Source organism: Xenorhabdus sp. Sc-CR9 (assembly GCF_963897815.1).
Taxonomy (GTDB): domain Bacteria; phylum Pseudomonadota; class Gammaproteobacteria; order Enterobacterales; family Enterobacteriaceae; genus Xenorhabdus.
In genome coordinates, this window is record NZ_CAWQTY010000033.1 from 1 (window position 1) to 57671 (window position 57671).

Genomic DNA, 57671 nt, shown 5'->3' on the forward strand with positions numbered 1-57671 from the left:
CTATACCCATTGGATTTCAAGATGCAGCGCGACGGCAAGGGAATGACAAATTCGTCGGGAACGAATTTGCCCAGCCAAAGGCTGGCCTCCGGTGAAAGGCAGGAGCCTTTCATTAATCCCCTGGAGCATAGATAACTATGTGACCGGGGTGAGTGAACGCAGCCAACAAAGCTGCAACTTGAAAGACGACAGGTATAAACTATCTATATCCAATATGTTTCGAATTATTGCGTAACGGCAAGAGAATGAATCCTCAGGTGCATGTACCTAATGAATTTCGAGTTGCAGCCAATAATAAGCTGTAGTTTGAAAGAGGAAATAATAAGAAATAGAAATGAATATGCTTTTATAATAAAGGGTTAAAAATAACCCTTTATTATTTAGTTTCTTAAAGTAATTAACGCTTTTTCAAATGTTCTATCAAACGCTTACGCTTACGAAGCTGAGTTGCCGTCAACGCATTTTTCTTACCTGCGTAAGGGTTAGCTCCTTCTTTAAATTGGATGCGAATAGGTGTTCCCATCACTTTTAAAGAACGGCGGAAATAGTTCATCAAATAACGCTTATAAGAATCAGGTAAATCTGTCACCTGATTACCGTGGATAACAACGATAGGTGGATTGTAGCCCCCTGCATGAGCGTATTTCATTTTCACCCTACGACCACGGATCATCGGCGGTTGATGATCGTCTTCTGCCATACGCATAATGCGAGTCAGCAAAGACGTGTTCACACGACGGGTCGCACTTTCATAGGCTTCCAGAATTGATTCAAATAAATTACCGACACCACTGCCATGCAGCGCAGAAATAAAGTGAACACGGGCAAAATCAACAAATCCCAGACGCAGATCCAGCATGTCCTTAACGTGATCTTTATCTTCCTGACTCATGCCATCCCATTTGTTGACAGCGATAACCAGTGAACGACCACTATTAAGAATAAAACCAAGCAGAGAAAGATCCTGATCTGAAATACCTTCGCGGGCATCAACTACCAATAATACGACATTGGCATCTTCAATCGCCTGAAGTGTTTTGATAACAGAAAATTTCTCTACAGTTTCAGTGACTTTTCCACGTTTACGAACACCTGCGGTATCAATCAGAATATATTCACGGCCATCACGCTCCATGGGAATATATATGCTGTCGCGGGTTGTACCGGGCATGTCATACACAACAACACGCTCTTCCCCCAGAATACGGTTGGTTAATGTAGATTTTCCCACATTTGGGCGACCAACAATCGCAAGCTTTAAAGGTAAAGTAGTAGGATCGAAGTCTTCCTCCGGCTCCTCTTCAACAGAAGCATCCAATTCAGCCTGTTCTATCTCTGCCCAATAAGCAGCATTGGCTTCTTCTTCAGTTAATTCGACTTCTTCTGTTTCCTCTTTATCGGAAAAAGGCAGTAATACCCGTTCAATCAGTTGCGTGACTCCACGACCGTGAGAAGCCGCGATGGAATAAATGTCGCCCAATCCCAGTGAATAAAATTCTGCAATAGATGTTTCAATATCAATGCCATCAGTCTTGTTCGCTACCAGAAAGGTTGCTTTTTCACGACTACGCAGATGCTTTGCAATCCCATGATCTGCTGGCATCAACCCTGATCTGGCGTCAACCATGAATAGAACGATATCGGCTTCTTCGATAGCCATCAAAGATTGCGTAGCCATATGGGTTTCTACACCCTCTTCCATACCATCAATACCTCCCGTATCAATGATAATGAACTCCTGCCCTTCAACCTCTGCCCGTCCATATTTACGATCACGGGTTAAGCCAGGGAAATCCGCTACCAGCGCATCTCTGGTCCGGGTTAATCGGTTAAATAAGGTGGACTTTCCAACATTGGGGCGCCCAACCAGCGCAATGACAGGTATCATTTTTGATGCCTCATGACTCAATTTAAATCTATATCCTGCTGAAAATGAAAGAACTCAACGTTGTTCACTACAAAATTAACCACAACAGCATTGTCCATTACAACATCGTCCACGACAACAGGATATTAAAAAGACGAAACGGCCCCTGTTACTGTCAGCACAGGAGCCGTGTAAAGTTTTGTGCCACTATCTATATTCCCTTTATCTTTCAAGCTACAGCGTTATTATTGGCTGCAACTCAAAATCCATTGGGATAGCCTTAACACATGTTTTGGAATTAGCGGGTATACAGGTAAACTGTCCCGTCCTTCGCTTGTACCATCAGTTTATCACTAGCAACAACCGGGCGGCTCAACAGGCCAGAACCATCAACCTTATGCTGAGCTACAAATTTGCCATCAGCCATATTCAACCAATGCAAATAACCTTCGCTATCTCCTACAACCAGATAACCATTATACATTTCTGGTGCAGTCAGGTGACGGTGCAAAAGATCACTTTGTGCCCATAATGTAACGCCATCACTTTTGCGCAGAGACAAAATACGGTCGTCCTGATCAACAATAAAAATATTGTCATCAGTTACAACCATATCATTCACAGAGCCTAAGTCACGTTTCCAGATAATCTGGCCTGAACGCATATCCATTGCAACTAAATTGCCGTTATAAGCAATGGCGTAAATAACATTGTCAGAAATGACGGGAGTCATATCAACATCATTCAGGCGATCAATTTCGGTAGAACCCGTTACCTGCGAAATACGCTGCTGCCAAATCAGCTCGCCCTGAGAGAGCAAAACTGCACTGATACGACCATTATCACCGCCTACAACCGCTGCACCGTAAGCTACAGCAGGAGCCGATTCACCACGAACTGATAACGGCGGTGTATCCATATTGACTGACCACACGATACTGCCGTCTGTTTCTTTCAATGCCTGCAACATGCCGTTGCCAGTATGAATCAAGACAAGTCCACTCTCTACCACAGGACGTGACAAGGCTTCACCGGCAACCGTTGATTCCCATTCAACTTTGCCGTTTTCTGTATCCAGTGCGATGACTTTTGCCTTTTCTGTACCAACATAAAGGCGATCATCAAATACCGTCAAACCACCGGAAAGCAGTGCCGGCAAGTTGGATGACAAAAAACCTGTTTTCTCGGACAAATTAGTTGCCCACAATTCTTTGCCACTATCTATGTCCAGCGCTTTGACAACACCGTCGCGATCAGCAACATAAACTGTTGAACCCTGCCAAGCTGGTGATAAGCGAGAGTAATAGTGCCCGATGCCGTTCCCAACGGACTTATCCCAAACAACACGGGGATTGAATTGATTTTCAATCTTCGGTAACGGTGACATTTCTACCGTATCCTGTTCGCTCGAACAACCAGCCAGCAGAACAGAAGCAACCAGCCCAACCAAGAGTGTTTTTCGCAGTTGCATTAGAAGTTATTAGCTCCCTTAGTTGGATAAGTTATTAAATTTAATTTTAATGGAATCTTTCATTACCTGAGGGCCTTCTGATTCAAGCCCTTTGGAATATGCTGCACGCGCACCAGCAATATCGCCTTTTTTCGCCAGAATATCTCCACGGAGATCTTCCGTCGCAACCACCCAGCCTTTACCTTTGACCTGTTCCAGTGTTTTCAATGCAGCATCTGTTTTATCTTCCGCCAATTGAACCCTGGCTAAACGCAGGTTCGAAATAGCTCGCATGTCCTCATCTTTGGCTTTGCCAGATGCGGTTAGCAAATTTTTCTCAGCCTGAGCCAAATCATTTTTTTCAACAGCACGTTTTGCCAGTTCCAGATCAGCCATCACACCGTAGATGTTATCCGTTGTATTAGCGAATTTTTCTGCGGCTGCAATGCTTTCTTTTGATCCCGACGCCAGCGATGTGTTCAACGCCTCAAATTCCGCTGCTGTCTCATATAATTGGTTTGTTTGATGAGTCTGCCAATAACGCCAGCCAATCAAAACCCCAATGCCCAGAACTAAACCAACAGCAATATATTTACCGTTGGTGGCGAAAAAACGCTTTATTGCGTCAACTTGTTCAGTTTCAGTGGTATAGACTTCCACAGAGTCTTTCTCCTTAGCCTAACAATTCGGTCAAACGCGCTGCGATCGTTTGTTGTGGCAACGTTTCTTGTTCACCGTTACGTAAATCTTTCACCGTGATATTGCCTGCCTGAATTTCGTCTTCTCCAAGGATCAGGGCAACTTTGGCTCCATGCTTACCTGCACGTACCAGCTGTTTTTTAAAGTTACCACCACCATGATTGGTCATCAGACGTAATTCTGGTAGTTGATCGCGGATCTTCTCTGCCAGTATCAATGCTGCCTGCTGGCTACCTTCACCAAAGGAAGAAAGATAAACATCAGCAACTGTCAGATCTGCAACAAAGTCAGGATTGACTTCCTGAACTAACAGAACCATACGTTCCATGCCCATTGCAAAACCCACTGCCGGTGTTGCCTTTCCGCCTAATTGCTCAACCAGACCATCGTAACGACCACCTGCACAGATTGTTCCCTGAGCACCCAATGCGGATGTTATCCATTCAAAAACAGTACGGTTGTAGTAATCAAGACCACGAACCAGACGCTGGTTGATACGATATTTGATACCTGCGCTATTAAGGATCTGGCACAGGCCATCAAAATGCTCTCTTGATTCGGCATCAAGATAATCAAACAGTTCCGGTGCATCGTTAAGAAGTTGCTGAATTTCAGGATTTTTGGAATCCAGAACACGTAGTGGATTGGTATACATACGGCGCTGGCAGTCTTCGTCCAGTTTCTCTTTATGCTGTTCCAAAAATGCCACCAGAGCTTCACGGTAATTTGCACGTGCTTCCAGTGAACCAATAGAGTTAAGTTCAAGCGTCACATGGTCAGCAATACCTAACTCACGCCACCAGCGGGCAGTCATTAAAATCATTTCAGCATCAATATCCGGCCCTTGCAGACCAAATACTTCAGCACCTAACTGATGGAATTGGCGAGAGCGACCTTTTTGTGGACGCTCATAACGGAACATAGGCCCGATATACCATAAACGCTGTTCCTGATTGTACAGCAGACCATGCTGAATACCGGCACGAACACACCCAGCAGTATTTTCTGGGCGTAGGGTCAAACTTTCCCCATTACGGTCATCAAAGGTGTACATCTCTTTTTCGACAACATCGGTGACTTCCCCAATCGCACGTTTGAATAACGGGGTCTGCTCTACAATCGGTGTCCGAATTTCGCTAAAACCATAACCTGACAGCACACGTTTCACTGTAGATTCAATTCGTTGCCAAACGGCCGTTTCAACAGGGAGGCAATCGTTCATACCACGAATAGCTGGGATATTTTTTGTCACGTTTTATCTCTTATTAATATTTATACAATGGCGTCGATTATAAAAGCGAATACTCGCAAGGTTCAATCAGCAAGAAAAACTATAGCTACATACCCAATCAGATACCCGGATAAAGTTATATACTGGCTCGTAATAATACGGGCCAGCATCAGGCATATCATCCATCAAGCTGGTTAACGCTAATCCGATTATTGGCATCAAGGATAGAAGCTTTCGCTCGGATCTTGGCTTCAAGTTGATCAATCAGATCTTTATTATCAAGGCGTTCTTTCTGGCGAATGCCATCTTCATAAAAGCCACTTCTGGTTTTCGCTCCTGTAACACCAAGCGTTGAAACCTCTGCCTCTCCCGGGCCATTTACAACACAGCCAATGATCGAAACATCCATCGGAGTGATTAAATCTTCGAGACGTTGTTCAAGCGCATTCACTGTACCGATAACGTCAAATTCCTGACGTGAACAAGTCGGACAAGCAATGAAATTAATGCCTCTGGAACGGACGCGCAATGCTTTCAAAATATCAAAGCCGACTTTAACTTCTTCTACCGGATCTGCGGCCAAAGAGATGCGCAACGTGTCGCCGATCCCCTCTGACAACAACATTCCCAGACCAATTGAGGATTTAACCGCACCGGCCCGGGCACCCCCTGCTTCAGTAATTCCCAGATGCAAAGGTTGATCAATTTTTTGCGCCAGCAAACGATAAGCGCCAACGGCCAAAAAAACATCAGATGCTTTGACACTCACCTTGAACTGATCGAAGTTCAGGCGATCCAGAATATCTACATGGCGCATCGCTGATTCAACCAATGCCTCTGGTGTCGGTTCACCATATTTTTCCTGGAGATCTTTCTCCAGTGACCCACCATTAACGCCAATACGAATTGGAATGTTATGGTGGCTGGCGCAGTCCACAACCTGACGAATGCGTTCTTCGTTACCAATATTGCCGGGATTAATGCGTAGGCAATCCACACCATATTCTGCTACTTTCAACGCGATGCGGTAATCAAAGTGAATATCAGCCACAAGCGGGATATTGACCTGCTGTTTGATGGATTTGAAGGCTTCAGCCGCATCCATAGTTGGCACAGAAACACGAACAATATCCACACCTACACGTTCGAGCGCCCGGATCTGATTAACTGTCGCCCCAACATCAGTTGTCCGTGTGTTGGTCATTGATTGCACTGCGATGGGGGCGCCATCCCCTATAGGTACATTACCGACATAAATACGTGTGGACTTACGTCTTTTTATCGGTGATTCATTATGCATTTTTACATTACTCCCCTACATCCCTGTATTTTGTTTATAAAAATTACAACTATGCTGTGGTGAATAATACACACTGAGCTAAATAATACACACACAGGCGAACATGAATTCTTATTCTTCAATGTCCGCCCGAATCTTTGGCACAAGAAATTCGCCAGTGTTTATTTCAATGTCAGTTTGGCCGACACGCCCTTCTTAACAAAAGTACTGAGATCTACAGGTTTTCCCTGGAACTGAACCTTCACCTGAGCAGGTGCACCAATATTCAGTGAGTAGGATAATTCATCGGAAAACTTCAGACTTTCGCCTTTACTTTTGGTTCCGCTGAACAATATCTTACCTTTAGCGTTTTTGACTTCTAACCAGCATCTTCCATTAAAATTCATCATCAATTCGTTGCTGCTTACGGTCTTGATATTATTCACATCAGCCGATGATGTACTCACAGCAGAATTCGCTGAAGTTGTATTTGTTGTCGGTGGATTTACGGGCAACGTTACGGTTTTTGGCTCTGTTGCAGTAGATGCTGGAGCACTGGAAACAGCTGAAGTACCATTGTTTACTAAAGCACTATTCTTTATTGAAGCACTATCATTTACTGAAGCATCATTGTTTGCTCCAGTATTTGTCTGTGCTGGAGAAGCTTTTTCTTGTGATACTGGCTCTTGAGAGGTCTCTACAGATTGGCTTCCTTTCGGCTGTACAGATAAATTATCTGCCATAGTCGTTGAAGTGCCAAAATCATGTTCACCACTCCGCTCATGGGTACTAGATTGCTCTGCCATTGAAGTCAATTCTTTTTGCTGAGCTTTATAATTCTGCCACCACCATAGGCCTGTCATTCCCAATAACACAATGATGACAAACCATGTTATTTTCATTAACCAGCCATCACGTTTTTTACGTTTTTTCCCCGCCGAAAAACTTTGCATTGGAGAAACCTTCACGTTTTTGGTAGGCATTTGTTTGTCTAAAATGCTCAGGATTTCGGACTCAGGCACTTGGACAAGTTTTGCATAAGAACGAATATAGCCACGCAAGAATGTCGAAGTGAGATTTGACGGGATCGTATCTTCTTCGATATCACGAACAGTCGACAGTTTAAGACACAAACGATCTGCCACAATTTGCTGAGAAAGTTCAAATTTTTCACGAGCCTGGCGCAGAATCTGACCTGCTGTCAGATTGGCTTCTTCTGGGTAAGTTTCAGTCTTCATTAGCTAAGGACACTGGTACTGTTCTGGGTTAAAGAATTTACGCAAATTAACTTAATAGAGCACATAACTTAATTTGAGTAGCGAAATCATCTTATTACTGCATCAAATGCAGTAAATCATTTATCACAAATGTAGCAGCTTATACCTTTGATCTTTCAAGTTAGCTTTAGCCGCGCTCATTCACCCTTATCACATAGCGAACTGTGTTCTGGGGAATCAATTTCATTGCTGCCGCGCTGCAACTTGAAATCTATTGGGTATATGTTGCTTTCCACACTTCCCGTGACCAATTTTTTAGCTTCTTCATACTGCTTTTGTTCACAGAGAAAAGCATGGTAATGACGTACTACAGTATCACTTCCTGGCGCATACTGCATGGCCATTCTGTAATGCTGGCTGGCGGTTTCCGGCCGGCCTGCATATTGTTCATGCAGTGCCATCCCTAAATGTGCCTCTGGATGACGCGGCTCCGCCAGCAAGACTTTCTGAAAATGATATTTGGCAGCCGGTAAATCCCGTTCCACCAAATAAGCCTTTCCTAGCTGTAATCGTGTCTCTATGGCAACGATCTTTTGGCCGCGACGGGCTGAATGTTCCGCACAGCTCGTCAATAAGCTAAAACAAACTATAGACCAAATTATTATTGATTTCCGTATCATACCATTTTCATTTATAAGGATATGTCAAACTTTGCCAGATTTTTAGCCTAAAAATCGATATTAAACAAAAAATCAGACTGTTTTTACCTGAATAGGTTCACCCGTCAGGCGTTTTTTCAACGTCCGTTTTGTTCTATCAATCACTTCACCTGCAAGCTGTCCACACGCAGCATCAATATCATCACCTCTCGTTTTACGCACGATGGTTGTAAAACCATATTCCATCAAAACCTTGGAAAAACGATCGATCCGGCTGTTGGAACTACGCCCGTAAGGTGCTCCTGGGAACGGGTTCCACGGGATAAGATTGATTTTACTTGGCGTATCTTTCAGGCATTCCACCAACTGATGCGCTTGTTCAACACTATCATTGACGTGATCAAGCATAACGTATTCCACCGTGACACGCCCCTGATTAGCGTTGGATTTTGTCAGATAACGGCGTACACCTGCCAAGAACTCTTCAATGTTATATTTGCGGTTAATTGGCACGATTTCGTCACGAATATCATCGGTAGGTGCATGAAGGGAGATAGCCAGAGCAACGTCAATCATATCACCCAATTTATCCAGTGCAGGAACGACACCAGACGTTGACAATGTTACACGACGTTTTGACAGGCCAAAACCGAAATCATCCATCATGATTTCCATTGCTGGCACGACATTGTTCAAATTAAGTAACGGCTCTCCCATTCCCATCATAACTACGTTAGTGATAGGACGACGGCCACTGGATTTCAGTGAACCGATGATTTTGGCGGCACGCCAAACCTGACCGATAATTTCAGATACCCGCAGGTTACGGTTAAAACCCTGCTGGGCAGTAGAACAGAATTTACACTCTAAAGCACATCCCACCTGAGATGAGACACACAGTGTCGCGCGATCATCCTCTGGGATATAAACCGTTTCAACCTGTTGATCGCCAACAGTAATCGCCCATTTAATAGTACCATCAGATGAGCGTTGTTCTTCTGCAACTTCCGGTGCCTTGATTTCAGCAACTTGTTGCAGTTTCGCTCTGAGTACTTTATTGATATCTGTCATTTGCTCAAAGTCGTCATAGCAATAATGGTACATCCATTTCATTACCTGATCGGCACGAAAAGGTTTTTCACCCATATCGAGGAAAAATTGACGCATTTGCTTACGGTTAAGGTCGAGCAAATTAATTTTACCGTTTTTCTTTTCAGGAGTGACAGATACGGCGGAGGTTGAAGATGGTACGGTTTCGTTAAGTTGGGACATTTTTTACATCGCCTCGTTGTTACACTTTCGGCTCTGTGCTGATTTTATTTCAGCACTATATTTCAGCACTAAGTTTTCATGCGGTGACTGCCAATTCAATGGTCATTCTATTCCAATGATATTGGATTCCGACATATATTTCCTTCATCTTGCCAATTGCCATTTGTTGGCGGCGATTTAAAACCTATTGGGCATAGAATGTCGGTAAAATCGAACGAACATTGAAATAAAATAATAAACGCCCCACTAAATAAAATCAGTGAGGCGCGACATTGTACAAACTTTACTGTTTAGATGCTACGGGTAACTGAAGTCTCAGTAGCGAGGGAAAATCTCATCATCACTGAAGAAATAGGCAATTTCACGGTTTGCGGATTCGATAGAATCTGAACCATGGACAGCGTTTTCAGTAAAACTGTCTGCATAGTCTGCACGCAGAGTGCCAGCCAAGGCGTTATCGGGATTAGTTGCACCCATCAGATCACGGTGACGCTGAACTGCGTTTTCGCCTTCCAGAACCTGTACCGTAATTGGACCTGAGGTCATGAATTCCACCAGACCATCAAAGAAAGGACGGCCTTTGTGTTCAGCGTAAAAACCTTCTGCTTGTTCGCGGGTCAAATGCAGCATTTTGGCCGCAATGATTTTAAACCCTGCACTTTCAAAACGGGCATAGATAGAACCGATAACATCTTTCTTTACTGCGTTAGGTTTAATAATGGAAAAAGTACGTTCAATCGTCATTCGATAACCTCTTTGGCACTTTCAGCGATGATTCATTTTAATTTTTACGCCCCTGAGGAAAACTGAGGAGCAAATCTACCCTGTATCTGACAGGAATAAAAATAGGTGTTGATTATAGGAGGAGACTTTCTGCTTGCCTACAAAAAACACAATATTTTATTAAAACTTTCTTAGCGAAAATTATCATTTTTTAGCATAAATCACATTTTTACTCAGTTATGCACAACAAGATAACTCGAGTTAAACGGATTTATAGATATCTCACCTGAATATAGCCGGTAATATTATTTTTTATAGATATTCATATGATACAGGAATTAAAATATAGAGAAGATAAAAGAACGAGTTTTGGATACCTCTCGTAATATTGGTTTGCTCGTTGCAATCAAATTACAATAGGTCACAGGACAAACATTAATCGTTATATCTTCTTTGAGATGACAAGCAGATTGATTTTTATTGGTTGATCACAGGAATGGTATCCCGCAACCAGCTACCTAATTTGCGCTGGTAGAAAGGTTGGGTATGCTGAATCAGATAATGGCTGATCCCCCTTTCTTTTTCATCAAGCAGACAAAAGTCGACCGAGTCATCTTCGTCAAGGTACTCACAAGCCAGCTCACCCGCTTCTTGAATCATTAAGTTAATTTCATTTCCTGCCGTGGCTTCACTGAATTCCAAGCCAATTAATAAATTGGGCTTTTCATCCACACTTTTATCTTGGGCCATGACCAGAAAAGCACGCCGAATAGGTTTATGCTGTTTGAATAAATCAATCAACGCCTCAATAAGCCGAGCAGGTTGTTCCTCGGGCTGGCTGAGAGTAATTCTGCTTCCACTTGGAACCTTTATTTCGGTAACGGCAGGCCCATTTGACAAACTCATGAAAATCTCCGAACAGTGCTGTTTGAACTGAAGTTAAGCATGTTGAAAGGTTAAATCATAGCTCCTCTTATGAGGAGCTATCAAAATAGATGAATGAAGAGTGACTTAATTTAAGCTTTATTCCGCTTTAGCCAGCAATAAATTGGCAATAGTACGTACACCATATCCCGTTGCACCGGCTGCCCATTGTTCTACAGCAGACTTACGATAGGTTGCTGAACAGTCAATATGTACCCAACCTTTTTTGTAGTTCTCTACAAAGTGGGACAGGAATGCTGCCGCAGTACTTGCTCCCGCTGAATGTGAAGGTGACGCAATGTTGTTCAGTTCAGCAAAATTGGATGGCAATTGGCTGCGATGGAATTCATCCAGCGGTAAACGCCAGAACAATTCATTTTCGCTATCAGCCGCAGCCAATAACTCGGAGACCAATTGATCATCAAAGCTGAGTACAGAATGGTAATCGTTTCCGACCGCTGTTTTTGCGGCTCCGGTCAACGTTGCTGCATCAATAATCAGGGGAGCTTTTTCCGCACTGGCATCAATCAGGCCATCAGCCAGAACCAAACGCCCTTCTGCATCGGTATTCATGACTTCAACGGTTTTGCCGTTGCGATAGTGAATGATGTCACCCAATTTGAAAGCGTTGCTACTTACCATGTTGTCTGCAATACATAGGAACAGTTTTACACGATGCGTCAAGCCACGGCTGATTGCCAAAGCCAATGCACCTGTTAAAGTTGCCGAACCGCCCATATCCGATTTCATGGAATCCATAAAATTGGAAGGCTTAATGCTGTACCCACCGGAATCGAAAGTAATGCCTTTACCGACCAGACATGCAAAAACAGGTGCTTTTGCATCTTTTGTTGGATTGAAATCTAATGTCAGAAAAACAGGGTCACGGAAAGAACCACGACCGACAGTATGTACTCCCATGTATCCCTGTTCACGCAGATCATTTCCTTTGATGATTCGGTAACTGACTGCATCGCCCGCTACACCACTCAGTAAATCAATGGCACGCTTTGCAAGCTGTTCTGGCCCTAAATCTTCAGCTGGGAGGTTGACGGTATCGCGTACCCAATCAACAAATTTGATTCTTCTTTCCAATTCTTGTTTTTCCGTTACGGGCAGTTGAGGCCACTCAATTGTACGCAGCCCCTTAGGAGAACGGAAACCTAACCAGAATGACCAACTTTTTTCCAGATCCCAATCTTCGCCCACTAGAGCAACATTGCGGATTCCTTGCCCATCAATTTTACGTCCTGCGCGTTGGACTGCCCCTAACTTTCCATTGCCTTCCAGATGGATAGTCATCCCTTGCTCACTGGAACTGATTAGTGCTTTTTCACCCCAGCAAGCGTTAGCTGGCTCATAAGACAGTGTTATCGGCATGATTTGCTTTGTCATTTTTTCTCGCTTCTTATCTTATTTGTTGACTGTGTTACATCGCTTACCGTTTCAGTTATACAGTAAGAGGGATTAATAAAAAAACTGGCGTTTGCCAGTTTTTCATTAAATGCAGACTATGCCAAGCTATTGAGCAAGGATCAGTGAGGTTGCGCATTTTTTGTCTTAAGCAAATTTCACGCTACTCATATTCATCCAGCCATACCAACAAAATAGCTTCCAGTATTTTTTCGTTGGATTTCTGTGGATCATCCTCAAAACCATCCAGTTCACAAACCCATTCATGCATATCGGTGAACCGCACTGTTTTTGGATCCAAATCCGGAAATTTATCATACAGTGCTTCGCCAATATCACGGCTGTCAGACCATTTCATTTTCCGTTCTCCGTCAGTGCTCACGTGCATGGTTAATGGTGTATTTAGGGATTTCAACAATTAAATCCTCATCGGTCACTTTGGCCTGACAACTCAAACGACTTTCAGGCTCAAGCCCCCATGCTTTATCCAGCATGTCGTCTTCCAGTTCAGAGCTTTCCTCCAGTGAGTCAAACCCTTCTCTGACGATGCAGTGACAAGTGGTACACGCGCAAGATTTTTCACAAGCATGTTCAATCTCAATTCCATTACGCAGTGCAACATCCAGAATTGATTCGCCTTCCTGTGCGTCCAATACTGCACCTTCGGGGCAAAGTTCGTTATGAGGTAAAAATACAATTTTAGGCATAATTAAATTTCATCCACAGAGTGACCCGCCAAAGCCCGGCGGATTGATGTGTCCATACGACGCGCGGCAAATTCTTGCGTTTGCTTGTCCAATTGTTTAATTGCACTTTCAATCGCATCAGGGGACGTTCCCTGAGCACTGTCAATTAATATTTGCACAGCTGCATCAATGGCAACCTGCTCTTCTTCGCTCAGCAAATCAGCATCTTTTTCCAGCGCACTCGTCAAGCTTTCCAGAACCCGGGCTGCTTCAACTTTTTGCTCAGCCAATTTACGTGCCTCAAGATCGTCCTGCGCATTAGCCATAGAATCTTTCAGCATACGGGCAATTTCCTCATCCGATAAACCATAGGAAGGTTTTACCTGAATGGAAGCCTCAACACCGGTGGATTTTTCCAATGCGCTGACACTCAGCAAACCATCGGCATCGACCTGAAAAGTCACGCGAATGTGCGCACCACCAGCCGGTAACGGAGGAATACCGCGCAGTGTAAAACGCGCCAGTGAACGGCAATCATTGACCAATTCTCTTTCGCCTTGCACCACATGGATGCTCATGGCGCTTTGACCATCTTTGAATGTGGTGAATTCTTGCGCTTTTGCGACAGGAATAGTGGTATTACGTGGAATGACTTTTTCAACCAATCCACCCATTGTTTCCAAGCCAAGTGACAGTGGAATCACGTCCAATAACAGCATTTCACTGTCAGGTTTATTTCCGACCAGAATGTCTGCCTGAATTGCTGCACCCACAGCCACTACTTTATCCGGATCAATAGAGGTCAAAGGCTCTCGATCAAAAAATTCACCCACCATGCTGCGCACAAATGGCACTCGCGTTGAACCACCAACCATAACAACTTGCAGGACTTCATCTGCCGTTACGCCCGCGTCTTTCAGTGCCCGGCGGCAAGAAAGCAGGGTGCGTTTAATAAGAGACGTAATCAGCTCATTGAATTCAGTACGAGTAATGCTACCTTGCCAGCCAGCAATGCTGATTTCCGCGCTATCTGCTTCACTCAGGGTAATTTTGGCTTGAGTGGCAATATCCAATATTTGACGCTGCAATCCGTGATCGTTATCAATAATGCCAGCCTGCTCACGAATCCAATTTGCCAATAGCCAATCAAAATCATCACCGCCCAGCGCAGTATCGCCCCCTGTTGCCAACACTTCAAACACACCCCGGCTGAGGCGGAGAATAGAGACGTCGAAAGTTCCACCGCCCAGATCATAAACAGCAATGATGCCTTCCTGACCGGAATCAAGACCATAAGCAATGGCTGCGGCTGTCGGTTCATTCAAAAGACGCAAAACATGCAATCCCGCCAAACGTGCGGCATCTTTGGTCCCTTGACGCTGTGCATCATCAAAATAAGCAGGAACTGTGATAACAACCCCATCAAGTTTACCATCCAAGGTTTCTTCTGCCCGTTGTGTCAACGATTTGAGTATTTCAGAAGAAACCTGAATAGGATCGACCAAACCCGCTACAGTATTAATCAACGGCAAGCCGTTTTCACTCGCTTGAAGCTGATATGGCAGATTGGGATAACGCTTCTGAATATCAGCCAAAGAGCGTCCCATCATACGCTTGACTGAACTCACAGTATTGACAGGATCTGATGCAGCCTGTTGGCGGGCCTGCCAACCAACCAGAATCTCTTCTTTGCAATATTGTACAACGGAAGGAAGCAAGTGACGGTTTTCACTATCTGCCAGGGTTTCCGCCTGACCACTGCGGACAGTCGCAACCAGAGAGTGAGTTGTGCCAAGATCAATCCCCGCAGCCAGACGACGCTGATGCGGTGCAGCAGATAAACCAGGTTCGCTGATTTGTAATAAAGCCATGTGTGCCTCTTTAAATCTATTCAGCCGAAACTTATTCAGCTGAAATTCATTCAGCCAAAAGCTATTTGAATCAATGCCATTTAGCTAAAAATCATCCAGCAACCGTTCTTCAAGTTGTTCAACCTGCTGTTGCAATTTATCTAAAAAGCGTAATTTACGGACTGTATCGGCTGCAATTGACCATTCGGCAGCATTTAACTGCTGTTCCATCTGCTCACTACGAGTTTTAATCATTTTATTCAGGCGAGATGAAAAACCGGATAGCGCTGTTTCTGGATCTGAACTATGCTCAATGGCATCAAGCTCTTCGCGCAACTCCAGCTGCTGCATCAAGAAAACGGTATCCTGCATCGTGTGCTGTTCGTTGGATAGATCGAATCCTTGTTGAAACAGTATATATTCTGCGCGCTTCAGGGGATGTTTCAGCGTCTGGTAGCCAGCATTGATAGTTGCGGCTTGTTGAAGTGCCAGCGTTTTTTCACGTTCTGGCTGGGTGGCAAAACGATCAGGATGAAACTGACGTTGCAATTCCTGATAACGGGTTGCCAACAGTTCACGGTCGATCGCATAACACGCAGGCAGCCCAAATAAAGTAAAATAGTCCATAAGTTACTCTTGATTTCGCAAATTACATGGTTTCGCAAATTACATAGTTTCGTAAAGTACATAGTTTCGCAAAGTGCGGAGTCAAAAAACGGGGTTAAACGTGGAAACTTTCCCCACAGCCGCATTCGCTGGAAACGTTGGGGTTGTTGAATTTAAAGCCTTCGTTCAGGCCTTCTTGAACAAAATCCAACTCCGTACCATCAAGATAAAGGATGCTTTTACCGTCAATGATAACCTTCACGCCCTTATCTTCGAAAATTTGATCTTCTTCATTAACCACATCAGCAAATTCAAGCACATATGCCATACCTGAGCAGCCGGATGTTCTCACTCCCAAACGCAACCCGACACCTTTTCCCCGATTGTCGAGGAAGGACAAAATACGTTGGGCTGCACTTTCTGTCAGGGAAATTGACATACAACACCTCACTTTAAAACTAGTAAAGGTGGATATTGAATCAATATCCACCAGAATTATTTTCTATTCTTTTTGCGAAAAGAGTTATTTGGCTTGGCGCTTGCTTTTGTAATCAGCAATAGCGGCTTTGATCGCGTCTTCTGCCAAAATAGAGCAATGAATTTTCACTGGTGGCAGTTCTAACTCGTCAGCAATCTGAGTGTTTTTAATTTCCTCAGCCTGTTCTAACGATTTACCTTTCATCCATTCAGTGACCAAAGAGCTGGATGCAATCGCAGAGCCACAGCCATAGGTTTTAAAGCGTGCATCTTCAATGATGCCTGCATCGTTGACCTTGATTTGCAGACGCATGACGTCACCACAAGCCGGTGCTCCTACCATGCCACTGCCAACTGAAGGGTCTTCACTATCGAATGAGCCAACATTACGTGGGTTTTCGTAGTGATCAATTACTTTGTCGCTGTAAGCCATTTCGTTACTCCTGAAACCGTCTGATTAATGATGAGACCATTCGATGGTGCTGATATCCACACCCTGTTTGAACATTTCCCACAATGGAGAAAGATCGCGCAAATGACCAATCGCGTCGTGAATCAACTTGATTGCGTAGTCTATTTCTTCTTCTGTGGTAAAACGCCCCAAAGAGAAACGAATAGAACTGTGTGCCAGTTCATCATTCATGCCCAATGCACGCAGGACATAAGAAGGTTCTAAGCTCGCGGAAGTACATGCTGAGCCAGAAGAAACTGCCAGATCTTTCAATGACATCATCAATGACTCACCTTCAACATAGTTGAAGCTGGCATTTAGAATGTGTGGTGCTCCCAGTTCCAAATCACCGTTCAGGTAAACTTCTTCAATATCTTTGATACCGTTCCACAAACGCAGACGCAGACCACGCAGGCGCTGTGCTTCTGATTCCAGTTCTTCTTTAGCAATACGGTAAGCTTCACCCATGCCAACAATCTGGTGAACAGGCAATGTCCCTGAACGCATCCCGCGCTCATGACCACCGCCGTGTTGCTGGGCTTCAATACGAATACGGGGTTTACGGCGGACATACAACGCACCGATACCCATCGGGCCATAAAGCTTATGAGCTGAGAAAGACATCAAATCAACTTTCAGTTTGCTGAGGTCAACAGGCAATTTACCCACACTTTGGGTTGCATCGACATGGAAAATAATGCCACGGCTGCGGCACATTTCGCCAATGGTCATGATGTCCTGAACAATACCGATTTCATTGTTGATGTGCATGATGGAAACCAGAATTGTATCTTCACGCATGGTGGCTTCCAGCTCTTTCAGATCAATCATGCCATTGCTCATTGGTGCAAGGTAAGTTATCTCAAAACCTTCACGCTCCAACTGGCGACAAGTATCTAAAACCGCTTTGTGTTCAGTTTTGCTGGTAATAATGTGCTTGCCTTTTTTCTGATAAAATTTTGCAGCACCTTTAATAGCAAGGTTATCTGATTCTGTAGCGCCTGAAGTGAACACAATTTCACGCGGGTCTGCACCAATCAAATCAGCAATTTGATTACGCGCAATATCAACCGCTTCTTCAGCCTGCCAGCCAAAACGGTGGGAACGGGAAGCTGGGTTACCAAAAATCCCGTCCATTGTCAGATAATTCATCATCTTTTCAGCAACACGCGGATCAACTGGTGTTGTTGCTGAATAGTCCAAATAAATGGGTAATTTCATTGCTCACATGCTCCGTAAGACACTTTTAATACTTTTATTTGCTACAACAAGTGTTTGCCACAAGATTACGCACGCAGGTTAACGTTAATCGTCTCTTGAGGTCTGCCGTTAGGTGTACGTCGCTTATCGCTGTCTTGACGATCAGCTACGTCTAATACTTCTTGGTGCTTCACTAATTCGTCTAAACTGATGCTGCTCAGGAAACTCGTAATACGATCACTGAGATCACGCCATAAAGCATGAGTCAAACAACGGTCACCGCCCTGACAACCTTCCTTGCCCTGACAACGAGTCGCATCAACTGATTCATCAACAGCTGAAATAACTTCGGCAACGAAAATCTTGCCTGCATCTCTGCCCAGCAAATAACCGCCACCCGGACCACGGACGCTAGAAACCAGACCATTTTTACGTAAGCGGGAGAATAACTGCTCCAGATAGGAAAGTGAAATTCCCTGACGCTCAGAAATGTCGGCTAATGGTACCGGCCCTTCTTGTGAATGCAACGCCACATCTAGCATGGCAGTTACCGCATAACGTCCTTTTGATGTCAGTCTCATAACAAAAACTCCATGGTGAAATATAGGTCAAATTGTGACATTCCTGAGTATTTTAGTCAACTATTTAACCTACTATTTTACTCAACTATTATTTGATTGATCTTCATCTTCTTCACCTGTGTTTCCCGGTTGTTTCTCGCGACACTAACCATCTGTATTTAAATTATTTTTTATCCCATTTCTCCATAGAAGTCAGTATACCACGCAGGATATTCAACTCCTGAGTTTCTGGCCGTGCTCGGGTATACAGTCGTCTCAGCCTGTTCATTATCTGACCAGGGTGCGCTTTGCGAATGAAGCCGGATTCACTCAATACCTGCTCAAGATGGTGGTAAAAACGCTCCATATCTTCGATAGGTGGATACTCAGTTTCATGCTCTGAAGAAGAGGCTTTGTCTGGCTGTTCCTGATCCTGAGATGCAAGGTGTGCCATGCGAATTTCATAGCTGACCAATTGTACAGCCATTGCCAGATTCAGAGAACCATATTCCGGGTTGGTTGGAATATAAAGGTGATAATGACACTTTTGCAGTTCTTCATTCGTCAGGCCAACACGTTCCCGGCCAAATACAATCGCAACCGGCGAGCGGCTGGACGCTTTGACACAGCGTTCACCACATTCACGTGGTTCGACAATTGGCCAGGAAAGGGTGCGTGAACGGGCACTGGTTCCGATAACCAATTCACACCCTGCTAATGCTTCGTCCAACGTATTTACAATCATTGCATTACCAATGACGTCACTTGCTCCGGCTGAAAGCGCGATGGCGTGAGAATCAGGTTGAATAAGCGGATTCACCAGATACAGATTGGATAATCCCATTGTTTTCATGGCCCTGGCGGCTGATCCCATGTTACCCGTGTGGGAAGTTTCTACCAGAATAATGCGGATATTCTCTAACATGACGGCTTTTAGATTCGGTATAAGAGTCGAATATCTTAACACAGCATTAGTCATTTTGCCGAACTACTGCTATACTGCGCGCCGATTTGTTTCCCGTTCTTTAAAATCCTGGTGGAAGATACCCCATGCATCCGATGCTAACCATTGCTATACGCGCAGCGCGTAAAGCCGGCAACTATATTGCCAAGAGCTACGAAACCCCTGATGCCGTAGAGGCAAGCCAAAAAGGCAGTAACGATTTCGTCACCAATGTTGACCGTGAAGCAGAAGCGCTGATCATCGACATTATTCGCAAGTCTTATCCTAAACACACTATTATCACCGAAGAAAGCGGTGAGCATTTAGGTGAAGAAGACGATTTCCAATGGGTTATCGATCCACTGGATGGCACCACCAACTTTATTAAACGTCTCCCACATTTTGCTGTTTCCATTGCCGTGCGCATTAAAGGACGCACTGAAGTGGCCGTGGTTTACGATCCAATGCGTAATGAACTGTTCAGCGCAACACGTGGTCAGGGTGCTCAGTTGAACGGTTATCGCCTGCGTGGTTCTAAGGCCCGCGATCTGGAAGGTACTGTTCTTGCTACTGGTTTCCCGTTCAAAGCAAAACAGCACACTATCCCTTACATGAATGTGCTGGGTAAATTATTTGACCGCTGTGCAGACTTCCGTCGTACAGGTTCTGCGGCACTGGATATGGCATATGTTGCTGCCGGACGTGTAGATGGTTTCTTCGAGATTGGTCTGAAACCATGGGATTTCATGGGCGGAGAATTGCTGGTACGTGAATCCGGCTGTATCGTCACTGATTTCGTCGGTGGTCATAACCATATCAACTCCGGCAACATCGTTGCAGGCAGTCCGCGTATTGTTAAAGACATTTTGTCTCACATGCGCGAAGAATTAACGGAAGCACTGAAACGTTAATTCGTTAATTATAAAATAAATATGATTTGAGTAATGTCGGTTTCAGGGCAGCAATTAAAGTGCCCTGAAATTTTTATGAGATTTTTATTTGCGGCAAATAGGAATATACAGACCGCCACCATCGGAATTACTACTGCCACTATGCCCAGTAATATTATTAACTAAGTTTACAACGGCTATATTGGCTGGCGCCTGTGGAGCATATTCTGAAGTCCAGATAGGGTAATTGACAGTATTATTAACTGGCCAACCATATGCAGTATACAAATTATTTTGGGGAGTACTTAAATTATGTTCAGCCAATTCTCTTGCTATTGCAATAGTGGGCAGAGACGCATTAAAGGTCTTCTGGCAATAATTACTTGTCCTATTCCATCTTATTTTGCCCCATGATTCATGATTATTATACTTATCAGCTATTTCAGAATTATTTATTCCTCCAGCCCGCATCTCCGAACTCAAGTGTGGCCGATAGAATGAATAATTACCAATCTTAATCGTTTCCTCCATATGTCCCCAATAGTTGGCCCTATCCGTATCTGGGCTGGTAATCACGGTAAAAATAACATCCCATGTTTTGGGTGGGAGATTGGCTCCGTCATTAACTTTTACTGAAAGCGTTGTCCTTGTTCCAATACCGTTAGGATCTGTCATATTGATAACGAGATTACCTTTTTCGTCTGTATAACCACTGTAAGCATTGTCTTTACCCTCCAGTTTTCCTTTTTGCGCATCCAATTTTACCGTGGCTTTGTCCGAAGCTTTTTGACGGTTCATGGCGGTCATCTTGATGGTCACAGGCACACCGCCAACGGATTTTCCATCTGCTCCTGTAGTATTGATGGTGAACTTAATAGGATCAGAGTCAGTATTTTTCACTTTAACCGCTGGAGTGCCATCGGCATCCTCTTCAGTTTTATTTGAGGTTATCCCGAAATCACCCGCAACACCTTTTATGGTGCCATCCGAATTACCGCCCGTGACAGTACCTTTTTGAGTTTCCTGTTTGGTATCCGTTGCAACTTGTTCACCGCGTATACCTAATATGTTACGGGGAACCATCGCGAGTTGAATAATCCGGCCACTGTCTTCGGGTTGCAGAGTATACTCAGGCACCGACTCACTCTTATCTGGTTTAATAACATGGACTGGATCCTGACCTAAATCGGATACTGACTCTTCCGGTGACTTAGGGGCATTCGGATCAGCGGATGCCGGATATTTGATACCCCAGGCAAAAATCGAATTATCCTTGTCATCCCCACCATTAGATTTAAAGATATACGAACCGGTAAGGGTTTTCCCCATTTCCAACGTACCGTTAATGGTTAATCCTTCAATGATAGGTCCCAAAGTTGGGTTAATTATGCCACCTTGGCTGTCTCCGCCTTCAAGCACAGAATTATCCAGCCCTGTATTGATCACGACAGGTTCGCCAGTCCCATTAAGGCTGTTCTTCGGTGTAATGGTGAGTTCTAACAGTTTGCCGATATCATCATTCCCCAGAGTATAGGAAGTTATTTTTCCACTCGGGATTTTTTTCCCGTCTACAATTCCCTTGGCTTCTGGATCCAATACATCTTCCCGCTGAACTGATCCGGGTTTAAAACGTTTCCAGACATACTCAGAGTTATCTGTGATATCGCCATTTTGGGGGTTAAAGGTATAATTTGCGGTCAATACTTCATCAATGTACAGTTTACCACTCAGCATCAGATCCTCTATGGCGGGCTTCGCCGCAGGGTCAAGGATAGTCCCCAGTTTTCCCCCCTTGGATACGGTTTTGTTAATGTCGGGATCAATGATGCCTGTATCCACCATTTTAAGCTCCCCAGTACCTTGCTTACCATTAATGGGCTTAACCGTAATGGCGATGGTTTTCCCGGCATCGTCCTGTACCAGATTTTTCGTCAGGATACCGGATGTGTCCGGTACTGGCTGAAAATCTTGTGGCGCTTCTTCCTTGTCATGCCAGACAAACTGGGAATTATCTGTCGCATCCCCGCCGTTATCATTAAAGGTATAGGTCGCTGTCAGGGGTTTATTGATTTCCAAATCACCGCTCAAGACAATCTTGTCGATGCTCGGTTTGGCGCTCGGATCAGCCACTCCCCCCTGATTATTGCCGCCCTTGACCTGATTACCGGGTTCTCCTTTACGTAATACCACCGTGTTGACGGTGCTTTCCCCAATGTTTACCGCATTAGCCGCCAGTACTGACAATTCGAGTATCTTGCCGTTGGCCTCTGGCGGAATAGTATAAACAGGTACTTTGCCTCTTTTTGTCACATTGCCAAACTGCATTAATCCTTCTTGGGTGACTTGAATCCGGGACAGTTTTCCCTCTTTGATATCAGCAGCCTTGGCCAGCGACTTCGCCTTCTCCGCGGTCGTATTCTCTGCACCCCAGACAAAGAACGAATGGTCGTCATCATTCCCGCCATTAGGCTCAAACTGATAAATCGCGTTTAGCTGCCCGCCCAATTCCATATTGCCGATCACGATTAATTGACTGATCGAAGGAGCATTAAGCGTATCGAACTCAAGCACTGTCTCTTTCTTCATATCCGTGCCGTCCACGGTGGTAACCAGCGTCCAGTTACCAGTGTTATTACCCGCGGTAATAACAGTTTCATAAATTCCCTCAGAGACTTCCCTGATTTCACCTATTTGCGGATCTTTGCCTTCTCCTTTAAGCCCACCAATACCAGCTACCCTGATACTGTCTTTCGCACCAGTCAATGGATGGCCTTGCTTATCTTTCAGCTCAATGCGAATTTTTTTAGTGGAGATACCATCCGCAGGCAGGGCATTGCTGCCATCCGTCGGTGCAACGGTGGAACCTTGTGAGTCCAGTGCTTCTGACAGTGTTTGCCCGAAGTCAACGGTAGCCGGACGTTTCATTTTCTTACCGAAGACCTCTGGTGTCAGAACCCATTGTCCCTGCTTTTCGCCGGCAGTGACGGGCACTTCATAGATCCCGCTGCCCGGTGGCACTTCTTTGGCCTTGCCATGAGTGGGCATTTCCCCCTTGCCGTACAGCTCATGGTTATCCGGTATCAGGTTGATATGGTCTTCCACGCCAGTGACCGGATGACCATTGATGTCTTTCAGGTTCAGCCGGATAACAGTGGTATCCCCCTTATTCGGCAGTTTGCCTTTTTCCGGAATAAACTCAGATTTGTTAAGATCTATCAGATCCGCGATTGAGGTGCCGAAAGTGATTTCGGTCGGCGTCTCCAGTGGCTTACCGTCTATCTTAGTGATGACTTTCCACTGGCCGGTTTTGTCACCCGCCTTGACTTTCACCTTGTAAATTCCGCTGTTTTCCGGCTCTTCCCACACTTTATCGATAGTCGGCTTGTTTTTTCCGTCGCCCGTCAACTGGTCACCATTGTTTTCGAACGTAATACTGTCTTTGGCGTTCGGAATGGGTTTACCATCCTTGTCTTTCAGGTACAGGGTCATGATAGTGTTGTCTTCATTGTTGGCAGTCAGCACGTTGGTGGCCGGGGTAAAGGCTGAGTATTGGATATCCACAATGTCCGCCAGTGACTGTCCAAAAGTCATGTGGGTGGGTTTCAGCTCTTTGCCATCCACCACTGGGGTGAGTGCCCAGATGCCTTTTTTCTTGCCCGCAGTCACTTTGGTCTTGTAGGTGCCGCTACCGGGCGGATCTTCGCGGATGTCACCCAATGTCGGGTTGGGTGCCTGACCGTACAACTCACTTTTGTCATCAGTCAGCCTGATTTTATCTGCCACACCCGTGATGGGGTTGCCATCCTTGCCTTTCAGGTTGAGGATAATCTCAGTACTGTCTCCTTCCTGATTCAGTGTCCCGTTTGCCGGTTTAAATTCAGTTTTATCCGTATCAATCATCTCTGACAGCGACGTCCCAAAATCAACCACTGTCGGGGTCAGGGCATGTCCGTCCACTGTTGGTGTGAGGCTCCATTTGCCGTTTTTGGTGCCCGCGGTGGCAGTGATTTCATAAATGCCGCTGCCTGCCGGCACTTCGCGGATTTCACTCCCCAGTACGGGATCTTTGTCCTTGCCGCTGCCAGTGAGTAAGCTTTTATCCTCGCCAAACGTGATATTGCCCGCCGCGCCGCTGACCGGCTTTCCGTCATTATCCGTCAGTTTCAGGCGGATAATGGTTTGGCTCTTACCGTCAGCCACCATGGATTTGTTGGCGGGTTCAAAGCCGGAGCCACCCGGATTGACGGCGGATGCCACTACCATAATCTGGGCTTCCATCCGCTCAGACGCATTGCCCTGTGTGTCATAGGCAATACCGGACAGGCTGTAGATGTTGTTGCCTTTTTCCTGATACAGCGGCAGGGTCAGCAGGTAATGGGTGCCGCCACGCACGGATTCAGTCGCAAAACCGGCAGTACGGGTACTGGCATTTTCCAGCTTGCCGCCGGCGGCCACCAGCGCCGCAGTATCCCAGACAATCTCTTTCAGGCCGTGCTTGGCGCTGACACTGACATTCAGCGGCATCACGGCTCCGCCGCGCCCGCTTATCTGGTTTTCCATTATCAGGCGTATCAGTTGCTTTTTACGGTATTCCAGCACGATTTGGTTATTGCGCTCCACTAAATCATAGCGTCCGCCTTGCAGACTGCGCTTAAAGGCCATGGCATCGGGATCTACCTGTTTTGACCATGGGGTGCCGATTTCATAGTTCAGACCGAAATTAAACAAAGTTTCCCCGCCGCCGGAGGCACTCTGCCGGCGGTCAAGCCCTAACGTCACCAATGGAATGGGGGTATAATTGGCACCCAGCGTAAAGGCGGCAGGGTTTTTCTGCCGACGCTCTTCGCTCAGCAAACCAACTTCATCCCCGAAATACTGTTCATAGATAAGTTTGCCGCCCAATTGCGGATAGGACGGAATATAGCCTTCTGCCCGAACGTCAAACCCGTTGGCAGGGCGCTCTTCGTAATCGTGCAGTTTCTTGCCGTCTTTCCAGCCGCTGGCACGAAAATAGCCGTTCGCCCCGAATTTCATAAAGTCACGGGCGTATTCTGCCCCGACGCCAAAACGGGTATGGTCACGGGTAATGTCGTGGTCAAGAAACGCGTTATAGCCTAACAGGGCGCTATCAAGAAAATGGCGCTGCCCCAGCCCGACGTTGGCAGTCGTGCGGCTGTCAATATGGCGCAGGCCAAACTGGGTAAAGGCCATCTGTTTTTCGGTGTCATAAAGCGGCAACAGCATATCAAACTGGCTTCCCTCCAGTCGCCCGCGGTCATCCATATTGGCCTGCACTTTGACCGTGCCGTACCGTTGCAGCCAGTTCTGCACTGTCTGATTGGTCTCACTGAGTGCCATGCCGCGTAACTGGTTTTTGGTGCTGTCCACAATGTTGCCACTTTTCAGCATACCGGCGGCATGGGAAGCCGCTCCTGCCAGCCAGTGTTCGGTGTTGCCGTGTTCAGGCTGGCTGACGGCCGATGCACGTGTCAGGCTCTCCGACAGTAACTTATCCGTGCTGGTATGAGGCACTTCAATCTCATCGCCGGCCCCCAGCGCGGAGAACGGCTTGTTGAACGCCCGGTGCTGGTTCAGTTTTTTCAGCGCCGAAACAGTCATGCCGTGCCGCTTGGAAACGGTTTTGACACTTTCGCCAGCCATCAGACGGTAAGACCGGATTTGCTGATGATGCTGTATTTCTTGTGCAACATGTTCTGTTTTGGCTATCGCCAAGGCGGGGGTAAACGCTCCCGCCACAGGGAAGGCCACTTGCGCAAAAATATTTATCCAGGCCATTTGCTTGAGGCGATGCCGCTGTTTATCTGTCCACTGCTTACCTTGTTTCTTTAGCATGTTTATCAACCTTCTGAATCAACATTATCCTCGACGGACGTCTCAGACGTCAGTGCTATTGACTCATCCCAGAGCGGTGTTGCTATCCACATGTGTTGTTATCCACCAGATGAATTGACAATTAGTACCAAACTGTCAACTAAGGAGGATTTATCCAAAAAAACAAGATTGATAGACAAAATGACCACTGAAGATTGATCAATGCAGGGAATTACTCTTTCGATATCGAATACTATGTAAGGGAGGGAAAATAAATAGAAAAATCAATCAGAAATAAATTGACTGGCATCGTCAGGAAAGACAAAAAACAAGGAAAATTTATTAGTTAAGAATCAATAAGCTGAGTTGATTTTTGCCGATGGAGAAAAACATAAACTAAAGTTAAGAAGAGCCATTTTAGGTGACTTGACAGTTTGGTACTAATTGTCAAGTAAGCGCGTTTTCCTTTTTGATCCCATATCGTCTCGAAGCGACCCGCATTACTCGCAGTGTAACGGACAGTATGACGAATATTACGGTGGCCTAAATAGTCCTGAATCAAACGGGTATCGACACCATTGTCCGCCAGTGCATAACCACAGGCATGCCTCAACATGTGCGGATTCGCGCAAATCGACAATCTGGCCTTCTGGCTGGTCTGCCGGATGATTTTATACATCTGCTGCCGCGACATGCGCTGACCATTGCGGGAGAGAAACAACCAGTCTGCCTCTTCCCCGGATTGTTGGTGTGGCGGAGCTTTTGATAAATAATTCTGTCGATATACCAACCAGTGACGAATAAGCTGGACTTCACGTTGTACCATAGGGTGAATGGTAGAAAAGCCATTTTTCAGCCGCTGTACCCGCAGGCTTCTGCCATCCAAATCCACATCCGACAGTTTCAGACTCAACAGTTCAGAAACTCGAAAGCCGTGAATAAAAGACATAAACATCATACATATATTACGTTCCGCATGGGCATGCTTGCCCAACTCCCTGAGCAGAATCTCTATCTCAGGCTGAGTCAGGTACTTACGTTTTAGCATGGTATTCACCTCCAGAAAGCGATAAAGAGCCAGTTCCATCCAGCTCTGGGGATAGAATAATAAAAACGGGTCATTTATTAGTGTTGTTGATTATTTGCAGAGTGCAAGGTGAGTGAGTGAATCTTGATCATCCACAATATTTTTAGACAATATTTTTATGATAAAAAAACTCCGTTATTTTAAACGGAGTTTATATGTGGCATAAAAATCCCTGTTAATGCCCTTTTATCATTTTCGCATTTAATTAATGCGCATGGGCTTCTACTTTTGGCCGCAGAAAAAATGCCGGCAAAGCAACCAATGCCATAACCCAGAATATGCCACCGCCCATGCGTTCATACATGAAACCGGCAACTATACTCATGACTGCAATACCGCCTCCCATCGCTAAAGCGGAGTAGATTGCCTGCAACCGAATAATTTCGTTTTCTCTTCTGGCACCAATAAATCGCATTGCAGCCAGATGGCAAACAGTGAAAGTACCGCAATGCAAAATCTGAATAATGATTAAAGCATATAATTCGGTAGATATTCCCATCAATCCCCAACGAAACACGCCACAAATACAGGATAGTAACAATAGATTACGCGCACTCCAGCGGCGGAATAATTGATTACTGCATGTAAAAACGACAACTTCTGCAACCACTCCCAATGACCAAAGATAACCAATGGTTGATGAAGAATAACCTGCTTTCTCCCAATAAATGGAGCCAAAACTGTAGTAACCTGCATGTGCCGCTTGTAATAAAGTCACGCACACTAAAAATTGCCATACAGATTTTTCAGACAGGAGTTCTTTAAAAGATACTGCATTGGTATTTGCTGTTTTAATTTTGCCGACAGGCATAATAGAAGGCTTTAGCATCATACCCAATAGCATTCCGGTGACGCTGAAAATCAAAAAAGCGAGAACAATATGATGTGTACCAAACAAATCACTGCCAATCCAACCATTAAGTCTGTCAAATGACATACTCCAGCCAAAATCAAGGCTATCGATTGAGAAACTGACTCCATTGGCAGACATTAATATGCCCGTTAGCGAGGAACTGATAATAAACGCAATCGAACCCCAGACCCTTACCTTGCCATAATCAAAAGTAAATTGTTTGTGCCATGTTCCCGCCAGAGCATCCGATAAAGGCACTAAGGGGGAAAAAAATAAATTGAAACCTATCATGACAAAGAAAATCCATGCCCAGTGACTGCCAAATACAAAACCAATAGTAAAAAGTAACGATAATAATGAGAGGAAACGCAATGCGTTAATTAATTTGGATGGATCTTTTACCATAGGAGAGATGACCAGACTGCCGATAAAGCGGGCGATCAATCCAGCACCCAGCAATATTCCTATCATTGAAGGTTCAATACCTTCGCCTTTTAACCAAACAGACCAGAATGGCAGGAATATGCCGAAAGAAAAAAAATAAGTGAAATAACCTAACCCTAGCCAAAATGTCGATGGAACAGCCATCCAAATGCCTCCATTTTTCAAATGCAAAAAACCCGCTCAGGACTGACATCATGAGTCGGGTTTCCATTTTATCGATAGCACTTTTATCGATAGCACTACTTGATCACGCTGATATTATAACCTTCGTCTTTCAAGACACCGCTTTGTTGGCCACACTCACTCACCCCAGTCACCGTTTTTATAAACATACGGTTCACTATGCTTTTGAAGGTTCGCTCTCTTGCCGTCGAACTGCATCCTGAAATCCATTGGGTATATCTGACTAATAGCGCTGATACGTAAATGGTATTAACCAAACAGTGCTAACCGATATTTTATTTCAATTTACGCGTAAACCGGATACTTCGCACAGATTTCCAATACTTTCTGTCTAACGCTTTCAACCATCGCATCATCGTTGATGTTGTCTAACACATCACAGATCCAACCAGCTAATTCACGGGTTTCTTCTTCTTTAAAGCCACGTCGGGTAATAGCAGGCGTGCCGATACGAATACCAGAAGTTACGAACGGGCTACGGGGATCGTTAGGCACACTATTTTTGTTAACAGTAATATTGGCGCGCCCTAATGCTGCATCTGCTTCTTTACCGGTAATGTCTTTATCCACCAAATCCAACAAGAACAGATGGTTTTCAGTCTCACCAGAGACCACTTTATAGCCGCGTTGCAGGAACACTTCTACCATGGCTTTCGCGTTTTTGGCGACTTGCTGCTGATAAATCTTAAATTCAGGCTCCATCGCTTCTTTCAGCGCAACAGCCTTACCGGCAATAACGTGCATCAGCGGGCCACCCTGAGAACCGGGGAAAACAGAAGAATTTATTTTCTTGTAAAACTCTTCATCACCACCTTTCGCTAAAATCAGGCCACCACGTGGGCCAGCCAGTGTTTTATGCGTTGTGGTTGTGACAACGTGGGCATGAGGAACTGGATTTGGATAGACACCCGCAGCCACCAAACCAGCGACGTGAGCCATATCAACGAACAAATAAGCCCCGATTTCATCGGCAATTTCACGCATCTTCGCCCAATCAACAACACCGGAGTAAGCAGAGAAGCCGCCGATAATCATTTTTGGCTGGTGTTTTTGCGCTTGGGTACGGATATCGTCGTAATCAATTTTACCTCTGTCATCAATACCATAAGGCACGATGTTATACAGTTTACCGGAGAAGTTGACTGGAGAGCCGTGAGTCAAATGGCCGCCGTGAGCCAGATTCATCCCTAAAACAGTATCTCCGGGTTGCAGCAATGTCATATACACCGCAGCATTTGCCTGAGAACCAGAGTGTGGCTGGACGTTAGCATAATCTGCACCAAACAACTCTTTCGCACGGTCAATCGCAAGTTGTTCAACAACATCGACATACTCACAGCCGCCATAGTAGCGTTTACCCGGATAACCTTCCGCATACTTGTTAGTGAGCTGAGATCCTTGAGCCTGCATAACCCTTGGGCTGGTGTAGTTTTCAGAGGCAATCAATTCAATGTGTTCTTCTTGACGACAAACTTCCTGTTCCATCGCTTGCCACAGTTCGGGATCGTAATTCGCAATATTCATTTCACGCTTTAACATTTGGTTCTCCTGACTCAGCTACATCACTAAAAATCACCCCTGAGGGCCAGAATGTCACACAGTGTAAACTCTTTTTCTCTAATGAGATAGTCTTGACAAGATAATTTACGCAAACGTTTGCATTGTTTGTTGATGGCCTCTTTGCGGCTAAATAACTAGCTATAAAATCAACAATTTCAGATTTATCACTAATATTTGTGATCTTAATCAAAATTTATTCTCATAAAAAGACAAGATCCTTTCGAATTTTTGGTTTAAATCAACATGATCTTCTTTTTTTTATTTGGTGTATTCCCAAATGCTATAAGTTGCATTTAAAATACATCTTATAGATTTCGAGGTCATTTGAGGAAAACTCAGGAGATTCCCATGCTAGATAGTCACGTTATCACCACCATAAAATCCACCATTCCACTGATCGTTTCTACAGGCCCGAAACTGACTGCCCATTTTTATGAGCGTATGTTCAAACATAATCCTGAATTAAAAGATATTTTTAACATGAGCCATCAGATAAATGGTGCTCAGCGTGAAGCCCTTTTCAACGCGCTTTGCGCTTATGCCTCGAATATTGATAACTTGTCGGCACTCTTGCCCGCCGTGGAAAAAATCGCCCATAAACATACCAGCCTGAACATTCAGGCTGAACATTACCAAATTGTGGGTACACATCTTCTGGCAACAATTGATGAAATGTTCCACCCCGGTGATGAAGTTCTCAACGCTTGGGGAGAAGCCTACAATGTGTTAGCCAATGTCTTTATCCATCGGGAAGAAGAAATTTATCAGGATGGTGAAGATCAGGAAGGCGGTTGGCGTGGTCTACGTCAATTCCGTGTCAGCCGGAAACAGCCACAGAGTGATGTCATTACCAGCTTTGAATTTGTGCCCGTTGATGGCAGCAAAGTTATGGATTATAAGCCCGGGCAATATTTAGGGGTCTATCTGGAAAATCCTGCGTTTGAAAACCGCGAAATTCGCCAATATTCACTGACCACAGCGCCAAACGCAACCCATTACCAAATTGCAATTAAACGTGAACCTCAGGGCAAGGTTTCAAACTATATGCACGATCACTTACAAGAAGGTGATGTCGTGATGCTGGCAGCGCCGCACGGTGATTTCTTCCTTGATGTCCAGCATGATACTCCCGTTACACTGATTTCTGCCGGTGTTGGCTTGACACCAATGATGAGTATGCTGCAACACTTACATCATCAGCGTCATGCAGGTACAGTCAATTGGTTTCACGCAGCAGAGCATGGCGGTTATCACGCTTTCTCAGATAAGGTAAATGAAATTTCCCAATCTATGCCTAATCTCCATTCTCAGGTTTGGTATCGTGAACCACGTGCTCTGGATCAGAAAGGAGTGGATTATCAATACACCGGATTTATGGATCTGTCCCTTGTAAGGGATTCGGTAACGGAAAAAGGGATGCAATTCTATTTCTGTGGGCCAATCGCTTTCATGCAATATATCGCCAAACAGCTTCTGGAAATGGGGGTTGATGAACAACATATTCACTATGAATGTTTTGGTCCACATAAAGTGATTTAACACAGCCTCATATACAAATTAAGTGATAACGGTTGCAAATTGGAAATACTTATATTCCTCTCCCATTTGAATATGGGTCATTACCCATGTTTCCGTTATCACTTTTTTCGGAATTCCAGTTAAATCGCTTCTTCGTCCTGCTCACCAGTACGGATACGCACAACACGGGCAACATCAAAAACAAAAATTTTGCCATCACCGATTTTGCCGGTTTGTGCGGTCTGCATGATTGTTTCGACACAGGTATCAACAATATCATCCGGTACAATAATTTCTATTTTGACCTTTGGCAGAAAATCCACCATATATTCCGCACCGCGATAAAGCTCAGTATGTCCTTTCTGGCGACCAAACCCTTTTACTTCTGTCACGGTCATACCAGTGATACCCACTTCAGCCAGAGCCTCACGTACATCATCCAGCTTGAAAGGTTTGATAATTGCATCAATCTTTTTCATGAAGTTTTCCTGTTATTACCAGTTCTTACGCCCGAAACCAGAAGTAATCGGGTAGCGACGATCTTTACCAAAATCACGTTGTGTAATACGTGGGCCGATAGGTGCCTGGCGACGTTTATATTCATTTATATCAACCAGTCGGATCACTTTGCGAACAATGGCTTCATCAAAACCTTCAGCAACTAAATCAGCTACTGTTTTGTCTTTTTCAACATATCCTTCAAGGATAGCGTCCAGCATGTCATATGGCGGCAAACTATCCTGATCCAGCTGATCCGGTGCCAGTTCCGCAGAAGGTGGACGATCTATTACCCGCTGAGGGATAGCCGGAGATACTGTATTACGGTATTCGGACAATGCAAATACCATCGTTTTTGGCACATCTTTCAACGCATTAAAGCCCCCCGCCATATCGCCATACAAAGTGGAGTATCCTACTGCTGATTCACTTTTGTTACTGGTCGTCAATACAAGGCGGCGGCGTTTGTTTGACATCGCCATCAAAATAACTGCACGACAGCGGGCCTGCAAATTCTCTTCTGTTGTATCTTTTTCTGTTCCCGCGAACATCGGTTCAAGTTGCGCCATAAACGCATCAAACATAGGTTCGATGGATACCACATCAAACTCAACACCCAGCATTTGTGCTTGTTCCCTGGCATCGTGGATGCTCATCTCTGAGGTATAGCGGAATGGCATCATAACCGCCTGCACATGCTCTTTACCTAGCGCGTCTACAACAATCGCCAATGTCAAACCAGAATCAATCCCGCCGGATAAGCCAAGCAAAGCGCCTTTGAAACCATTTTTCTGTACGTAGTCACGAACAGAGAGCACCAGTGCCTTGTAGATTTGTTCAAGCAATGGCAGCTGAGGTGTAGGGTTCGCCATCGGTTCAATATTCATGTCATTGAAGCGGCATTGTTCAATCTGCTCTTCAAACGCTGCCATACGATGGGTAATTTCACCATTTGTATCAAAAACTTTTGAGCAACCATCAAAGATAAGCTGATCTTGTCCGCCAACCTGATTGAGATAGATGATCGGCAGTTGAGTGCGCTGGCAATGGGATTTAATTAAGGTACTGCGAATATTCGGTTTTTCACGATTATAAGGAGAAGCATTAATCGACAGAACAATTTCTGCGCCAGCTTGTTTCAGGGCATCAATTGGCACATCAAACCACAAGTCTTCGCAAATCAACAAACCAAGATTATAACCCTTAAATGGTATTACACAGCTTTGCTTACCCGCCTTGAAATAACGCTCTTCATCAAAGACGCCATAATTTGGTAGTAACTGCTTGAAATATCTGGCAACAACTTCACCCTTCCAAAACAGTGAAAGGGCATTGTAGAGTTTGCCATCTTGTTGCCACGGATGCCCCACTAAAATAGCGACCTGAGAGCTTGCTTCCTGCAAACGTATCAATTGTTCACGGCAACGTTGATGCAAATCGGGACGGAACAGTAAATCTTCAGGAAAATAGCCAGACAGTGCCAGTTCTGAAAACATAACCAGATCAGCATTTTTTTCTTGCTGTTCCTTGACTGTTTGCAACATACGCTTGCAGTTGCCTTCGATGTCTCCCACCAGCCAATTTAACTGGGCAAGACCGATATTAAGAGTACGACTCATAGAATGCGGCTCTCCTGGGCCATAATTCATCTATCTATCTTACTTCGTCTTAGCAAGACAGTGCATCTATCCCTTCATCTTTCAAATTTCAGCGTTGGTGCCGCGCTGCAATCTGAAATCCATTAGGTATATTAGATATATACAATTTTTATTCAGTGTAAGGATTTTTGAAATGGTCGAAAAGTTATTCTTTAAAATCACTGGCATCCAACTGATGCCTGGCCAGCAATTTATAGAATTCAGTCCGGTTACGCCCTGCCATGCGAGCAGCATGTGTTACATTGCCTTTGGTTATTTGCAGTAATTTGCGCAGATAATTCAGTTCAAATTGCCCACGAGCTTCCACAAATGTCGGCAATGCCGTATTTTCCCCTTCCAGTGCCTGTATCACTAGCGCATCACTGATTACAGGAGCAGTTGTCAATGCGACACATTGCTCAATCACGTTAACCAATTGGCGAACGTTACCCGGCCAACTTGCCGCCATCAGACATTTCATCGCATTAGTGGAGAAGCTGCGAACAAAGGGTTTGTGACGTTTGGCTGATACCCGCAATAGATGATTGGCTAATAGGGGAATATCTTCCGCACGTTCATTCAGTGTAGGGATTTTCAGGTTAACGACATTCAATCGATAGTAGAGATCTTCACGAAATTCACTTCGTTGCATCGCCTTTGGCAAATCACGGTGAGTAGCAGAAATAATTCTGACATCAATGTCTATGTCACGATTACTCCCCAACGGACGAACTTTGCGCTCCTGCAAAACTCTCAATAATTTCACTTGCAGCGCCAATGGCATATCACCGATCTCATCAAGGAACAATGTTCCTCCCTGAGCCGCCAGAAATAACCCTTCCCGGCTGCTGACCGCGCCAGTAAATGCACCTTTGGCATGACCAAATAATTCAGATTCAAGCAGCTGTTCAGGTAAAGCGCCGCAGTTAATCGCAATAAAAGGCTTTTTCGCCCGGGGACTTGCCCGGTGAATAGCTTGAGCCACCACTTCTTTACCGGTTCCACTTTGCCCATTAATCAGGACACTGACATCCGATTGAGCCACCATTTTTGCCTGTTCCAACAAACGTAACATCAAAGGACTGCGGGTTACAATCTGCTCGCTCCATTGTCCATCTACAGCGGGTGTTGATAGCTCCAGTGCTTCATCTATGGCTTTATAAAGTGCTTCACGATCAACGGGTTTGGTCAGAAAACTAAATACGCCTTGCTGAGTTGCCGCTACTGCATCAGGAATGGAACCATGTGCGGTCAAAATGATCACTGGCATGCCAGGATGTTGTTTCTGTATTTCAGCAAACAATGCCATTCCATCCATTTCATCCATGCGCAAGTCGCTGATCACTAAATCCACTTTTTCTTTCATCAACATTCGCAATGCTTCATGACCACTCTCAACGGTCGTGACACGGAAACCTTCGCTGGTCAGACGCATTCCCAATAGTTTTAACAAGCTAGGATCATCATCAACTAAGAGAAGATGGGCGGGATTGCGTACTGTCATTATTATTCAGCTCCTTTTTCTTCTGGAGAGTTAATTTCTGTTTTAAGCTCCGGATTTGTTGCCGATTTATCTTCCGGTATCAATTTACTGGATGAGGAGTTTGTGTCACTCACATTACCTATATCACCGGAAGTAGCAGCATTGTTCTGATCTTGTTTGCGGGAGGAAAGCTGGCGTTCGATATCTGTCAGATTTTCGAGTTTTCGGGATATTGAGCGAAGATCATATTCTAAGCGTGCCCGAACCTCTTTTAAGCGATCTATTTTGTTATCACTGTCGAGTTGGAGTCGCTGAAATTTAATTCTTTCTTCGGCGAGGTGAATTTTTAAGTATTGCTGTTCACGCCACAATTGTAATAATGACCGTAAAGCGACAGGAAACTGGGCACTATACTGATTGAGGTTTTCGACAATTTTCCGGCGTTCAGCTAATGCAGGCGTAGCCCTGTTAATCAGGATACTCTGTTTAAATACCTGTTCCCAATCAGTCAGAGAGAAATTTTTTGCCATCTCACGAGCGTCTGCTGAAGACAGCCGGTCCGTACAATCTGTAAATCTCAGCCAATAAAGCCCGTTTTCCAGTGCCTTTGGTTTCGTCATATCCCAGATTACATCACACTCCTTAAAACGGTAATCCGTGACATGCTGCTCCGGTAGAATAGATTCCGCAATTGTTGCCAATTTATCTGTTCCGCTCGTTTTAGCACACCCAGCCAGTAAATAGGGAACGAGCAATAACAACACAGTACGGAAACGTAAAACCGGAACCCGGGCCAAAATCGGCTGAGTCGCAACACCCTGCTGTTCCGTCTTCGTCATAAAGCGGTAAATAAATCTGTTATACATATTATCTAATCATTCTCTGCGGTTAATGGCAGTTCAATTCGAAAACATACGTCAGCAAATTCGGGTTCTATCAAATGAAGCTCTCCCCTCATCTGTTTAATACAATCTTGCGCAATACTCAAGCCAAGCCCACTTCCTTTCACTGCCCCTTTTCGCTGGAGCTTTCCTTGATAAAACGGCTCAAAAATCATACTCTTTTCTAATTCGGGGATAGGCGTTCCTGTATTGGCAATATCGATCTGAATATTTTTTCCCACTTGCCGACTGGCAATCCAGATGTTACCGGATTCAGCGCCATAGTGCACTGCATTGGAGTAGAGATTATCAATCACTCTTGTCAATAAATTTGGTTCCGCCCAGCACATATCCATATCTAATTGAATTTCCGTATGAATATTTTTTGTGCGTGCCGGTAGCTGATGCGATAATACAACACCATCCACAATTTCTTTTAAAGACACAACCTGGTGTTCTGCGGCACCATCTGCCAATTTTCGATTATATTCGAGCAGTTGTTCAATGAGCTGCTGTAAATGCCTGCTACTGCTATCCAGAATGCTCACGATTTCTCTTTGGTCTTCTGTCAGTGACCCTGCTATTTCATCCGCCAATAACTCAGTACCTTCACGCATACTTGCCAGAGGTGTTTTCAATTCGTGGGAGATATGGCGTAAAAATTCATGCCGCTGAGATTCCAGCCAAGATAAACGTTCACTCAGCCAAATAATACGCTGTGCCAGTGATCGCAATTCCCGCGGGCCTTTAAAGGACTCAATTTCTAATGACTGACCTTCTCCCAACCGATTGATCATCCGTTCGATACGTTTCACTGGCCCGATGATCATGCGTGTAAATAGAGTTATCAAGAATGCACTGAGCAAGAATAAGATAAGGCTCTGCCAACCAAAGAATTGTCCTTTATCTGCAATATCTTTTTGTAATTGTTCACCCCGACTAAAAATGATCTTACGGATTTCCTGTACCAGAAGATTATTAGTGGTAGAAAATTCTTCAAGTAATTTGGATGAGGTAGGTTCTGGGACACCGTTGTTACAGGAAATTTTGGTCAAGCCTGCCAGTAATTCGTTAAACTTTTTTGTATATTCAGTATTACCCAGCATGGTTATCTGATTGCCGAGCATACTCGTATATTGACGATATTGGCGTTGATAAAGTTTCTCCAGCCTGGCATCACCTAATACACAATATTGGCGGTAACTGCGTTCCATCTCAAAGACAATGCCACTCATCGCTTCGCTACGACGGGCATCCGCCAGAGCAGAGCTATTGATTTCTGCGGCGTGAGTACTGAGCTGGTCAAGGCTCTGATAAGCCTGATAAGCCAACACCAATAATGGCAATAATACTAGCCAGAAAGCCATTACAACCAATTGGCGCAGTGAGCGCGGGAATAAACGCCATTTTTTCAAAGAAATCATCTTATAACCTGCAATTACATTGATGCCAATTGGCATAAAACGAAGAAGAACGTCTGCCAAATGATGAATTCTAAAGTTACTCTTTCTCTTCTTTTTTGAAAACGCTTGAAAATAATAATTGAAAATAGTGGATGATTTGAAGTGATGCGGGTACGTACATAAACACGATGGACAGGAGTCACCTGTAATAATGACGGCGGGATAGTAACTTTGTTTACTATCCCGCCAGTGAGGAACCTCATGCTACCGGATGAACCTATAGCATATAGGTGGTGCCTCACTCCACGTGTCGCCCTGTGTTTGATAAGGCCCGAAAGCGAGTATCATTAAGTTGGACGGTAGGCACCTTACTTCGGCATCATTCTGGGCTTATGTGGCATGTTTCCACCTAATTGCGGGCCGACATAAAAAATTGAATGAGCAACTGGCCTGTATTATGCACATTACGTGCCAATTTGCAAAATATTTTTTAAGGCATTGATTTTATAGTTAATTTTAAAATAAATATATTCATTTATTTTTCTAATTAAAATTTTCTGATGCCTGATCTGTATTTTTGTCGTCAATTTATGACACTTAGCCACATTTAGATATTTTATCATTAATATCATGCTATTAAATGTCTCCTATTTGAGACACCAGAGAGTCGCATTGTCGCAATATGGAGACAATGATAATAACATTCATCAACAATGCCAAATCGACGACGAAATATCCTCTGCTTTTGCTTTTTTCTGATTCCACTTCAGCACATCTCAATACGAAATGGGTTTCCCTGGCTCAGTGAGATCCAGTGATAAAAAAAGATTTTATCTCAGACCAATTAAGGCCAAGTACACGTGAAGGATAGAAAATTAGCGTTGGAATAAATATATCGATTAAAAATAAAGGCTCTGATAAATTTTCAGAGCCTTTTCAGAAGAAGATATTATGAGAAATTACCCTAATTGTTTACGCGCATTGCGGAAAATACGCATCCACGGGCTATCTTCTCCCCACTCTTTAGGATGCCAAGAATTACTGACAGTACGGAATACCCTTTCAGGATGAGGCATCATCACTGTGGCTCGACCATCAAGGCTGGTAACTGAGGTAATGCCATTGACAGAGCCATTCGGGTTTACCGGATAATTTTCAGTCACCGAACCGTAGTTATCCACAAAGCGCAGTGCTACCTGTTGGTGTTTTTCAAGTTCCTGCAAACTTTGACTGTTTCTGAATTCCACCTGGCCTTCACCGTGGGCAACGGCAATCGGTAAACGAGAACCTACCATCTCGGTCAAGAACAATGAAGGGCTGTCTGCCACTTCCACTAAGCTGAAACGTGCTTCATAGCGTTCTGAACGGTTACGGACAAAACGAGGCCAGTGCTCTGTACCCGGAATCAGTTCGTGCAGGTTAGACATCATCTGACAACCGTTGCACACCCCAAGAGCCAAAGTATCCGGCCTTGCAAAGAAACTCGCAAAATCATCGCGTACCCGTGAATTAAACAGAATGGATTTCGCCCATCCTTCACCCGCACCAAGTACATCTCCATATGAAAAGCCACCACAAGCGACTAATGTTTGGAATTGCTCAAGCGTGATCCGGCCACTCAACAAATCACTCATGTGAACATCTACGGCCTCAAAACCGGCGCGGTGGAATGCAGCCGCCATCTCAACATGAGAGTTAACGCCCTGTTCACGCAGCACGGCAACGCGTGGTCGTATTTGTTTCGAAATGTAACAGGCTGCAATATCTTCGTTAGGATCAAAAGATAACTTCACATTCAAACCGGGATCGTTCACATCCTGTTTCACCTGATGTTCTTGGTCAGCACATTCAGGATTATCGCGTAAACTTTGCATCTGCCATGTTGTTTCTGCCCACCATAAACGCAAAGTGCTGCGATTTTGACGGTAAACTTCCATATTTTTACTGGAAATGACAAAATCATCGCCTGCTTGAGCTTTACCTAAATAGTGTACGTTTTCACTCAAACCATAATCTGCCAGTAGATTTTCAACCCGCTCCCTGTCCGTTTCCCGAATCTGAATCACTGCCCCTAATTCTTCGCTAAACAGAGCAGCCAAAACATCTTCATCAAAAGCACTGATATCAGCATGCAGCCCACAATGTCCGGCAAAAGCCATTTCTGCTAATGTTACCAGCAGGCCGCCATCAGAGCGGTCGTGATAAGCCAACAGTTTTTGTTCTGCAATCAATTGCTGAATTGCATTGAAGAAGCCTTTTAGTTGCTCAACGTCACGAACATCTGCGGTTTTATCACCAAGCTGGCGATAAACCTGAGCCAATGCGGTTCCTCCCAAGGCATTCTGTCCTTGCCCCAGATCGATTAGCAGCAATGCGTTATCATCTTCCGCAGATAGTTCTGGCGTCACTGTGCAACGTACATCTTCCACACGAGCAAATGCACTGATAACCAATGAAAGTGGCGAAGTCATTTCACGCTCTTCTCCATCCTGATTCCAACGGGTTTTCATTGACATAGAGTCTTTGCCTACCGGAATGGTCAGGCCGAGCGCAGGACACAATTCTTCTCCCACAGCTTTTACCGCAGCATACAGACCCGCATCTTCACCTGCATGGCCTGATGCTGACATCCAGTTAGCGGATAACTTCACTCGTTTCAGATCCTGCACGTAGGCAGAAGCGATATTGGTCAACGCTTCCCCGACAGCCACGCGTGCCGATGCAGCAAAATCCAGTAATGCAACTGGCGCGCGCTCACCTATTGACATGGCTTCACCATAATAGCTATCAAGACTGGCTGTAGTCACAGCGCAATCCGCAACAGGAATTTGCCACGGGCCAACCATTTGATCGCGGGCAACCATGCCTGTTATGGAACGATCTCCAATTGTAATCAGGAATGTTTTCTCGGCAACAGCAGGTAAATGCAGGACTCGTTTTACCGCTTCCGCTAGGTCAATGCCCTTACGCTCAAGACTTTTTCCATGGGTTTGCAAAACCTGTACATTTTTCAACATCTTTGGTGTCTTGCCGAGTAAAACATCCAGAGGCATATCGATTGGCTGGTTCTCGAAATGTCTGTCATTCAGCAACAGATGTCGTTCTTCTGTAGCCTCTCCAATCACAGCATAAGGAGCACGCTCACGACGGCACAATTCTTCAAACAGGGTAAGTTGTTCTGGTGCCACGGCCAGAACATAACGTTCCTGAGATTCATTGCACCATACCTGCAATGGACTCATTCCTGGCTCATCATTCAGAATATCACGTAGCTCAAAACGACCGCCTCGACCACCATCATTGACTAACTCAGGCATGGCATTTGATAATCCACCAGCACCTACATCATGGATAAACAGAATTGGGTTTTTGTCTCCCAGCTGCCAGCAACTATCGATGACTTCCTGACAACGGCGCTCCATCTCTGCATTATCACGTTGCACAGACGCAAAATCCAAATCAGCATCGGATTGACCTGATGTCATTGACGATGCTGCGCCGCCCCCTAAGCCGATATTCATGCTTGGCCCGCCCAGCACAATGAGTTTTGCTCCGACCGGGATATCTCCTTTCTGAACGTGCTCTTCACGAATGTTTCCAATACCCCCCGCAAGCATGATGGGTTTGTGATAACCACGCAGCTCTGTACCATTATGGGAATATACATTTTCTTCATAGGTTCTGAAATATCCCAGCAACGCCGGACGCCCGAATTCGTTGTTGAAAGCCGCGCCACCCAACGGGCCTTCCAGCATAATGTCCAGGGCACTGACAATTCTCTCAGGCTTACCGAAATTCTCTTCCCACGGCTGTTCAAATCCAGGGATTTTCAAATTTGATACTGAAAAACCGACCAATCCAGCTTTGGGTTTAGCACCCCGTCCTGTCGCTCCTTCATCCCGGATCTCCCCTCCTGAACCTGTCGCAGCACCCGGCCACGGTGATATCGCAGTCGGATGGTTATGAGTTTCAACTTTCATCAAGATATGAACGGGTTCTTGGTGGTAATCATAGATCCCGGTTTCAAGGGCAGGGAAAAAGCGACCAACATGGGAGCCTTCCATTACAGCCGCATTATCTTTATAAGCAGAAAGCACATAATCTGGTGTCTGTTCAAATGTGTTCTTTATCATCTTGAACAGTGATTTAGGTTGGGCTTGTCCATCAATAACCCAATCTGCATTGAAAATTTTGTGGCGACAATGTTCAGAATTCGCCTGCGCAAACATATAAAGCTCAATGTCTGTCGGATTACGTTCCAATATCTGAAAAGCCTTCACCAAATAATCAATTTCATCTGCCGCCAAAGCCAATCCCAATTCAATATTGGCAGATTCCAGTGCTGCCCGTCCCGATTGCAAAACATCAATTTGCTTCAATGGAGTAGGCTCTTGGTGAGAAAATAACACTTCAGCCTGTTGAAACTGAGTGAATACACTCTCCATCATGCGATCATGCAGTAACGCGGATAAGGTTTGCCACTGAGTATCATTCATTTCAATACATTGGATATAATAAGCAATTCCTCTCTCTAAACGGACAATCGTATTCAGCCCACAATTATGAGCGATATCTGTCGCTTTCGATGACCACGGAGAGATAGTGCCCGGGCGAGGTGTGACTAACAGTAGTTGACCTTTAGGCTCACGCACAGCTAAGGCGGGACCATATTTTAATAATTGATTTAATTTTTCCCGTTCATCTCCGGTGATAGGACGATTAACCTCTGCAAAATGCACATATTCTGCATAGATTTCTGTAACGGGAAGGCAATGATCTTGACACTGGGAAAGGAGCTTAGTAATACGAAACGCTGATAAAGCGGGCGAGCCACGCAGAATTTCCATAATAATAGGTTCTCTCATCTTAGAAGCAAAGCCTGACTGATGCCTCAGGGGAAACTGAAGACATTATAGAGGAATGTTCTCCCCGACGAAACCGTTTGCGTCGTTATTCAACATCCTCTTAATACACGTAATGAAGTTCTAAAATTGGTTTAATAGAGTTGCATTACGCTATTTTGTTCAGCAAAATTCTCGATTACTGGAAATTTAACCATGCTATTATTTTACATTTCATACGGAGCCTAACCACACTGGATAGAGATAACTGTTTGAGTAATATAAAGATAAATTATTTTGTTATCGTTATTATCGCGCTCCTTTCCGCTGCTATCATTGGTCTCAACATTAATTGGCCCAATAAACAGCAGGAGCAGATAAACAAAATTCTGGCACGAGGAGAACTTCGGGTTAGTACCATATCTTCTCCTCTGATTTCTCTTAACAGCAAAAATGAGCCAACAGGATTTGACTATGAATTGACCAAACGGTTTGCTGATTATCTGGGTGTGAAACTTGTTATTCAGTTTCGCGCCAACATTAATCAGCTTTTTGACGATTTGGAAAACGATAAAGCCGATTTCTTGGCTGCGGGCCTTATCTACAATGAAGAAAGGTTAGATCAAACACGCACTGGCCCAGCCTATTATTTAGTCTTACAACAACTGGTTTATCGCAAAGGGACAACGCGTCCGCGTTCGTTTAATGATTTAAGAGGTAAGTTCATTGTCACGGCGGGTTCAGCCCATGTAAGCGAGCTGAAAAAATGGAAAGAGAAATCTTATCCTGATTTAACCTGGGAAGAGACATCACGCGAAAATACACAACAATTACTCGAACAAGTGTCCGAGGGAAAAATCGACTATACAATCAGCGATTCAATCAGTCTGGCCCTGCAACAACGTGTTCATCCCAATCTGGCAGTTGCTTTTGATGTCAGTGAAGAACGTCCCCTGACTTGGTATTTAAAACGCAATGATGATTATAGTCTTTACTCCGCCATGCTTGATTTTTTCAGCATGCTGGCTGAAGACAGCATTATGTCGCGGCTACAGGAAAAGTATTTCAGCCATGTCAATTCATTCGACTATTTTGATACCATCTCTTTTATCCGTGCTATCAATAATATTTTGCCTACATATCAGCCCATTTTTGAGAAATATGCGGGATCACTGGATTGGCAATTAGTGGCAGCTATTGCATGGCAAGAATCGCATTGGGACCCGCAAGCAACCTCCCCTACTGGCGTCCGTGGTATGATGATGCTGACTCGTCCAACAGCAGAATGGGCGGGGATCCACGATCGGCTGGACCCAGAAGAAAGTGTGAAAGGCGGTATGGCTTATCTGCACTACTTAATGGATCGCTTGCCAAAAACCATTCCTGAAGATGAACGTATCTGGTTCGCTCTCGCCGCCTATAACATGGGATACGGGCATATTCTTGATGTTCGTAAGTTAACGGCGGCACAAAAAGGTAATCCTGACAGTTGGCTGGATGTTAAAGCGCGCCTTCCCCTGCTCAGCAAGAAAAAATACTATACCAATACGACTTACGGTTATGCCCGCGGCTATGAGGCCTATCGCTATGTTGAAAATATCCGGCGTTACTATCTGAGTTTGGAAGGATATCTACAGGCAAAAGCCAACCGTGAGAAAATAGCAGGAGAAGTGCCAGCGGACACAACCAGTGACTCCCAACCTGAAAGTGATAAAACAACAGGTGATAAAGCGGAAGGCACTAAAACCGATTCCAATGAAAAAGCACCGGAAGAGACAACATCGGCGAAAACTGCAACAACACGTCAATCGTAATTGTTTTTTTGATTGTAACTGATTATGACATTTCCTGTTGTTGAGCTTTCAATATCTTCTTCAGTGCCTTATGTTGCTCCCTACGTTGTTTAAAAAAAGAACTCAACATAGTGGAGCACTCTTCTGCCAAAATCCCACTGGTAATTTCAATTTGGTGATTCATTCCGGGATGACGCAATATATCAATCAATGATCCCGCTGCACCCGTTTTCATATCACTGGCTCCATAAACAAGCCGCTGTATCCGGCTGTGTACCATTGCTCCTGCACACATGATACAAGGTTCCAAAGTGACATACAGTGTCGTATTCAGTAAACGGTAATTCTGCAATTGGATGCCACCACGTCGCAAGGCAATAATTTCAGCATGAGCGGTAGGATCATGCTCGGTAATCGGAAGGTTAAACCCTTGCGAAATAATTTTGTTATCTGCCACCAATACAGCGCCGACAGGGATTTCACCTTGTGCCTGTGCTTGCATAGCCAACTCCATTGCCCGACGCATCCAATATTCATCACTATAAATCTCGGTTACTGTATATATTTTTGTCACTGCATATTCTCTTGCTTATGAAAATCCCGCTCATTATAACGAACCATCATTAATATTGTTTAGTCATCTCAATTTGCTGATTCAATCTGAATAAGCTCTATCATTATATTCACGTTGCTTTGCCAGAGAGGATCATGGAAGTCATATAGCGCAGCACCCATGCGACCTGAGGGCTTGATTTCCGGCCTACTTATCTTAAGCTCGCATATCACCCTGAATTACGATAGCATCTGTGCCCTTTTTTTAAAATTTCCATAATTGAAGATGAGGGAGTCTATGTTCATCGGTTTTGACTATGGCACATCGAATTGCGCGGTAGCAGAGATTATCGGGGATACCCCCCAGTTGATTGCTATCGAAAATGATAATTTCTATATGCCTTCCGCGCTGGCTGCACCAACCCGAGAATCAGTTTCTGAGCACTTATTTCGTCATTGGAATATCAGCCCAAGCAACTCAGCAGGTGAACAGCTCCTCCGCAGCGCGATGGCTGCCAATCGTGAAGAAGGTATTGAACTTTTACCAGACGATATCGTATTTGGACAAGAAGCACTGGCTCGATATTTAGAAGATCCCCAAGATACTTACTATGTGAAATCACCAAAATCCTTTTTGGGCACAATGGGATTAAGAGATATCCAAATCAGTTTTTTTGAGGATCTGGTTTGTGCCATGATGGCAAATATCAAAAAACAGGTGGAAACAAACAAGCAGCAACTTGTTGAAGATGTCGTGATTGGTCGTCCAATCAATTTTCATGGTCGTGGTGGTGACAAATCTAACCAACAAGCCGAAACAATTTTGCTTAATGCGGCCAAACGAGCCGGCTTTCACAATATTGAATTCCAATTTGAGCCAGTGGCTGCCGGATTGGAGTATGAAGCCAGGCTGGCAGAAGATAAAACCGTGCTGGTCGTTGATATCGGAGGTGGTACGACAGACTGCTCCCTTATCCAGATGGGACCAAGCTGGAGAGGAAAATCTGACCGTAATGATAGTCTACTGGCCCATACTGGTCAGCGTATCGGAGGGAACGATTTAGATATTAATCTGACTTTCAAACAGCTAATGCACCCTTTTGGTTTGGGAAGCAAAGTTATCTCTGGCATTGAGATGCCACTGACTCAGTTTTGGAATCCGATAGCTATCAACGATGTACAGGCTCAGAAAGAGTTTTATTCTCGCCAGAACTTAGCTGCATTAAAATCCTTGCATAGAGATGCTCAAGAGCCAGAAAAATTAGCCCGATTATTGAAAGTATATCAAGATACATTGGGATATAGCTTAGTGCGCAGTGCGGAAGAAGCAAAAATTGCCCTTTCAGAGCAAACTGAGCATCGTGCTAAATTAAACTTATTATCAGAGATGATTGAAGTTAACATTCAGCGCGACCAGATGATTGCCGCAATCGAATCCATCAAGGCAAAAATGGCTATGTTGGTTAGTGAAGCGGTAGAGCAAGGAGGAACTCGACCCGATGTGATCTTTATGACGGGTGGTTCAGCGAGTTCACCGATTCTCCGTCAGGCGGTTGAGCAAGAGTTGCCGGGTATTCCTCTGGTTGGTGGTAACTATTTCGGTTCGGTAACTACTGGCCTCGCACGTTGGGCAAAAATTTGCTTTGCGTGATAGTCTGCATAATGGACTCTGTAAATTAAGCTTTTTACTGCTCCCTCAATGGATCTCACGCTTCAACTTGAAATCCATTGGGAATATAATATAACGTGGTTATAGCAGCATCTAAATAGCCATAAAATGAAGATAATTTATATAGCGTTATGCCTTATAACTGAAGCTTTATTTTGCAAGCAATGTCATTTATTTTCATCACAGGAATATTATTATTATTTTCTAACATAGTTAGAAGAATTAGCAGAAAGTTATCTATATAAGAATAAAATCAATAATCGATTTTCATTAAAAATAAACCTCTCATTCAGCAATTATTATCATGTCCCAATACTGGCAGTTATATAATATCTCCCTGTACCAAATAGATTGGATATGATGACTATGATTAAACAACGATTGGATGCACTTCTTCGCTATATTGAAGAAAATATCGACACTGATATGGATGGAGAACGTTTGAGCTGTGTTGCAGCTTATTCTAAATATCACTTTCACAGATTATTTTCGGCAAATTATGGTATCGGCGTTTCCGCATATATCAGGCAGCTCCGGTTGAAAAAAGCTATTTATGCTCTGACGTATAGTGATAGTTCAGTGATAGATATTGCTCTTACATGTGGTTATCAGAGTCCAGAAGCCTTCTCAAGAGCATTCAAAAGTGCTGTTGGTCAGAGTCCTATTGAGTTCAGAAAAAAACCTGATTGGTCTATTTGGCATAGTCGATACCAAAACATCAATAATATTAGGACCAAGGTTATGAATGAGAAACTTTCCTCAATTAAAGTAGAAATCATTACTTTCCCAGAGATCTCAGTGGCAGTAATGGAACATAAAGGTGCTCCATCAAATATTGGTAACACCATTAGAGAGTTCAAAGAGTGGAGAATAAGCAATAAATTACCCCCAGAACGGCATAGAACTTTCAACTTTGCTTATGCAGATCCTACAAAAGTTGATCCCAATGAATATCAATTTGATTTATGTGTTGAAATCGCTTCAACCTTTGAGGTTAAACACCCTAAAGTTACTAAAAAAACTATTTCATCAGGAAAATGTGCTTATATAAGGCATATCGGTTCTGATGATGAAATAACCTATATAATCAATTATTTGTATGCAAATTGGTTATCGGAACTTAATCAAGAAGTCCGAGATTCTCCAGCATTCTTTGAGCGTATAAAAATATTTCCAACAGTTCCAGAAGCCGAGGCAGTGACTGATATTTATCTTCCTTTGATGTGAAACGGTTTAAGCTAAGACATCATATACCGTTGTCTTTTAAATTGTGTGGGTGCTAGCCAGTCTAATGAAATAAGTTCTTAACCCCCGCAGCTTGAAATCAATTGGGTGTATAATAATCAGTCAGCTAATCAGAGTTTCTGGTTAGCTGACTGATTATTATGAGTACAAAAAACAAACTAATATTACCCTGGTGTTGGGCGAATAAAAATTATCTATTCAAAATAATGAAAATAATTTGCCTGTACAAAGGAAGAAGTACCTCCCTTGATCTAACGCCCAGACAAACTATCAGTTTTAAATTATATTTTAATAGTGAAATTAATACACCAGACAAATGTTAAAATCAACATATAAAGATACAAATGTGATTTTAATGGTTAATCTTTGTCCCTATTTGGTGGTTTTCAGATGAAAAATTCAACAGAAAATATTCAACAAAATGATATTAAAGGAAAAATATTCTTAATGCTAAAAAACAGGAATTTGTCATATCTTTCAATTCATACAATATATAAGAATTGACGAGTTCCGAAACTAAAAATGGATTGTTGATTGACTAAGGTCCACGGGATTCGGGCATTCAAATGGTCGAGGCGTTTATCCAGCACTTTCAGATGCTGCTGCTGTTCTTTGAATTCAAGCAAGAATTCCTGAATCAACGGGTGTTGGATACTTTACGTAAAGCACCCTATCAAGGATTAGTTGGTATTGGCCCTTCATTATCAATATCCACTACTGGATTGCTGCCTCCATAAATGTGCTCCCACCAGAGCCTTCCATGGAGAAAAATTGACCAACCATTTTTCGGTCTGTTCAGCACTAACTTTATCTTCCTGTCTGAGCAAAAACTGAAGATTGCGTCTTACAGCAACATCACCATGCAGAGAACCATCCAGGTAATTGAACCCTCTTAGCAAAGTATAATTAATCGTCCACATACCAATGCCTTTAATTGAGAGCAAACTATCAATCAGTCGTTGCACTTCATTTTCTCCCTTAGGGATCACTAACTCCAACTCACCAGCATCAATTAATCGACAAACATTCAGCAACGCATTAGCTTTACCAACAGAGAAGCCACACTGACGCAATGCCTGTTCTGAACCCAAATACTGTATGACCTGTTTATGAGCCGGATGACATAATAACCCAGAGGAATGCCGGACACCGATTGCCTGAATAAAGCGCCGCCGAATGGAAATTGCTGCATTCACGCTGATTTGTTGACCAATAATCGCCCAACTTAATGCTTCAAAAGGTGTAGCTGACTGATAAATACGTAAGCCTGCCTGTCTGGTAACCAAGTCGCCAATAACAGGATGAGCTCGATATCTCGATTCAAATCTTTCGACAGGTTGCTTCATACCTAACATATGTAAGGCGAGATCCGATAATTCTTCATGTGAAAAAAAATCCCCATCACCATCAATATAAAGTTGTATTTGTGCCTTGTTATTTTCAATTGCTATCGTCAAAAGAGCTGGCTTTCCGTGCAGAATAATGCCTTTTTCAATTTGATTATTTTGTACGATTTCAGAAATTCCCATTTCATCTCTTTGATGAAAAGAAAAAAAATCATTAGTGTGATAATTTACAGGTAGGATTATTTCTGTTGAATAGCTTGTTTTCACTCTGAAAACTCCAGAAGAACAGATAATTGAGGCAATTGTACGCTCAAAAGCCTATCGTATTAAACTACAAAACACCAGAATCAAATTTATATTTTGTTAATACATTATTGAGTTCTTTAATCTGGGATTTGGATGGACTTAACATTAATAAATAGATACCAATGCCCATGAATAAAATCACACTTAAGATAACCAGCAAAAAATCTTCCGGCATCTGGACACGGACGTCCAGGCAAATGACTGTGCTGACAACAATAAAATGTTTTTATCGTAATGCTACCACCAGCCCTTGTGCGTTGAGTACGCGATAAAGGCGGGGTGATGGTATGAGTTATTACTTTAACTACTCAAGAGAATGGGTAAAGGAATATTGACTTTAATTTCATAAAGTGACTAATTGTTAAGAATCATTCCCTTTTAATTGAGTTGAAATGGAGTTATTAAACTCTGTGGTATTGTAAGCAACATATGGAGAATAAAATGGCACTATTAATTACCAAACGCTGCATCAATTGTGATATGTGTGAACCCGAGTGCCCTAATCAGGCCATCACAATGGGAGCGGAAATCTACGAAATTGAACCTGAACGCTGTACCGAGTGTGTCGGGCATTACGAAAAACCAACTTGCCAGTCTGTCTGCCCGATCACTAATACCATTATTCTCGATCCTAACCATAAGGAAACGGAAGAGCAATTGTGGGATAAGTTTGTACTCTTACATCATGCAGATAAGATCTGAATTTAGCTTTCTAATATCACCGTTGCACAAGCATAACGACGCTCGTCCGCCAAAGTGACATGCATGGATCTTACATTCAATCTGTTAGCCAATATGTCAGCCTCTCCATGAAGTTTTAATGTGGGTTTTCCCAGTGGATCATTAATCACTTCAAATTGATTAAAGGCCAGACCATTGCGAATGCCTGTACCAAGCGCTTTAGCTGCCGCTTCCTTGACGGCAAACCGTTTTGCAAGGAAGCGGATTGGCTGGTTATGTTGTTTATATTGAAACCATTCCCCATCGCTCAAAATTCGTTTTGCCAGACGTTCTCCAGAACGCCCGACAATCTCCTCAATACGGGATATTTCAACAATATCAGTACCTAATCCAATAATAGCCATTAACGGTGTGCTTCCCGCAGCAACGTTTTCATGTCAGCTACAGCAGCAGATAAGCCGCTGAATACAGCACGGCCTATGATGGCATGACCAATATTCAATTCATAAATCTCAGGCAAAGTGGCGATACGCTGTACATTATGATAGGTTAAACCGTGACCTGCATTGACCTTAAGACCTTTTCCTGCCGCGTACGTTACCGCCTCTTTAATGCGCTGGAACTCTTTTTCCTGCTGTATCTCATCCTCAGCATCGGCATATGCACCAGTATGGATTTCAATAAATGGTGCTCCGACTGCAACAGCAGCATCAATTTGCTGCGGATCTGCATCAATAAACAGAGAAACCAGAATGCCTGCTTCTGATAAGATCTTCACTGCCTCAGCAATGTGCTCTTTTTGTCCAAGCACGTCCAATCCTCCTTCTGTTGTTACTTCCTGACGTTTTTCAGGAACCAAGCAACAAAAAGCAGGTTTGATTTGAGTCGCAATATCAACCATCTCATCGGTTACTGCCATTTCGAGATTCATGCGAGTTTGAATCGTGCTTTTTAATAATTGAACATCTCTATCAGTAATATGGCGGCGATCTTCGCGCAGGTGAATCGTTATACCATCAGCTCCCGCCTGTTCTGCTACAAATGCAGCCTGAACAGGATCGGGATATTTTGTCCCACGGGCATTACGTAAGGTCGCAATGTGATCAATGTTGATACCTAACAATACCTCAGCCATTTTTATCTCCTGCAATAGTATAATTTTAAGTAAAGTCTATACTTTTCATTACCGAGAAGTGACTTACTTTAATTTTCATTTTTCTTGTTGGGATTATCAGTTTTTTTACGCACAAATCGACGAAATAGTTCACTGCTTTTTAACGGTTTTCCCCCCAAATAAGGCTTCAATGCAATGCGGGTAAAACGTTTAGCCGATTTCAATGTGGCGTAGTCAGGAAACTCACCGACTGACAACGCTTTTAGCTCATAACCAGTAAAGCTGTAGTTATCAATAATCAGACTAGCGATAAACCCTTTTTCTTCACGGTAACGATAAGTCATAGTATCTGTTACAGGCTCACCACTGCCTGCGCAGTGAAGATAATCAACACCGTATCCCATATTGGCGAGTAAAGCTAATTCAAAGCGGCGCAAAGCGTACTCTGGCGTGTATTCACTCGCCGCGAGCACTTGTAAGCATTGGAGATAATCGAAAAAAAGCGCAGGATACGCCGTTCCTTGTTCAAGAACTCTGGATAAAAGTTCATTCACGTACAATCCGCTGTAAAGCACGCTTCCCGTCAAGGGAAGAGCCAGCGAAATAGGCTCTGCATCTCTTAGCGTTTTGACTTCACCCCGTCCGCTCCAACGGATGAGTAACGGGGTAAAAGGTTGTAAACAACCTTTTAGGTGGGAACGACGACTGCGTGCTCCTTTTGCTAAGACACATATCCGACCCTCGTTTTCAGTAAAAAAATCCAACAGCAAACTGGTTTCACTGTAAGGGCGTCCATGAAGTACAAAGGCTCTCTGCCAGCCGTCCACAAATCAGCCTTATAAGTCGTCAATGTAACCGAGGCTGCGAAGCGCTCGTTCATCATCAGCCCAACCAGCTTTAACTTTTACCCACAATTCCAAATGGACTTTAGCATCAAACAGCTTTTCCATATCTTGACGGGCTTCTGTGCCAATCGTCTTGATTTTACTACCTTTATTACCAATGACCATTTTCTTCTGGCCATCACGTTCTACCAGAATCAAACCGTTGATCGTATAACCACCACGTTCATTGGCAGCAAATTGTTCAATTTCCACAGTCACGGAATATGGCAATTCCTCACCCAAAAAACGCATCAGTTTTTCACGGATAATTTCTGACGCCATGAAACGCTGTGAGCGATCAGTGATATAGTCTTCGGGAAAATGGTGTTCTGCCTGCGGTATATAATCACGCACGATTTTGGCAATCGTATCAACATTCATGCCTTTTTCTGCGCTGATTGGTACAACATCAATGAAATTCATCTGCTGGCTAAGAAAGCCAATGTGTGGCAGAAGAATAGTTTTATCTGTCACGTTGTCCACTTTATTGATGGCAAGCAAAACAGGGCAACGCAAATGACGCAACTTATTCACCACCATTTCATCATCTGGTGTCCAGTGCGTACCTTCCACTACAAAAATAACCAGTTCGACATCACCAATAGAGCTGCTCGCCGCACGGTTCATTAAACGGTTAATCGCTCGTTTTTCTTCAATATGAAGACCCGGTGTATCTACATAGATAATTTGGTAAGCCCCTTCCGTATGAATCCCCATGATGCGATGCCGCGTCGTTTGAGGTTTACGGGAGGTAATGGATACTTTCTGGCCCAATAATTGATTCAATAAAGTTGATTTACCAACGTTAGGGCGCCCGACTATTGCAACAAATCCGCAATAGTTTTTTTCTTCGCTCATTCAAGCTCCAGTTGTTTTAATGCTTGTTCCGCTGCCGCCTGTTCTGCCTTGCGGCGGCTGGAACCTACTCCTCTGACTGGTTGTTCAAATCCACTGACCTGACAGTGAATTGTAAATTCCTGATCGTGTGCTTCCCCACGAACTTGAACAACCAGATATGTTGGCAACGGCAAATGACGCCCTTGCAAATATTCTTGTAAACGTGTTTTGGGATCTTTTTGCTTATCACCAGGGCTAATTTCATTCAAACGAGTTTCATACCAATTCAAGATAATTTGCTCGATTGTCTGAATATCGCTATCAAGGAAGATAGCGCCAATTAAAGCCTCAACACTATCCGCTAAAATGGATTCTCGGCGGTATCCGCCACTTTTTAACTCCCCCGGCCCCAGACGTAGGCATTCACCTAACTCAAATTCTCTGGCCAATTCCGCTAGTGTATTACCACGAACCAATGTTGCACGCATACGGCTCATATCCCCTTCATCAACACGGGGGAAACGGTGGTAAAGCGCATTTGCAATGACAAAACTCAGAATAGAGTCGCCAAGAAATTCCAGACGTTCATTATGCTTACTGCTGGCACTGCGGTGAGTCAACGCTTGGAGCAATAAATCGTGCTGTGTAAAGGTGTACCCGAGTTTATGTTGTAACCGGTGCGTTAGTATGGCGTTCATGTGCTACCAATTCAGTTAGAATTTATCAAATAAAAGCACACGCAACAGACCTGTGAAGCTAATCCTAGATTGTGAAACTATCTCAGATTATATGCCTTACAAAACTGTTGCGTTTGCACTAGCTCCCTAAAATATTATCATCATTAGGGAGCCAGTCATCTCGTTTGAAAGAATATTCTACACTGTGAGATAAATTAATGCTTCGCTAATATATAAATATTAGTGAATTCCACCAATTCGCTCCAAACGAACACCAGTAGGCCACTCACCTTCCTGCTTTTCAAAACTCATCCAAATAGCAGTGGCGCGGCCTACCAGATTTTTCTCCGGCACAAATCCCCATTCACGGCTATCTGAACTATTATCACGATTATCACCCATCATAAAATATTGGCCTTCAGGAACAACCCAAGTACCTAGCGGCAAGCCTTCTTGGCGAAAATGTGGTGTAGATATAAACGGAGGTATGGTCAAAATATGATGTGACACATTACCTAAATTTTCTATCCGCTCGCCTTGACGAATAGTATATGGTCCCAATAGTTCATCAAGAGGAACTTGGTAAACGCCTTTTAAACGAATTCCCTCTGGTGTTACATCTTCTTTAATGGACCATTCACTTGGGAATATATCCCGATAAACGACGGGTAAATCGCCTTTACATTCTGTGTTCCAACCACAGCCAGGAAAAACCTGAAGCTCTTTTTGGGTATAATCGTAAACAATCTTATCCCCGGGCAAGCCAATAACCCGTTTTACAAAATCCAGGCTTGTATCAAGCGGATATTTGAAAACAGCAATCTCACCACGCTTAGGCTCACCTGTTTTAATTAAAGTTGTTTGCGTGATCGGGTCTTTCAAGCCATAGGCAAATTTTTCTACCAGAATGAAATCCCCAATCAACAATGTTGGCATCATTGAGCCGGAAGGGATCTGAAAAGGTTCATAAATAAAAGAACGTAAGACCAAGACAATGGCTAACACCGGGAAAACAGATGCAAGTGTATCAACCCATACCCATGAAGGTTTGTTAATTTCTTTAGCCACAGCTTCTTGAGCTTCTGTGCCTGTTACCTGTTCCTGAATTTGAGCAAGTTTTTTCTTGCGTTCAGGAGCGAGTTTGAACCGATCTACACACCAAAGAATACCGGTGATTAACGTTGCTAACGTTAAGATCAATGCAAAAGTGTTAGCCATGTAAACTCCTTACAACCTTGTTAGTTATCTTTTCCAACATGCAGAATTGCTAAGAAAGCTTCCTGCGGCAGTTCAACATTTCCTACCTGCTTCATGCGTTTTTTACCTTCTTTTTGCTTCTGCAATAGCTTTTTCTTACGGCTGACGTCACCACCATAACATTTTGCCAGTACGTTTTTACGTAACTGTTTTATGGTAGAACGAGCAATAATGTGAGTTCCTATAGCTGCCTGAATTGCAATATCGAATTGCTGACGCGGGATCAAATCTTTCATTTTTTCCACCAGCTCACGTCCACGATATTGTGAATTTTCACGATGAGTAATCAATGCCAATGCATCCACACGTTCACCATTAATCAAAACATCCACACGTACCATGTCTGAATTTTGGAAGCGGGTAAAATTATAATCCAGAGACGCATAACCACGAGAGGTTGATTTCAAGCGGTCAAAGAAATCCAGAACAACTTCAGCCATCGGAATTTCGTAAGTCAGTGCAACCTGATTACCGTGATAAATCATATTAGTCTGTACGCCACGTTTTTCCACGCAGAGTGTAATGACATTGCCAAGGTACTCCTTAGGCAACAACATATGACATTCCGCAATAGGTTCACGCAATTCCTGTATATTATTTAATGTCGGCAGCTTGGATGGGCTATCGACGTAAATAATATCACCATCGGTTGTCTCAACTTCATAAACAACAGTGGGTGCCGTTGTAATTAAATCGAGATCATACTCACGCTCCAGACGTTCCTGAATAATTTCCATATGCAGCAAGCCAAGGAAACCACAACGGAAACCAAAACCCAATGCAGTAGAACTTTCTGGTTCATAGAATAATGAAGCATCATTTAGGCTCAATTTACCCAACGCATCACGGAATGCTTCATAGTCATCAGAACTGATCGGGAACAGACCCGCATAGACCTGTGGTTTAACCTTTTTAAAACCCGGCAGTGCTTTTTCTGCTGGTTGACGCGCAGTTGTCAGGGTATCCCCTACTGGTGCTCCCAAAATATCTTTGATAGCACAAACCAACCAACCCACTTCACCGCAATTCAGCACATCACGATCGATACGCTTAGGTGTGAAAATACCCAGACGGTCAGCGTTATATACCTGCCCTGTGCTCATTACTTTGACTTTATCACCCTTACGCAATGTACCGTTTTTAATACGGACAAGTGAAACAACACCGAGGTAATTGTCAAACCATGAGTCAATAATCAAAGCCTGTAATGGTGCATTAGGATCACCTTTCGGTGGCGGGATCTCTTTCACCAGACGCTCAATGACATCCTGTACACCTACACCAGTTTTTGCTGAGCAACGAACAGCGTCTGTTGCATCTATGCCAACAATGTCTTCAATTTCTTCTGCGACACGTTCTGGTTCGGCAGCAGGAAGGTCAATTTTGTTGAGAACTGGAACGACTTCCAGATCCATTTCGATGGCGGTATAGCAGTTAGCCAATGTCTGTGCTTCAACACCCTGACCTGCATCAACAACCAACAAAGCACCTTCACAAGCAGCCAACGAGCGGGAAACTTCATAAGAGAAGTCAACATGCCCCGGGGTATCGATAAAGTTTAATTGATAGACTTGCCCGTCATACGACTTGTAATCAAGAGTCACACTTTGTGCCTTGATAGTGATACCACGTTCACGCTCAAGATCCATTGAATCCAGTACTTGCGCCTCCATTTCGCGATCTGACAGTCCCCCACAAATTTGAATAATTCGGTCAGATAGTGTGGACTTACCGTGGTCAATGTGGGCGATAATGGAGAAATTTCGTATTTGCTTCATTATTAAATCTTTTTTGCCTTAATATTTCTGAATCATTCGCCTATGGACACACTGATGGACATAAAGCGACAGTTTATTAGTTCGGCCACTGGCCTGAGGAGTCGTATTCTACATGCCAAACCTATGAAAACCTAGTCATGCCTGTGGTTTTAGGTACGACTCGATAGTTTTCAGTATGAAAAATAACGTTGAAGCACGTATGGTAAAACAGATTATTCTTACTGTAGAACCTTAATCGTATCAGGAGGTAAACCAATTTGTAACACAACTGGCTGATAAGCCTGTAAGGCATCCCAGTATCCAGCAATTTTGCGGGCTATTAAGAAACCAGCAAGCCCACCGCCAATTCCGCCTAAACATACCCATAATTGGTCAGATGTCCAAAATTGGAAGAGGGCACTTCCTAAAAATAATCCCAATAATGGTGTTAAATAAACCAACATTGCTGAACGTAACAAACTGCTCTCAGGAATGCCCACTTCAACTTTTTGACCCGGCTGAAGAGGCTGGGAAATTTCTAATTCCAACTGATGGATGCTTTCGGATCCTATTTTCTCCAGCAAATAAGAACCACACGTAGCTTTAGCCTGACAGCTACCACAACCTGAAGATGAGCCATAGCGCAGTAACGCGCGGCCTTTTTGCCAGCGGACAACCGTTGCCCATTCCTTAACCATCATTTTTCTCCTGTAAACATCACGCTTGCCGCAATTCGCTTGGCTGTTGCGAAAGGCAGCTCACCAATGACAGTGATACTATTTTTACTTCTGGCTAAAGTATAAACCGTTCGTCGGCCTTGTCGAAATGGTTGTTCATCAACAGCCTTTTTGCCTGAGTTCACGACATTTACAGAAAAATTAAATAGACCATCGCTGTACATAATGGATTCTAACCACTCCGTTTCTGACAACTTAC

48 protein-coding genes (1 of these 48 running past the window's edge) are annotated in these 57671 nt (G+C 44.0%); 7 read left to right on the top strand and 41 right to left on the bottom strand.

All coding sequences use genetic code 11. The features are described 5' to 3' along the window. Positions 1 to 397: 397 nt before the first annotated feature. The 20 genes from der to trmJ form a co-directional block, all read right to left on the bottom strand. Positions 398 to 1888 (bottom strand): ribosome biogenesis GTPase Der, encoded by a 1491-nt coding sequence (der, locus tag AACQ81_RS01615; RefSeq protein WP_237386048.1) that lies wholly within the window; start codon positions 1886 to 1888, stop codon positions 398 to 400. Positions 1889 to 2165: 277 nt separating this feature from the next. After that, a complete protein-coding gene (gene bamB / locus AACQ81_RS01620; RefSeq protein ID WP_237386049.1) occupies positions 2166 to 3338 on the bottom strand; it encodes an outer membrane protein assembly factor BamB in 1173 nt (390 codons plus the stop codon). Positions 3339 to 3356: 18 nt separating this feature from the next. Next, positions 3357 to 3977, bottom strand: coding sequence for a YfgM family protein (locus tag AACQ81_RS01625; RefSeq protein WP_237386050.1), 621 nt, complete (start codon positions 3975 to 3977; stop codon positions 3357 to 3359). 13 nt (positions 3978 to 3990) lie between these two features. Continuing rightward, positions 3991 to 5268, bottom strand: a complete 1278-nt coding sequence (hisS, locus tag AACQ81_RS01630) for a histidine--tRNA ligase (protein WP_237386051.1) — start codon at positions 5266 to 5268, stop codon at positions 3991 to 3993. A gap of 157 nt (positions 5269 to 5425) precedes the next feature. Further along, positions 5426 to 6547 carry a flavodoxin-dependent (E)-4-hydroxy-3-methylbut-2-enyl-diphosphate synthase gene (gene ispG, locus AACQ81_RS01635; protein ID WP_237386052.1) on the bottom strand — a complete coding sequence of 374 codons (1122 nt, stop codon included), beginning with the start codon at positions 6545 to 6547 and terminating at the stop codon, positions 5426 to 5428. A gap of 161 nt (positions 6548 to 6708) precedes the next feature. Continuing rightward, positions 6709 to 7764, bottom strand: coding sequence for a cytoskeleton protein RodZ (rodZ, locus tag AACQ81_RS01640; protein ID WP_237386053.1), 1056 nt, complete (start codon positions 7762 to 7764; stop codon positions 6709 to 6711). Between the two features lie 176 nt (positions 7765 to 7940). Then, complete coding sequence (locus AACQ81_RS01645; RefSeq protein ID WP_237386054.1) at positions 7941 to 8423, bottom strand: fimbrial assembly protein; 483 nt, start codon at positions 8421 to 8423, stop codon at positions 7941 to 7943. 72 nt (positions 8424 to 8495) lie between these two features. Then, complete coding sequence (locus AACQ81_RS01650) at positions 8496 to 9674, bottom strand: bifunctional tRNA (adenosine(37)-C2)-methyltransferase TrmG/ribosomal RNA large subunit methyltransferase RlmN (RefSeq protein WP_237386055.1); 1179 nt, start codon at positions 9672 to 9674, stop codon at positions 8496 to 8498. 315 nt (positions 9675 to 9989) lie between these two features. After that, entirely contained in the window at positions 9990 to 10418 is a 429-nt protein-coding gene (gene ndk / locus AACQ81_RS01655; RefSeq protein ID WP_237386056.1) for a nucleoside-diphosphate kinase, read from the bottom strand. 456 nt (positions 10419 to 10874) lie between these two features. Beyond that, entirely contained in the window at positions 10875 to 11303 is a 429-nt protein-coding gene (locus AACQ81_RS01660; protein WP_237386057.1) for an enhanced serine sensitivity protein SseB C-terminal domain-containing protein, read from the bottom strand. A gap of 117 nt (positions 11304 to 11420) precedes the next feature. Beyond that, positions 11421 to 12716, bottom strand: coding sequence for an aminopeptidase PepB (gene pepB / locus AACQ81_RS01665; RefSeq protein ID WP_237386058.1), 1296 nt, complete (start codon positions 12714 to 12716; stop codon positions 11421 to 11423). 181 nt (positions 12717 to 12897) lie between these two features. Continuing rightward, positions 12898 to 13092, bottom strand: a complete 195-nt coding sequence (gene iscX / locus AACQ81_RS01670) for a Fe-S cluster assembly protein IscX (protein WP_237386059.1) — start codon at positions 13090 to 13092, stop codon at positions 12898 to 12900. Between the two features lie 13 nt (positions 13093 to 13105). Continuing rightward, positions 13106 to 13441, bottom strand: coding sequence for an ISC system 2Fe-2S type ferredoxin (gene fdx / locus AACQ81_RS01675; protein WP_092550160.1), 336 nt, complete (start codon positions 13439 to 13441; stop codon positions 13106 to 13108). Between the two features lie 2 nt (positions 13442 to 13443). Continuing rightward, the gene (hscA, locus tag AACQ81_RS01680) at positions 13444 to 15291 is read right to left on the bottom strand and encodes a Fe-S protein assembly chaperone HscA (RefSeq protein ID WP_237386060.1); all 1848 of its coding nucleotides are present in this window, start codon (positions 15289 to 15291) and stop codon (positions 13444 to 13446) included. An 84-nt stretch (positions 15292 to 15375) separates the two neighbouring features. Next, positions 15376 to 15897, bottom strand: a complete 522-nt coding sequence (hscB, locus tag AACQ81_RS01685; RefSeq protein WP_237386061.1) for a co-chaperone HscB — start codon at positions 15895 to 15897, stop codon at positions 15376 to 15378. Between the two features lie 94 nt (positions 15898 to 15991). Beyond that, on the bottom strand, positions 15992 to 16315 hold the full coding sequence (gene iscA / locus AACQ81_RS01690; RefSeq protein WP_237386062.1) for an iron-sulfur cluster assembly protein IscA: 324 nt from the start codon (positions 16313 to 16315) through the stop codon (positions 15992 to 15994). A gap of 84 nt (positions 16316 to 16399) precedes the next feature. Further along, complete coding sequence (iscU, locus tag AACQ81_RS01695) at positions 16400 to 16786, bottom strand: Fe-S cluster assembly scaffold IscU (RefSeq protein WP_237386063.1); 387 nt, start codon at positions 16784 to 16786, stop codon at positions 16400 to 16402. Positions 16787 to 16810: 24 nt separating this feature from the next. Beyond that, entirely contained in the window at positions 16811 to 18025 is a 1215-nt protein-coding gene (locus AACQ81_RS01700) for an IscS subfamily cysteine desulfurase (RefSeq protein WP_092550175.1), read from the bottom strand. A 65-nt stretch (positions 18026 to 18090) separates the two neighbouring features. Next, on the bottom strand, positions 18091 to 18585 hold the full coding sequence (gene iscR / locus AACQ81_RS01705; protein ID WP_237386064.1) for a Fe-S cluster assembly transcriptional regulator IscR: 495 nt from the start codon (positions 18583 to 18585) through the stop codon (positions 18091 to 18093). Positions 18586 to 18748: 163 nt separating this feature from the next. Further along, a complete protein-coding gene (gene trmJ, locus AACQ81_RS01710) occupies positions 18749 to 19489 on the bottom strand; it encodes a tRNA (cytosine(32)/uridine(32)-2'-O)-methyltransferase TrmJ (RefSeq protein ID WP_237386065.1) in 741 nt (246 codons plus the stop codon). Between the two features lie 125 nt (positions 19490 to 19614). On the opposite strand from trmJ, the gene suhB reads away from it, so the two are divergent. After that, positions 19615 to 20418, top strand: coding sequence for an inositol-1-monophosphatase (gene suhB, locus AACQ81_RS01715; RefSeq protein ID WP_237386066.1), 804 nt, complete (start codon positions 19615 to 19617; stop codon positions 20416 to 20418). A gap of 84 nt (positions 20419 to 20502) precedes the next feature. Here suhB and AACQ81_RS01720 read toward each other — a convergent pair whose 3' ends face one another. From AACQ81_RS01720 to glyA, 4 genes are all read right to left on the bottom strand, one after another. Continuing rightward, on the bottom strand, positions 20503 to 26250 hold the full coding sequence (locus AACQ81_RS01720; protein WP_237386067.1) for an inverse autotransporter beta domain-containing protein: 5748 nt from the start codon (positions 26248 to 26250) through the stop codon (positions 20503 to 20505). A gap of 325 nt (positions 26251 to 26575) precedes the next feature. Beyond that, positions 26576 to 27277, bottom strand: a complete 702-nt coding sequence (locus tag AACQ81_RS01725; RefSeq protein ID WP_237386068.1) for a tyrosine-type DNA invertase — start codon at positions 27275 to 27277, stop codon at positions 26576 to 26578. A gap of 244 nt (positions 27278 to 27521) precedes the next feature. Beyond that, positions 27522 to 28757: a 3-phenylpropionate MFS transporter gene (locus AACQ81_RS01730; protein WP_237386069.1), complete on the bottom strand. Its 1236-nt coding sequence runs from the start codon at positions 28755 to 28757 to the stop codon at positions 27522 to 27524. Positions 28758 to 29081: 324 nt separating this feature from the next. Beyond that, entirely contained in the window at positions 29082 to 30335 is a 1254-nt protein-coding gene (glyA, locus tag AACQ81_RS01735) for a serine hydroxymethyltransferase (protein WP_237386070.1), read from the bottom strand. Between the two features lie 369 nt (positions 30336 to 30704). On the opposite strand from glyA, the gene hmpA reads away from it, so the two are divergent. Next, positions 30705 to 31895 carry an NO-inducible flavohemoprotein gene (hmpA, locus tag AACQ81_RS01740; RefSeq protein WP_237386071.1) on the top strand — a complete coding sequence of 397 codons (1191 nt, stop codon included), beginning with the start codon at positions 30705 to 30707 and terminating at the stop codon, positions 31893 to 31895. A 119-nt stretch (positions 31896 to 32014) separates the two neighbouring features. On the opposite strand, the gene glnB is transcribed toward hmpA, so the two are convergent. The 6 genes from glnB to purL form a co-directional block, all read right to left on the bottom strand. Further along, positions 32015 to 32353 carry a nitrogen regulatory protein P-II gene (gene glnB, locus AACQ81_RS01745; protein ID WP_049584201.1) on the bottom strand — a complete coding sequence of 113 codons (339 nt, stop codon included), beginning with the start codon at positions 32351 to 32353 and terminating at the stop codon, positions 32015 to 32017. A gap of 15 nt (positions 32354 to 32368) precedes the next feature. Beyond that, positions 32369 to 33991 carry an NAD+ synthase gene (locus AACQ81_RS01750; protein ID WP_237386072.1) on the bottom strand — a complete coding sequence of 541 codons (1623 nt, stop codon included), beginning with the start codon at positions 33989 to 33991 and terminating at the stop codon, positions 32369 to 32371. Positions 33992 to 34175: 184 nt separating this feature from the next. Beyond that, positions 34176 to 35513, bottom strand: a complete 1338-nt coding sequence (glrR, locus tag AACQ81_RS01755; RefSeq protein ID WP_237386073.1) for a two-component system response regulator GlrR — start codon at positions 35511 to 35513, stop codon at positions 34176 to 34178. A 2-nt stretch (positions 35514 to 35515) separates the two neighbouring features. Further along, positions 35516 to 36358, bottom strand: a complete 843-nt coding sequence (qseG, locus tag AACQ81_RS01760; RefSeq protein WP_237386074.1) for a two-component system QseEF-associated lipoprotein QseG — start codon at positions 36356 to 36358, stop codon at positions 35516 to 35518. 5 nt (positions 36359 to 36363) lie between these two features. Then, positions 36364 to 37797, bottom strand: a complete 1434-nt coding sequence (locus tag AACQ81_RS01765; RefSeq protein WP_237386075.1) for a sensor histidine kinase — start codon at positions 37795 to 37797, stop codon at positions 36364 to 36366. Between the two features lie 938 nt (positions 37798 to 38735). After that, positions 38736 to 42623 carry a phosphoribosylformylglycinamidine synthase gene (gene purL, locus AACQ81_RS01770; RefSeq protein WP_237386118.1) on the bottom strand — a complete coding sequence of 1296 codons (3888 nt, stop codon included), beginning with the start codon at positions 42621 to 42623 and terminating at the stop codon, positions 38736 to 38738. A 266-nt stretch (positions 42624 to 42889) separates the two neighbouring features. Here purL and mltF point away from each other — a divergent pair, with 266 nt between their 5' ends. Next, positions 42890 to 44431 carry a membrane-bound lytic murein transglycosylase MltF gene (mltF, locus tag AACQ81_RS01775; RefSeq protein WP_237386076.1) on the top strand — a complete coding sequence of 514 codons (1542 nt, stop codon included), beginning with the start codon at positions 42890 to 42892 and terminating at the stop codon, positions 44429 to 44431. A 22-nt stretch (positions 44432 to 44453) separates the two neighbouring features. Here the strand turns inward: mltF and tadA are convergent, their stop codons facing one another. Continuing rightward, on the bottom strand, positions 44454 to 44984 hold the full coding sequence (gene tadA, locus AACQ81_RS01780) for a tRNA adenosine(34) deaminase TadA (RefSeq protein ID WP_336885668.1): 531 nt from the start codon (positions 44982 to 44984) through the stop codon (positions 44454 to 44456). Positions 44985 to 45260: 276 nt separating this feature from the next. Here tadA and yegD point away from each other — a divergent pair, with 276 nt between their 5' ends. The 3 genes from yegD to AACQ81_RS01795 all read left to right on the top strand — a co-directional run bounded on the left by yegD (position 45261) and on the right by AACQ81_RS01795 (position 48613). Next, complete coding sequence (yegD, locus tag AACQ81_RS01785; protein ID WP_237386077.1) at positions 45261 to 46613, top strand: molecular chaperone; 1353 nt, start codon at positions 45261 to 45263, stop codon at positions 46611 to 46613. 384 nt (positions 46614 to 46997) lie between these two features. Beyond that, positions 46998 to 47858, top strand: coding sequence for an AraC family transcriptional regulator (locus AACQ81_RS01790; protein WP_237386078.1), 861 nt, complete (start codon positions 46998 to 47000; stop codon positions 47856 to 47858). Between the two features lie 584 nt (positions 47859 to 48442). Next, positions 48443 to 48613 (top strand): hypothetical protein, encoded by a 171-nt coding sequence (locus AACQ81_RS01795; RefSeq protein WP_237386079.1) that lies wholly within the window; start codon positions 48443 to 48445, stop codon positions 48611 to 48613. Here AACQ81_RS01795 and AACQ81_RS01800 read toward each other — a convergent pair. Next, a complete protein-coding gene (locus AACQ81_RS01800; protein WP_237386080.1) occupies positions 48581 to 49405 on the bottom strand; it encodes a DNA-3-methyladenine glycosylase family protein in 825 nt (274 codons plus the stop codon). The genes AACQ81_RS01795 and AACQ81_RS01800 overlap by 33 nt on opposite strands. 564 nt (positions 49406 to 49969) lie before the next feature. On the opposite strand from AACQ81_RS01800, the gene AACQ81_RS01805 reads away from it, so the two are divergent. Further along, positions 49970 to 50230 (top strand): YfhL family 4Fe-4S dicluster ferredoxin, encoded by a 261-nt coding sequence (locus AACQ81_RS01805; RefSeq protein ID WP_237386081.1) that lies wholly within the window; start codon positions 49970 to 49972, stop codon positions 50228 to 50230. A gap of 2 nt (positions 50231 to 50232) precedes the next feature. On the opposite strand, the gene acpS is transcribed toward AACQ81_RS01805, so the two are convergent. From acpS to rseB, 9 genes are all read right to left on the bottom strand, one after another. Beyond that, positions 50233 to 50613, bottom strand: a complete 381-nt coding sequence (gene acpS / locus AACQ81_RS01810) for a holo-ACP synthase (protein ID WP_237386082.1) — start codon at positions 50611 to 50613, stop codon at positions 50233 to 50235. Continuing rightward, positions 50613 to 51344 (bottom strand): pyridoxine 5'-phosphate synthase, encoded by a 732-nt coding sequence (gene pdxJ / locus AACQ81_RS01815; protein WP_237386083.1) that lies wholly within the window; start codon positions 51342 to 51344, stop codon positions 50613 to 50615. Before pdxJ ends, acpS begins: the two co-directional genes overlap by 1 nt. A gap of 68 nt (positions 51345 to 51412) precedes the next feature. Next, positions 51413 to 52150 carry a DNA repair protein RecO gene (recO, locus tag AACQ81_RS01820; protein ID WP_237386084.1) on the bottom strand — a complete coding sequence of 246 codons (738 nt, stop codon included), beginning with the start codon at positions 52148 to 52150 and terminating at the stop codon, positions 51413 to 51415. 9 nt (positions 52151 to 52159) lie between these two features. Then, positions 52160 to 53065, bottom strand: coding sequence for a GTPase Era (era, locus tag AACQ81_RS01825; RefSeq protein ID WP_237386085.1), 906 nt, complete (start codon positions 53063 to 53065; stop codon positions 52160 to 52162). Continuing rightward, positions 53062 to 53742: a ribonuclease III gene (gene rnc, locus AACQ81_RS01830; protein WP_237386086.1), complete on the bottom strand. Its 681-nt coding sequence runs from the start codon at positions 53740 to 53742 to the stop codon at positions 53062 to 53064. The genes era and rnc overlap by 4 nt, the downstream gene beginning before the upstream one ends. 219 nt (positions 53743 to 53961) lie before the next feature. Beyond that, positions 53962 to 54939: a signal peptidase I gene (gene lepB / locus AACQ81_RS01835; RefSeq protein ID WP_237386087.1), complete on the bottom strand. Its 978-nt coding sequence runs from the start codon at positions 54937 to 54939 to the stop codon at positions 53962 to 53964. 20 nt (positions 54940 to 54959) lie between these two features. Then, positions 54960 to 56756, bottom strand: a complete 1797-nt coding sequence (lepA, locus tag AACQ81_RS01840; protein WP_237386088.1) for a translation elongation factor 4 — start codon at positions 56754 to 56756, stop codon at positions 54960 to 54962. Positions 56757 to 56974: 218 nt separating this feature from the next. After that, entirely contained in the window at positions 56975 to 57433 is a 459-nt protein-coding gene (rseC, locus tag AACQ81_RS01845; protein ID WP_237386089.1) for a SoxR-reducing system protein RseC, read from the bottom strand. After that, positions 57433 to 57671, bottom strand: partial view of a sigma-E factor regulatory protein RseB gene (rseB, locus tag AACQ81_RS01850; RefSeq protein ID WP_237386090.1) — the final stretch only. It continues 721 nt past the right edge of the window; 239 of the gene's 960 nt are visible here — the last part of the coding sequence; its start codon lies off the right edge, out of view; it ends in the stop codon at positions 57433 to 57435. The genes rseC and rseB overlap by 1 nt, the downstream gene beginning before the upstream one ends.

Coding starts and splice junctions, on each gene's coding strand:
- der (WP_237386048.1), bottom strand. CDS start 1,888: ATGATACCTGTCATTGCGCTGGTTGGGCGCCCCAATGTTGGAAAGTCC.
- bamB (WP_237386049.1), bottom strand. CDS start 3,338: ATGCAACTGCGAAAAACACTCTTGGTTGGGCTGGTTGCTTCTGTTCTG.
- ispG (WP_237386052.1), bottom strand. CDS start 6,547: ATGCATAATGAATCACCGATAAAAAGACGTAAGTCCACACGTATTTAT.
- rodZ (WP_237386053.1), bottom strand. CDS start 7,764: ATGAAGACTGAAACTTACCCAGAAGAAGCCAATCTGACAGCAGGTCAG.
- AACQ81_RS01645 (WP_237386054.1), bottom strand. CDS start 8,423: ATGATACGGAAATCAATAATAATTTGGTCTATAGTTTGTTTTAGCTTA.
- AACQ81_RS01650 (WP_237386055.1), bottom strand. CDS start 9,674: ATGTCCCAACTTAACGAAACCGTACCATCTTCAACCTCCGCCGTATCT.
- ndk (WP_237386056.1), bottom strand. CDS start 10,418: ATGACGATTGAACGTACTTTTTCCATTATTAAACCTAACGCAGTAAAG.
- AACQ81_RS01660 (WP_237386057.1), bottom strand. CDS start 11,303: ATGAGTTTGTCAAATGGGCCTGCCGTTACCGAAATAAAGGTTCCAAGT.
- pepB (WP_237386058.1), bottom strand. CDS start 12,716: ATGACAAAGCAAATCATGCCGATAACACTGTCTTATGAGCCAGCTAAC.
- iscX (WP_237386059.1), bottom strand. CDS start 13,092: ATGAAATGGTCTGACAGCCGTGATATTGGCGAAGCACTGTATGATAAA.
- fdx (WP_092550160.1), bottom strand. CDS start 13,441: ATGCCTAAAATTGTATTTTTACCTCATAACGAACTTTGCCCCGAAGGT.
- hscA (WP_237386060.1), bottom strand. CDS start 15,291: ATGGCTTTATTACAAATCAGCGAACCTGGTTTATCTGCTGCACCGCAT.
- hscB (WP_237386061.1), bottom strand. CDS start 15,897: ATGGACTATTTTACTTTATTTGGGCTGCCTGCGTGTTATGCGATCGAC.
- iscA (WP_237386062.1), bottom strand. CDS start 16,315: ATGTCAATTTCCCTGACAGAAAGTGCAGCCCAACGTATTTTGTCCTTC.
- iscU (WP_237386063.1), bottom strand. CDS start 16,786: ATGGCTTACAGCGACAAAGTAATTGATCACTACGAAAACCCACGTAAT.
- AACQ81_RS01700 (WP_092550175.1), bottom strand. CDS start 18,025: ATGAAATTACCCATTTATTTGGACTATTCAGCAACAACACCAGTTGAT.
- iscR (WP_237386064.1), bottom strand. CDS start 18,585: ATGAGACTGACATCAAAAGGACGTTATGCGGTAACTGCCATGCTAGAT.
- trmJ (WP_237386065.1), bottom strand. CDS start 19,489: ATGTTAGAGAATATCCGCATTATTCTGGTAGAAACTTCCCACACGGGT.
- suhB (WP_237386066.1), top strand. CDS start 19,615: ATGCATCCGATGCTAACCATTGCTATACGCGCAGCGCGTAAAGCCGGC.
- AACQ81_RS01720 (WP_237386067.1), bottom strand. CDS start 26,250: ATGCTAAAGAAACAAGGTAAGCAGTGGACAGATAAACAGCGGCATCGC.
- AACQ81_RS01725 (WP_237386068.1), bottom strand. CDS start 27,277: ATGCTAAAACGTAAGTACCTGACTCAGCCTGAGATAGAGATTCTGCTC.
- AACQ81_RS01730 (WP_237386069.1), bottom strand. CDS start 28,757: ATGGCTGTTCCATCGACATTTTGGCTAGGGTTAGGTTATTTCACTTAT.
- glyA (WP_237386070.1), bottom strand. CDS start 30,335: ATGTTAAAGCGTGAAATGAATATTGCGAATTACGATCCCGAACTGTGG.
- hmpA (WP_237386071.1), top strand. CDS start 30,705: ATGCTAGATAGTCACGTTATCACCACCATAAAATCCACCATTCCACTG.
- glnB (WP_049584201.1), bottom strand. CDS start 32,353: ATGAAAAAGATTGATGCAATTATCAAACCTTTCAAGCTGGATGATGTA.
- AACQ81_RS01750 (WP_237386072.1), bottom strand. CDS start 33,991: ATGAGTCGTACTCTTAATATCGGTCTTGCCCAGTTAAATTGGCTGGTG.
- glrR (WP_237386073.1), bottom strand. CDS start 35,513: ATGACAGTACGCAATCCCGCCCATCTTCTCTTAGTTGATGATGATCCT.
- qseG (WP_237386074.1), bottom strand. CDS start 36,358: ATGTATAACAGATTTATTTACCGCTTTATGACGAAGACGGAACAGCAG.
- AACQ81_RS01765 (WP_237386075.1), bottom strand. CDS start 37,797: ATGATTTCTTTGAAAAAATGGCGTTTATTCCCGCGCTCACTGCGCCAA.
- purL (WP_237386118.1), bottom strand. CDS start 42,623: ATGGAAATTCTGCGTGGCTCGCCCGCTTTATCAGCGTTTCGTATTACT.
- yegD (WP_237386077.1), top strand. CDS start 45,261: ATGTTCATCGGTTTTGACTATGGCACATCGAATTGCGCGGTAGCAGAG.
- AACQ81_RS01790 (WP_237386078.1), top strand. CDS start 46,998: ATGATTAAACAACGATTGGATGCACTTCTTCGCTATATTGAAGAAAAT.
- AACQ81_RS01795 (WP_237386079.1), top strand. CDS start 48,443: ATGGTCGAGGCGTTTATCCAGCACTTTCAGATGCTGCTGCTGTTCTTT.
- AACQ81_RS01800 (WP_237386080.1), bottom strand. CDS start 49,405: ATGGGAATTTCTGAAATCGTACAAAATAATCAAATTGAAAAAGGCATT.
- AACQ81_RS01805 (WP_237386081.1), top strand. CDS start 49,970: ATGGCACTATTAATTACCAAACGCTGCATCAATTGTGATATGTGTGAA.
- acpS (WP_237386082.1), bottom strand. CDS start 50,613: ATGGCTATTATTGGATTAGGTACTGATATTGTTGAAATATCCCGTATT.
- pdxJ (WP_237386083.1), bottom strand. CDS start 51,344: ATGGCTGAGGTATTGTTAGGTATCAACATTGATCACATTGCGACCTTA.
- era (WP_237386085.1), bottom strand. CDS start 53,065: ATGAGCGAAGAAAAAAACTATTGCGGATTTGTTGCAATAGTCGGGCGC.
- rnc (WP_237386086.1), bottom strand. CDS start 53,742: ATGAACGCCATACTAACGCACCGGTTACAACATAAACTCGGGTACACC.
- lepB (WP_237386087.1), bottom strand. CDS start 54,939: ATGGCTAACACTTTTGCATTGATCTTAACGTTAGCAACGTTAATCACC.
- lepA (WP_237386088.1), bottom strand. CDS start 56,756: ATGAAGCAAATACGAAATTTCTCCATTATCGCCCACATTGACCACGGT.
- rseC (WP_237386089.1), bottom strand. CDS start 57,433: ATGGTTAAGGAATGGGCAACGGTTGTCCGCTGGCAAAAAGGCCGCGCG.